Genomic DNA, 56,131 nt, shown 5'->3' with positions numbered 1-56,131 from the left:
CCGCAGATCGCCGCCGTCGATCGCGCACTCCCCGCGGACGATCTGGGACAGCCGCGCCCGCGATGGACGCTGACCTTCCTGGAGGGGCGCCCGATCGCCGAACTGGACACGGGCGTGATCGTCGAGCTTCTCGCGTCGGGGACGGTCATCGTCCGTCACGATGATGAGGACGAGTTCGCCTGAATCACGGCCGCGGGCACGGACCGGTCAGCGGATGCCGAGCAGATGCGCCCGCGCCCGTTCGACCTCGCGACGCGCCGTGTCGGCGTCATGCGCCGCACGTCTCACGTGCGCCTCGGTCAGGATCCGTGCGCGCCGGTCCATCCTGTTCGCCACGCCCGTCGAGATCCATGTGGCGACGGTCAGCGCGACGCGCTCTGCCGGTGTCGGGCGCAGCCGGATCCGGGTGGACTCGATGAGCGCCATCAGCGTCCCTCCTTCGCATGTGGGTCGTCGATCGGGAACATGTCGAGTCGGATGAGGTACGGGCGCACGCCCTCGCCCACCTGATCGCGATAGAGCTCCACAGATTCGGTGATGATCTCCGAAAGACGCTGCGAGAAGTGATCGAACTGCGCCTTCGTGAGACGCGTCGTCGCCGTGGAGAGCTCTGCCGGGGTCTCCTCCCCCTCGTCGTCGCGCATCGATTGCGCGATGAAGTGCATCAGCTGCTCGTGGCGCTGGCGGTAGGTCTCCGTCACGACGATCTGTGAAGCCGCGCGGCCGGACGGAGTGCGCACGGCGGCGGGGGCCGAGATGCGGATCGAGCCGCGCGGGCGTTCCCACCACCGCTCTCGTGCACTCCCACGATCCGCCACCTCACGGATCAGGTCATGTTTCGCCAGGGCGCGCAGGTGGTAGCTCGTCGCGCCGCTCGACTCGCCCAGTCGTTCGGCGAGCGAACTGGCCGTCTGCGGGCCGAACTGACTGAGGATGTCGTAGATCCGTACGCGCATCGGGTGCGCGAGCGCTTTGAGCGCCCCGGCGTCCAGCACTCGGCTCTCACTCGCCTCCGGCCGGTGCGCCCGATCTTCCTCTGTCATGGCACGAGACTATCAACCCAAAGGACCCGTTGCAAGTATTCCTTTGCAAAGAAGTGGTGGCGATCGCGGTGCCCGTAGGCTGAGCGCATGGTCGACGCGAATCCCCTCCTCTCCCCTTCGGCACTTCCGTATCGGCTGCCCGACTACCGTGAGATCCGTCCCGCGCATTATCTGCCTGCGTTCGACGCAGCCTTCGCCGCCCACCGTGCGGAGATCGACGCCATCACAAGCCAGACCGAGCATGCGACTTTCGCGAGTACGCTCGTCGCGCTGGAACGAGCGGGCGAGTTGCTCGGCACGGTCGCGCGGACGTACTACACGGTCTCGTCCGCCGACGCGACCGACGAGATCCAGGAGATCGAAGAGACCCTCGCTCCGCTCATGTCGGCGCATCAGGATGCCATCACGCTCGACGCGGCGCTGTACGCGCGCGTCGCCGCCGTCTACGACGCCCGCGACGGCCTCGATCTCGACCCCGAGTCGGCCTACCTGCTCGAGCGGACGTTCCGTGAGATGACCCACGCGGGCGCCGCGCTCGACGCCGCCCAGAAGGCCGAGCTGACTGAGCTGAACACCCGTCTCTCGGTGCTCACGACGACCTTCGAGAAGAACCTGCTGGCCGACACCAACGACCTCGCCGTCGTCTTCGACGATGCGTCCGAGCTCGCCGGGCTCACGCCGGGAGAGCTGTCCGCCGCCGCGAACAACGCCGTGGAACGAGGGCTGCCGGGGCGCTACGTCGTCACGTTGACGCTGTTCACCGGGCATCCCTATCTCTCGACGCTCACGAATCGCGCGAGTCGAGGTCGACTCCTGGATGCCTCGCGCGCGCGAGGCTCCCGCGGGGGTGCGAACGACAACCGCGCGGTGCTGCGCGAGATCGTCCGGCTGCGGGCGCGGCGCGCTGAAGTCCTGGGCTACGCCTCGCATGCGGCCTACGTGACGAGCGACGAGACGGCCGGCTCTCCCGAGGCCGTCCAGGCGCTGCTGCGAGAGCTCGCCGCTCCGGCGGCGGCGAACGCGCGGCGGGAGCAGGCCGCGCTGCAGGCGATGGTCGACGCCGACGCCGAACCGTTCACGATCGAGGCGCACGATTGGGCGTTCTACACCGAGCGTGTGCGGCAGGCCGAATACGACCTCGATCGCACGGCGCTGCGGCCATGGTTCGAAGCCGGACGCGTACTGCAGGATGGCGTGTTCCGCGCCGCGACACAGCTCTACGGCATCACGTTCACCGAGCGCGCCGACCTGCCGGGCTACCACCCCGAGGTACGCGTCTTCGAGATCCACAACGAGGACGGGTCGGCACTCGGCCTCTTCCTGCTCGACCTCTACACGCGCGATACGAAGCGCGGCGGCGCGTGGATGAACTCGATCGTGTCGCAGTCGACGCTGCGTGGCACGGCGCCGGTCGTCGTCAACAACCTCAACGTGCCCAAACCCGCGCCGGGCGAGCCCACTCTGTTGACGCTCGACGAGGTCACCACGCTGTTCCACGAGTTCGGCCACGCTCTGCACGGGCTGTTCGCGACGGTGATCTACCCGCACTTCGCCGGCACCGCCGTCTTTCGGGACTTCGTGGAGTTCCCCAGCCAGGTCAACGAGATGTGGATCCTCTGGCCCGAAGTGCTCACGACGTACGCGCGCCACGTCGACACCGGAGAGCCACTCCCCCGCGAGATCGTCGAGAAGCTGCACGCGTCCGAGGCGTTCAACCAGGGCTTCGCGACGAGCGAGTACCTCGCGGCGTCATGGATCGACCAGGCCTGGCACTCGCTGAGCGCCGGCGAGGCCGCAAAGGTGACCGACGTGGCCGCCTTCGAGGCCGCGGCGCTGGCCGACATCGGCCTCGACAACCCACTCGTGCCGACGCGCTACTCGTCGACGTACTTCGCGCACGTGTTCTCGGGCGGCTACAGCGCCGGTTACTACTCATACATCTGGAGCGAGGTGCTCGACGCCGACACCGTCGAGTGGTTCAAGGACAACGGCGGACTGACCCGTGCGAACGGCGACCGCTTCCGGGCGCGGCTGCTCGGCGTCGGCGGGTCGAAGGACCCCCTCGAGGCGTACCGCGACTTCCGCGGCCGCGACGCCGAGATCGCTCCGCTCCTGAAGCGTCGGGGCCTCGACGCCTGACGAATCGCGTCAACGCGGCGGAAGCACGTCGTAGACGAGTCGGGCGAACTGGCCGGCCGCGTGCGCGGACACGAGCCGCAACCGGTCGGCCTCGAGCCGGCGCGGCAGCAGCGGCGCGCCGCCCGTGAGCAGGACGGGTGCGATCGACACCGCGATCTGATCGAGCGCGCCGGCATCGAGGAACTGACCCGCGAGCTCTCCCCCGCCGACGACCCAGACATCGCCCTCGCCCGCGGCGGCGCGGATAGCGGGCAGGGCATCTGAGACGGGTCCGGAGACGAACCGCACGTCGGCGCCGTCAGGAACTGGGAGGTCCCTTGTCGTGAACACGAAGGTCGGCTTCTCCCCGTAGAAATCGGCCCACCTTTCGGGGCAGGTCAGCAGATCCTCGTGCGCGAGCACCCATTCGTACGTCGTCGATCCCTCCACCAGCACAGCCGCGTCGGGAAACAATGATGGGTCGGGCTCGGTGCCGCCCTCGACCGCGAAGAGCCAGTCGAGCGAGTTCTGCTCGTCTGCGATCCAGCCGTTGAGCGAGGTCGCCGTGTCGAAAATGATCCGCCCCATGCCGGCCGACGCTACCGGATGCCTCCGACGCGAGGCCGCCCGCGTCAGGCGCTCTTGCGCTTGCGCTCCAGCACGAGGGTCGGCGCGGCGCCCTCGGTGACGGCGGCACGGGTCACGATGACCTTCGCGACGTCGTCGACGGACGGGATCTCGAACATGATCGGACCGAGCACGTCCTCGAGGATCGCGCGCAGCCCGCGCGCGCCGGTCTTCCGTGCGACGGCGAGGTCCGCGATGGCCATGAGGGCATCGTCCTCGAACTCCAGCTCGGCGCCGTCGAGCTGGAACATGCGCTGATACTGCTTCACGAAGGCGTTCTTCGGCCCCGTGAGGATCTCGATCAGGGCCTCCTGGTCGAGGGGAGCGACCGACGTGACGACGGGTAGACGCCCGATGAACTCGGGGATCAGACCGAACTTGTGCAGGTCCTCCGGCTCGACCTCGCTGAAGAGATCGAGCTCCTTGCCCTTCTCCTGCAGCGGTGCGCCGAATCCGACGCCGTGACGCCCGACGCGCGAGGAGATGATGTCCTCGAGACCCGCGAACGCGCCGGCGACGATGAACAGGACGTTCGTCGTGTCGATCTGGATGAACTCCTGGTGGGGGTGCTTGCGACCGCCCTGCGGCGGTACCGATGCGACCGTGCCTTCGAGGATCTTCAGCAGCGCCTGCTGCACGCCCTCGCCCGACACGTCACGGGTGATGGACGGGTTCTCGGCCTTACGGGCGATCTTGTCCACTTCGTCGATGTAGATGATGCCGGTCTCGGCCCGCTTCACGTCGAAGTCGGCGGCCTGCAGGAGCTTGAGGAGGATGTTCTCGACGTCTTCGCCGACGTACCCGGCCTCCGTCAGCGCCGTCGCATCCGCGACCGCGAACGGGACGTTGAGACGCTTGGCGAGCGTCTGCGCGAGGTAGGTCTTGCCGCACCCGGTCGGTCCGAGGAGCAGAATGTTGCTCTTCGCGATCTCGACCTCGTCGGCGCGCTGCTCGGCGGTCTGGATCGTGCCGTGCGCCCGAACGCGCTTGTAGTGGTTGTAGACCGCGACGGAGAGCGCCTTCTTCGCGGCATCCTGCCCGACGACGTACTCCTCGAGGAACGCGAAGATCTCGCGCGGCTTGGGGAGGTCGAAATCGGCGACGGTCCCCTCGCCGGCCTCCGCCATCCGCTCTTCGATGATCTCGTTGCAGAGCTCGACGCACTCGTCGCAGATGTACACGCCGGGCCCGGCGATGAGCTGCTGCACCTGCTTCTGGCTCTTGCCGCAGAAGGAGCACTTGAACAGGTCGGCACTCTCACCGATGCGAGCCATGACCACTCCTTCAGAGAACTCTCAGGGATTCGAGCCTAACCGCTCACGCCGACATCGCGGCGGATTGCGATGCGACGTGTGGATGGTCCGCACGCGACACGGCCCCGACGGCGGATTCCTTCCGCGCCTCGGGGCCGTGTCGTGCGGTGTCCGATCAGGAGGTCAGCGCCGCCGGAACGCGCTTGCGCGAGGTCAGCACCTGGTCGACCAGACCGTACTCGAGCGCTTCGCTCGCGGACAGGATCTTGTCGCGATCGATGTCCTTGTTGACCTGCTCCTGCGTGCGGTTCGTGTGCCGCGCCATGGTCTCTTCGAGCCACGTGCGCATGCGCAGGATCTCGGCCGCCTGGATCTCGATGTCCGACGCCTGCCCGTGCCCCGACTCGCCGACGGCGGGCTGGTGCATCAGGATCCGGGCGTTCGGGAGCGCGAGACGCTTGCCGGGGGCGCCGGCGGCGAGCAGCACGGATGCCGCGGAGGCAGCCTGCCCGAGCACGACCGTCTGGATCTGCGGCGACACGTACTGCATCGTGTCGTAGATCGCCGTCATGGCCGTGAACGAGCCGCCGGGCGAGTTGATGTACATGATGATGTCGCGGTCGGGATCCTGCGACTCGAGCACGAGCAGCTGGGCCATGACGTCGTCCGCGGACGCGTCGTCGACCTGGACGCCGAGGAAGATCACGCGGTCTTCGAACAGCTTGTTGTACGGGTCCTGGCGCTTGTAGCCGTAGGCCGTGCGCTCCTCGAACTGCGGGAGGATGTAACGGCTCTGCGGCATGAGAGCCGACTGGAGGCCCTGCGGGACGCCGAAGGCGGGGGTGTTCATTCTCATATCTCCTTCGGTCAGTTCGCGTCCGTACCGCCGCCGCCGACGACGTCGGTCGCGGATTCGCGGATGTGGTCGACGAACCCGTACTCGAGCGCCTCTTCGGCGGTGAACCAACGGTCGCGGTCGCCGTCGGCGTTGATCTGCTCGACGCTCTTGCCGGTCTGCGCGGCGGTGATCTCGGCGAGGCGGTTCTTCATCGAGATGATGAGCTGCGCCTGCGTCTGGATGTCGCTCGCCGTGCCGCCGAAGCCGCCGTGGGGCTGGTGCAGCAGGACGCGTGCGTTGGGCGTGATGTACCGCTTGCCCTTCGTGCCGGCGGTGAGGAGCAGCTGGCCCATGGAGGCCGCCATGCCGATGCCGACCGTGACGATGTCGTTCGGCACGAACTGCATCGTGTCGTAGATCGCCATGCCGGCCGTGATCGAGCCGCCGGGCGAGTTGATGTAGAGGTAGATGTCGCGCTCGGAGTCCTCTGCGGCCAGGAGCAGGATCTTGGCGCAGATCTCGTTCGCGTTGTCGTCGCGCACCTCCGACCCCAGCCAGATGATGCGGTCTTTCAGCAGTCTGTCGAAGACGCTCGTGGCGACAAGTGGTTCAGCCATGGATACTCCTGATTCCGGGTTTCCTTACGCCATCGAATCTACCCAGGCGGGCGGGGGCGCCCGGCCGTGTTCGCCGTCGGCGGAGCGCGTGTCGAGCCTCAGCGCCGGGAACGACGATGGGTCGGATGCCGAGGCATCCGACCCATCGTCATGCGACGTCGAGGCTTACTCGGCGTCGGCCTTCTTGGCGGGAGCCTTCTTGGCCGCCGGCTTCTTCGCGGCCGGCTTCTTGGCGGCGGGAGCCTCGGCGGCCGCGTCGGCGCTCTCGTCCGCCTTCGCGGCCGGAGCCTTCTTCGCGGCGGGCTTCTTCGCGGGCGCCTTCTTCGCAGGCTTCTCCTCGGCCGCGGGAGCGGCTTCACCCTCGCCGTCAGCGTCGTCCGCGACCGCGACGAAGCCGGTCAGGTCGACCGCCTTGCCGTTCGTGTCGACGACCGTGACCTTGCCGAGCGCGATCGCGAGCGCCTTGTTGCGGGCGACCTCGCCGACCATCGCGGGGAGCTGGTTGCCCTGCTGCAGCGCGTCGACGAACTCCTGCGGCGCCATGCCGTACTGTGCGGCCGACTGGATGAGGTACTGCGTGAGCTCCTCCTGCGAAACCTGCACGTCGTGCGCTTCGGCAAGCTTGTCCAGGATCATCTGGGTGCGGAACTGCTTCTCGCTCGCCTCGGTGACCTCGGCGCGGTGCTCGTCGTCCTCCAGACGCCCCTCGCCCTCGAGGTGCTGGTGCACCTCGTCCTCGACGAGCTGGGCGGGCACGGGGATGTCGGCCGCGGCGATGAGCGCCTCGACGAGCTTGTCGCGGGCGGCAGCGCCCTGCACGAACACCGACTGCTCGGCGACGCGCTCGGCCAGGCTGTCGCGCAGCTCGGCGATCGTGTCGAACTCGCTCGCCATCTGAGCGAAGTCGTCGTCGGCGTCGGGAAGCTCGCGCTCCTTCACCGCGGTGACGCTGACCGAGACCTCGGCCTCTTCACCGGCGTGGTCGCCGCCGACGAGCGTCGAGCGGAACGTCGTGTCCTCACCGGCGGTGAGCGAGTCGACGGCCTCGTCGATGCCCTCGAGCAGCTCACCCGAGCCCAGCTCGTACGAGACGCCCTCGGCGCGGTCGATCTCGACGCCGTCGATCGTCGCGACGAGGTTCAGCTCGACGAAGTCGCCCTTCGCGGCCGGGCGGTCGACCGTCACGAGCGTGCCGAAGCGGCCGCGCAGGCGGTCGAGCTCGGCATCCACGGCGGCGGCGTCGGTCTCGACCGGCTCGATCTCGACGGTCACGCCGGAGAGCTCGGGGAGGTCGAACTCGGGGCGGACATCGACCTCGACCTCGACCTTGAGGTCGCCGGAGAAGTCCTTGTCGCTCGGCCAGTCGATGACCTCGGCGGACGGGCGGCCGACGGTGCGGACCTCGTTCGCGGTGACGGCCTCGCGATAGAAGCCGTCGAGGCCCTCGCTCACGGCGTGCTCGATGACCGCGCCGCGACCGACGCGCTGGTCGATGATCGGGGCGGGAACCTTGCCCTTGCGGAAGCCGGGGATCTGGATGTCCTGCGCGATGTGCTCGTACGCGTGCGCGATCGAGGGCTTGAGCTCATCGGGGGTGACCGAGATGTGGAGCTTCACCCGGGTCGGGCTGAGCTTCTCGACGGTGCTGGTGACCATGCCTGTTCGTTCTCCTCGTGTTCGGTCGCGCACGGGCGCGTCCGGTCTGGGTCTGTGGGTCCTGTGTGATCGTGGGTGCCGTGGTCGGGGCGACAGGATTTGAACCTGCGGCCTCCCGCTCCCAAAGCGGGCGCTCTACCAAGCTGAGCTACGCCCCGGGCGCGCACGCGAGCGAGCGCCGAAAAACGGCCGTTGGTCAGTCTAGCCGACGCGACCTTGTAGACTCTTCCGGGTGCCGCTCCACAGCGGCTCCGGGGATGTAGCTCAATGGTAGAGCTTCAGTCTTCCAAACTGACGGCGCGGGTTCGATTCCCGTCATCCCCTCCACCTGTCCTCGCTCATCCCGCCGATTCGGCTGCGGCGTGGTTCGTGGAGTGCGCCCGGTAGATCTCGGCGTTCCGCAGGATGCCGGCCCGCTCTTCGTCCGTGAGCGCGCGCCGCACCTTCGCCGGGACACCGGCGACGAGCGATCCGTCGGGGATCTCCGCTCCCTCCAGCACGACCGCACCGGCGGCGACGAGGCATCCCGCACCGATCACGGCGCCGGAGAGCACGACGCTCCCCATGCCGATGAGCGTGCCGTCGCCGATCGTGCAGCCGTGCACGACGGCATTGTGCCCCACCGACACGTCGCGGCCGATCACGACGGGGTGGCCGGCATCCACGTGCACCGAGACGTTGTCCTGAAGGTTGCTGCCGGCGCCGAGGGTGACCGCATCGCTGTCGCCGCGGACGACGGCGTTGTACCAGACGCTCGCGCCCTCCTCGAGGGTGACGGCGCCGATCAGCCGCGCTCCGCTCGCGACGAACGCGGTCTCGTGCAGACGGGGCGTCGCCCCGGAGACGGACAGGACGGAGGCATCAACGGCGATCGTCATGCCGCCGACGATAGCCGGATACGGCGCCCGACGCGCTGACGTAAGCCCAGCCTTGTCTTGCTTGCGGAATGCCCGGGCCTGAGTAGCGTTGGATCAGACGAGGGGCGCGATACGCCCCGAACAGTGGAGGAGCAGAGCAATGACCAAGACGCAGACCATCTCGATGACGGCGACCGGCCCCGAGGCCGCGTCGAGCACCGCCCAGTTCCTCACGCCGGTCGTCCTCGGGCTGCAGGCCCTGGCGGTCAACGGCAAGCAGGCGCACTGGAACGTGCGTGGCGCCAACTTCATCGCGATCCACGAACTGCTCGACTCGGTCGTGTCGAACGCCCAGGGCTTCGCCGACCTCGCCGCGGAGCGCATCGTCGCCCTCGGCCTGCCGATCGACGCGCGCGTGCCGACGGTCGCCGAGAAGACCGGCGCGACGCAGGTGCCCGCGGGCTTCGCGCAGTGGCAGGACGAGATCGTCGCGATCGTCACCGACATGGACGCCGTGATCGCCGACGTGCAGGCCGCGATCGACGCGCTCGACGAGACCGACCTCACCAGCCAGGACGTCGCGATCGCCATCAAGGCCGGCCTCGAGAAGGACCGCTGGTTCCTCTCGGCGCACCTCGCCGCCTGATCGCAGCAGGAACGCACGGATGCCTCGGGCTCAGGCCCGGGGCATCCGTGCGTTCCGGAGACGGGCACTCAAGAGATATGAGTGAGACGCCCGGCGAGGAGCGTCGCCTGCACCTGCGTAGCGCGCAGGCCCGGTTCGTCGACCGCGAGCGGGTCGCGATCGATGACGACGAGGTCGGCGTCGTCGCCCGGCAGGAGCGTCGCGCGCGTGAGTGATCCTCCGGCGGTCGAGGCGGCGAGGGCCGCCCCGGCATCGAGCGACTCCTCCGGCCGCCACGCCGGGCGCCCGTCGCGCGTGCGGAAGACCGCTGCCGCCATCGCCGCCCACGGGTCGAGCGGCGCGACGGGCGCGTCCGAGCCGAACAGCAGGTTCGCGCCGGCAGCGGCGAGCGAGCGCAGCGGGTACGGGATGCCGGTCTGCCCCGACCAGATGGTGTCGGTCATGTCACGATCGTCGATCGCGTGCTCGGGCTGGACGCTCGCCGCGACGCCCAGGCGCGCGAACCTCGGAATGTCGGCATGGGCGACGAGCTGCGCGTGCTCGATCGTGCCCGCGGCGCCGGTCGTGGCGAACGCATCGAGCGCGTGGGAGTTCGCGACGTCGCCGATCGCGTGCACGGCGCACTCCAGGCCGGCGCCCGTCGCGCGCGTCATCAGCTCGACGAGGGCGTCCGGAGCGACCGTCAGAACGCCGTGGTTGTGCGGATCGCCCGGATACGCGTGCGCCGTCGCGGCGGTCCGCGTCCCCAGCGATCCGTCCGTGATGACCTTGAGTGCGCCGACGCGGACGAGACCCGCCTCGTCGAGCGCGTCGCCGGTCGCAAGCCCCTCCGCGATGGCCCGCTCGAGCTGCGGCGGATAGATCCCGAACCGGATGCGGGTCGCGTCGAAACCCGCATCCCGGCGGCGCGCCCACGCCTCGGCGTTCCAGGCCATGTCCAGGTCGACCACGCCGACGATGCCGCGGGATGCCGCGGTGTCGAGCGCGGCCGTGACGAGGCGGTCGCCGTCGAGCGGGTCGGCGGCATTGAGCCGGCGGGAGATCTCGAACGCGGGCTCCTCACGGAGGAGCCCGCTCGCGTCGGCCGCGAAGCCCTCACGGCGGAACGCGGCGCTGTTGAGCCACACGCTGTGCACGTCGGCGTTGATGAGATAGGTCGGCACGTCGCCGGTCGCCTCGTCGAGGAGGGCGAGAGTGGGCGCATCCGTCCAGAGCGCGTCGCGGAAGCCCGTGCCGACGCGACGCCCGTCCCTCAGCAGCGGGGCGCGCCGCATGATCGAGGCCGCGCCGGCAGCGGATGCCGCGTGGCCGAGCGGCTCGCGTTGCGCGACGAGCGCCCACTGCACCGTGTGCACGTGATGGTCCCAGAGCCCAGGGATGACCCAGCCGCCGCCGGCATCCAGGACGGCGCCGCGACGCGGAAGCGCCCGCGCGGGTGCGATGTCGGTGATCATGCCCGCCGCGAGATGCACGTCGACGACGTCGTCGCCGAAGGGATCGAGGCGATCCGCACCCGTCAGTCGCGCGTTCGCGATGACCGTGGGCTGGTCGCCGCGGATCACGACCGCGCCGCCCGGGCAGAGCGCAGCGCGTCGTGCGCACGCCGCATCTCGTTCGGCAGGCGCGGGTCGGCGTAGGCCCCGGCCCCGGCCTCGAGCTCGCCGATGATCGTGTCGACGACCTCGTCCGCGCGGTTCTGGCTGAGCTTCCGCTTCGCCACGACCTTCGTCGGCGTGAGGCGGAATCCGACCGTGCCGCGCTCGAGCCGCCGGACGTACTCCTCGTCGTTCGGCGGCTGCCAGAGCAGGCGCGGCTGCGGAAGGGAGCTCTCGAACCGCGCGACCAGCCGGTCGAGGACGCGCAGGTTCTCGTCGGGGGTCAGGATCTCGGGCGTTCCGCTCAGGTGCACCGAGACGAAGTTCCACGTCGGCACGTTCGGCCCTTCGCCGTACCATCCGGGTGAGATGTAGCCGTGCGGGCCCTGCACGATGACGAGAAGCTCGCGCTCACCGAGCCCGAGGATCGCATCGTCGGGCTTGCCGACGTGTCCGACGATCGTGAGGTCGTCGCGGTCCTCGTCGAGGAGGACGGCATAGTGCGACGCGACGAGACCGTCATCGGTCCCGCTCACGAGCGTCACCCAGGGGTTCAGCTCGATGACACGGCGAAGCTCCGCGGCATCCATCATCGCGAAGCTCGGGTTCTGTCTCATTCGACTCTCACTTCTGGCAGGACGGGCACCAGTAGAGCTTGCGGGCGCCCATCTCCTCGAGGACGATCTCCGTTCCGCAGACGCGGCACGGCAGACCTGCGCGGTGGTAGACCCAGTGGCGGTCGTCGCGGCTCGCCATCGCGCGGCGGTAGGCCTCGGGATCCAGGTCGTCCATCGTCATCATCTGTCCGGTCTCGACGCCGATGCGCAGCAGCCTCGCCCAGTCGCGCCAGATCGCGCGCACGAGCTCCTCGGGGACGAGCTTGCCCGGCGTGTGCGGGTCGAGGAGCGCCCGGTAGAGCAGCTCGGCGCGATAGACGTTGCCGATCCCGCTGACGACGTTCTGGTCCATCAGAAGGAGACCGATCGGCGTGGGCTTGCGACGGACGACCGAGACGAAGCGCTCTTCGCCCGCGGCGACATCGTCGACGAGCGGGTCCGGTCCGAGCTTCGCGATCGTCGCCTGGACCTCGTCGGGGGTCTGCAGCTCGCACGCGGTCGGTCCACGCAGATCCGCACACGTCACCTCGGTGAGCAGGCGCAGTCGCACCTGGCCGACGACGGGCGGCGGGAAGTCCTCGTCGTCGTCTGCGAGGCCCCGCGTCTGCTCGCTCATCCGCACGCGTCCCCGCGCCCGGCGCGGCGCGCCGATCGAGCTGAGGGAGTTCTCGCCGGCGGCATCCAGCACCGCATCCCCGAGGTCCGTGCCCCGCTGGTTGGTCTGGCCCATCCGCCCGTTCGCCGACGCGATCGTCGGATCGACGAGGATCTCCCCCGCGAAGTCCCACGCTCCGTACATCCCGAGGTGGACGCGCAGCCACAGCTCGCCCTCGAAGGCGAGGAACATCTGCTTGCCGACCGCACGGACCTCCACCGCCTCGCGTCCGTCGATCAGCGCGGCCCCCTCCGTGAAGCGGCCTTGTGGGCTGGATGCCGCGACCCTGCGCCCGACGACGTTGCGGTCGAACTGGCGCGCGATGCGATGGACGGAGTGACCTTCAGGCATCGGTGTCTCCGCCCATCAGCCGGCTTCGGGGTCGAACGCGTCCGCGGACTCGCCACCGTGGGGTGCGGGCGCGGAGTCCGGCCACCCCGCGCGGGGGTCGGGCAGGAGCGATCCGTCGCGCTCGAAGTCCGCCAGCTGCGCGATGCGACGTGCGTGACGCTCCTCGCCCGAGAACGGCGTCGCGATGAAACGGTCGATGAACGTCACCGCCTCCTCGAAGGTGTGCTGGCGCGCACCGATCGCGATGACGTTCGCGTCGTTGTGCTCGCGCGCGAGTTCGGCAGTCGCGATCGACCACACGAGCGCAGCTCGGACGCCCTCCACCTTGTTGGCGGCGATCTGCTCACCGTTGCCCGAGCCGCCGAAGACGACGCCGAGCGTCGGGATGCCGGAGCGCTGATCGCGCACGACGGCCTGGGCCGCACGGATGCAGAACGCCGGGTAGTCGTCGAGAGGGTCGTACTCGATGGGACCGTGATCGACGACCTCGTGGCCCTGGCTCGCGAGATGGTGCTGCAGCTGGGTGGAGAACTCGAGGCCGGCATGATCGGTCGCGATGTGGATGCGCATGCGTCCATCCTAGGGAGCCGTCCGTCGACGCGATCAGCGCACGATCCGCCTTTCGATATGATGACTTCATCATGTCATTGAATCGTCGTGAGAAGCCGCTCTACGAAGTGAAGGCGAACCTCTTCAAAGGGCTCGCTCATCCCTTCCGCATCCGCATCCTCGAGCTGCTCAGCGCCGCCCCGGAGTGCAGCGTGGCCGAGCTCCAGGAGCAGACGGGCCTCGAGGCATCCCACCTCTCGCAGCACCTCGCGGTGCTGCGGCGCCACCGCCTCGTCGTCTCGGAACGCCGCGCAAGCCACGTCTACTACCGCCTGACGGAGCCCTCGGTCGCGCGGCTCCTCACCGCTGCGCGCGAACTGCTCCTCGACGTACTCGCCGCCGACGGCGACCTCCTGCGCGACGCGCAGGCGCTGCCCGTCATCGGGAGCGCGCGGTGACGTGGGCATCCGTCCGCAGCTCCGCGCGGGCGCTGCTCCCCTCGCGAGGGGACTACGCACACGCGGGGCGCACGTGGCGCGGGGACCTCCTCGCGGGGCTCACGGTCGGCATCGTCGCCCTCCCCCTCGCGCTCGGATTCGGCGTCAGCTCCGGACTCTCGGCGGAGGCAGGGCTCATCACGGCGGTCGTCGCCGGCTTCCTCGCCGCCGTCTTCGGCGGCTCGCAGGTGCAGGTGTCCGGGCCGACGGGCGCGATGGTCGTCGTGCTCGTGCCGATCGTCGCGGCGCACGGTGTGGGAGCGGTCGCCGTCGTCAGCCTCCTCGCCGGCGTCATCGTCGTCGTCGCCGGCGTCCTGCGACTCGGACGCGCGGTGTCCTTCATCCCGTGGCCCGTCATCGAAGGGTTCACGCTCGGCATCGGCGTCATCATCTTCGCGCAGCAGATCCCGGCGCTCGTCTCCCCGCACACGCCCGCCGCATCCGAGCACAGCTCCAACGCGCTCGTCGCCGCCGCGCAGTCGCTCGCCGGCCTCGACCCGGCGTACCTGCTCTGGGCACTCGGTGCGGTCGCGGTCGTCGCCGCCTGCATGCTGATCGCGCCGCGCGTGCACCGCGCCCTCCCGGGATCGCTCGTCGGCATCGTCGTCGTGACGCTTCTGTGCATCGTTCTGCCCGCGCCGCTCGCGCGCATCGGCGCGCTTCCGGCGAGCTTTCCCGCGCCCACCCTGCCGACGCTCGATGTCGCGACGCTCGGCGCGCTCGTCGCCCCGGCGCTCACGGTCGGCGCCCTCGCGGCGATCGAGTCACTCCTGTCAGCCCGCGTCGCCACGACCCTCGCCGACACCGGCCCCTTCGACCCGGACCGCGAGCTCGTCGGGCAGGGTCTCGCGTCGATCGGATCGGCACTGTTCGGCGGGATGCCGGCGACGGGCGCGATCGCGCGGACCGCCGTCAACGTCCGCTCCGGCGGACGGTCGCGCATCGCCGCCATCGTGCACGCGGTCGTGCTCCTCGCCGTCGTGCTGGTCGCCTCGGGACCGGTGGGCGCGATCCCCCTGGCCGCGCTCGCCGGCGTCCTCATGGTCACGGCGGTGCGCATGGTGCATCTCGGAACCGTGCGCGCCCTCCTGCGCTCGACACGCGCGGACGCCGTCGCCTTCGTCGCCACCGCCGTCATCACGGTGTCGTTCGACCTCATCGTCGCCGTCGCGATCGGCGTCGTCTTCGCGGGGATCGTGGCCGTCCGGGGGCTCGCCCGCGCGTCCTCCGTGCGGCGCGAGCCGCTCGCAGGCCCCGCGCAGCCCGGCGACGGGCGCATCGCGGTCCTGTGCATCGAGGGGCCGCTCTTCTTCGCCGGCGCCGATCGCGTGCGCGCGGCGGTCGACGCCGTCGACGGCGTCGACGTCGTCATCCTGCGCATGAGCCGTGTGGAGCTCGTGGATGCCACGGGCGCCCGCGCCCTCGAGGAGATCGTGCACAGCCTCGAGCGCCGCGGCGTGACCGTGCTGATCAAAGGCATCCAGCCGCAGCATGACAGCCTCTTCCGCACGGTCGGCGTGCTCGCCGCACTCCGTCACCACAACCATCTCTTCGACGATCTGCCCTCCGCGATCGCCCACGCCCGCAGCCACGTGCGGCGGGAAACCGCGACCGCGTAGGCTGGACAGGTTGCCGTCGACGCCAGCAGCGCGGCGGTACGCCTCCACACCCTCACCAACGGGAGTACCTCAGTGCCTGGACAGAATCTCACCCGCACCGAAGCGCAGGAGCGCCGCGCGCTCGTCGACACGCACAGCTACGACGTCGCGCTCGATCTGACGAAGGGTGCCGAGGTCTTCGGCTCCCGCGCCGTCGTGCGGTTCAGCGCGACCCCCGGCGCGACGACCTTCATCGACCTCATCGCGCAGGGCGTCCGCGAGATCACGCTCAACGGCGTCACGGTGGACCCGGCGACCGCCTTCGCCGACTCGCGCATCCGCCTCGAGGACCTCGCCGCCGAGAACGAGCTCATCGTCGACGCGGATTGCCTCTACACGAACACCGGTGAAGGCCTGCACCGCTTCGTCGACCCCGTCGACGGCGAGGTCTATCTGTACTCGCAGTTCGAGGTGCCCGACTCGCGACGCGTGTTCGCCGTCTTCGAGCAGCCCGACCTCAAGGCCACGTTCCAGTTCACGGTGACCGCTCCGGCGGCCTGGAAGGTCGTCTCGAACTCTCCCACTCCCGAGCCCGTTCCGGGCGACGACGGCGCGGCGACGTGGTCGTTCGCGCCGACCCCGCGCATCTCGTCGTACATCACGGCGATCGTCGCCGGCCCGTACGAGGCCACGTTCTCCGAGCTGACGAGTGCCTCGGGACGCGTCATCCCGCTCGGCGTGTACGGTCGCAAGAGCCTGTGGCAGCACCTCGACGCCGACTACATCTTCGAGAAGACCCGCGAGGGGTTCGCATACTACGAGGAGAAGTTCGGCTACCCGTACCCCTTCGAGAAGTACGACCAGCTGTTCGTCCCCGAGTTCAACGCGGGCGCGATGGAGAACGCCGGCGCGGTGACCTTCACCGAGACCTACGTCTTCCGCTCCAAGGTGACGGATGCCGTCAAGGAGCGCCGCGTCGTCACGATCCTGCACGAGCTCGCGCACATGTGGTTCGGCGACCTCGTCACGATGAAGTGGTGGAACGACCTCTGGCTCAACGAGTCGTTCGCCGAGTGGGCGTCGACGATCGCGACCGCCGAGGCCACCGAGTGGACAGAGGCCTGGACGACCTTCAACGCGATGGAGAAGACCTGGGCGTATCGGCAGGATCAGCTCCCGTCGACGCACCCCGTCGTCGCCGAGATCAATGATCTGCACGACGTCGAGGTCAACTTCGACGGCATCACGTACGCGAAGGGCGGCTCGGTCCTCAAGCAGCTCACGAGCTGGGTCGGCATCGACGAGTTCTTCGCGGGCGTCGGCGCCTACTTCCAGAAGCACGCGTTCGGGAACACCGAGCTGCGCGACCTCCTCACCGAACTCGAGGCGACGAGCGGCCGCGACCTGTCCACATGGTCACGCAAGTGGCTCGAGACCGCGGGCGTCAACACGCTCGCGCCGGAGCTGAAGACGGATGCCGCCGGCACCATCACGCGCTTCGCGATCGTGCAGACAGCACCCGCCGACTACCCGACGATCCGCCCGCACCGGCTCGGCGTCGGGTTCTACGACCTCCAGGGCGACGCGCTCGTGCGGACGCACCACGTCGAGCTCGACGTCGACGGGGACCTCACCGAGGTTCCCGAGCTGGTCGGTCACGCCCAGCCCGACCTCGTCCTCCTCAATGACGACGACCTCGCCTACGCGAAGATCCGCCTCGACGAGCGCTCGCTGAAGACCGCGATCGCCCACCTGGGGAAGATCGCCGACCCGCTCGCCCGCTCGCTCGTCTGGGGCGCCGCGTGGGACCAGACGCGCGACGCCGACGCGTCGGCATCCGACTACGTCGACCTCGTGCTTGCGAACATCGGCGCCGAGACCGAGTCGACGACCGTCCGCACGACCCTCGGTCAGCTGCAGCTCGCCGCGAACTCCTACGTTGCGCCCGAGCGGCGCCAGGCGACGCGCGAGAAGGTGGCGGACGGCCTCTGGGCGCTCGCGCAGGCCGCCGAGGCCGGCAGCGACAGCCAGTTGCAGTTCGTCACGGGCTTCGCGAGCGCGGCCGCCACCCCCGCCCAGTGGGCGCAGGTGCGGGCGCTCCGGGACGGCGACGCGACGCTCGCAGGGCTCGAGATCGACGCCGACCTCTCGTGGGCGCTCCTCGTCTCCCTCGCCGCCGGTGGCGAGGTCTCGGCGGCCGACATCGACGCGGCGCTCGCCGTCGACAACACCGCGAAGGGCGGGGAGTTCGCCGCGCAGGCGAAGGCCGCGCTCCCGACGGTCGAGGCGAAGCGCGCCGCGTGGGCGTCGCTGATCGACTCGGCGGACCTCCCCAACACGGTCGTGCGCTCGTCCACGCTCGGCTTCGTGAACCCGAACGGGCTCGAGGCGCTGGCATCCTTCGTCGACCCGTACTTCGACATGCTGCTGCCCGTGTGGGAGAGCCGGACCTACCACATCGCCGAGTACCTCATCATCGGCCTCTACCCGGCTTCGCTCGCGAACACCGCGCTCCGCGACGCCACGCGTCGCTGGCTCGACGCGCACCAGGATGCCGCTCCGGCGCTCCGCCGCCTCGTGCGGGAGAACCTCGCGGGCGTCGAGCGCGCGCTCGCGGTGCAGGAGCGCGACGCGGCCTGAACCGTGCGATGACGCCGCTCTGCCGACGCCTCCTCATGCCCAGCGGGCGCTGAGGAGGCGTCGGTAGTATCGGAGCGATGCGCACCCCCCTCCAGACCACCCCGGACCCCGCGACGGGCTTCTCCTGGGATCAGGTCGGCCCGGATCTCCTGAACTTCCTCGCGGACGCGGGAACGAAGCTCCTCACGATCGCCGCGATCATCGTCGGCGGCCTGATCATCGCCTGGCTGATGCGCCGGCTCATCACGCGCGTCGTCAACCGGATCGTCCGGGGCGCGAAGGACAAGGCCGCCACCGACGACACCCGAGCCGTCGACAACTCGCCCCTCGCGCAGGTGCGGATCATCCAGCGCACCCGCACTCTCGGGTCGATCCTCAGCAACATCGTCAACACGACGATCGTCATCATCGCCCTGATCCTCGTGGTCTTCACGATCAACGCGAACGTGCTGGGCTCGTTCACCCTGCTGACGGCGGCGCTCGGCGCCGGCCTCGGTTTCGGGGCGCAGAACATCGTCAAAGACGTCCTCAACGGCATCTTCATCGTCGCGGAGGATCAGGTCGGCATCGGCGACGTCGTGGACCTCGGCCTCGCGACGGGCGTCGTCGAGTACGTCAGCGTCCGCGTCACGCACGTGCGCGACGTCAACGGCACGCTCTGGTACGTGCGCAACGGCGAAGTGACCCGCATCGGGAACATGTCGCAGGGCTGGTCGCGCGTGATCATCGACCTCGCCGTGCCCGTGGACGCCGAGATCGGCGACGTCGAGAAGGCGATGATGGATGCCGCGAAGGGCCTCGCGAAGGACCCGAAGTGGCGCACCCGCCTGATCGATCAGCCCGAGATCTGGGGGCTCGAGTCGATCAGCGGCGACGCCCTCGTCATCCGCCTCGTCCAGAAGACGCGCACGAATGCGAAGGACGACGTCGCCCGCGAGCTGCGCATGCGCCTCAAGCACGCGATCGACGAGCTCGGCGTCACCCTCCCCCAGCTCAACTCGATCGTCCTGTCGGGCACCGACGGGGCGCAACGCGTGCGCGGCGCGAATCCGCCGCGCACGAAGCCCACGCCCGTCACCACGGCATCCGACGCGAAGCCCGTGTGGAAGCCGCGTCGCACCCCGAAGAAGAAGGCGACGCCCGACCCTTCGACGCCCGTCACCGCGGCGCCCGACCCTTCGACGCCCCGCTCCGCGGCGCCCGATACGGAGGAGAAGCCGTGAGCGACTCATCGCCCGTATCGTTCTATGACGAGATCGGCGGCCACGAGACCTTCGTGCGCCTCGTCGACGCGTTCTACCGCGGCGTGGCGGCCGACCCCGTCCTGAAGCCGATGTACCCCGAGGAGGACCTCGGCCCTGCCGCCGAGCGCCTCACGCTGTTCCTCGAGCAGTACTGGGGCGGACCGACGACCTACAGCGCGCAGCGCGGCCATCCGAGGCTGCGGATGCGGCATCTGCCGTTCCACGTCAACCCCGACGCACGCGATCGATGGCTTCTGCACATGCGCGCCGCTGTCGACGAGCTCGGCCTGTCGCCCCTGCACGAAGCGACCCTGTGGGACTATCTTCAGCGGGCGGCCCACGCGATGGTCAATACGTTCGAACCCACGCCGGGCGCCTGAGGCCCGATCCGTCGACGAAGGAGTCGCCCATGCCCTCTCAGCATCACCACGCCGACGTCCTCGTGATCGGGTGGGGGCTCGCGGGGCTCGTCGCGGCGTCCGAAGCGGCTGCCGCCGGCAAGACCGTCGTGATCGTCGACCAGGAGTCGCGGGCCAACCTCGGCGGGCAGGCGTTCTGGTCCTTCGGCGGGCTCTTCTTCGTCGATTCTCCCGAGCAGCGTCGCATGGGCATCCGTGACTCGCTCGACCTCGCACGTCAGGACTGGTTCGCGACCGCAGGCTTCGACCGCGAGGAGGACCACTGGCCGCGCCGGTGGGCGGAGGCCTATCTCGCGTTCGCCGCCGGCGAGAAGCGCGCATGGCTGCGCGAGAAGGGCGTCGGCTTCTTCCCCGTGGTCGGCTGGGCCGAACGCGGCGGATACACGGCGACGGGACCCGGCAACTCCGTGCCGCGATTCCACATCACGTGGGGCACCGGCCCCGGCATCACGGCCCCTTTCGAGCAGGCGGTCCTGCGCGGTGAGGAGTCCGGCCGCATCACGATCCTCCCCCGTCATCGCGTGACGGAGCTCACGACCGACGCGGGCGCGGTGACGGGCGCCGGCGGCGACGTGCTCGAAGCGGACGACGCGGCACGGGGCGTCGCGACCTCGCGAGAGGTGGTCGGTTCGTTCATCGTCTCCGCGGGCGCCACGATCGTCGCCTCCGGCGGGATCGGCGGCAATCACGATCTCGTACGGGCGCAGTGGCCGGAGCGCCTCGGCACCGCCCCGTCGACGATGATCACCGGCGTCCCCGCCTACGTCGACGGCTCCATGCAGCCGGTGTCGGCAGCGGCGGGCGCCCGCCTCATCAACGGCGACCGCATGTGGCACTACGTCGAAGGCATCCAGAACTGGGATCCGATCTGGCCGCAGCACGGCATCCGGATCCTGCCCGGGCCGTCGTCGATCTGGCTGGATGCCACCGGCGCGCGCCTCCCCGTGCCGCTCTTCCCCGGCTTCGACACGCTCGGGACACTCGCGCACCTGCGCGCGACGGGGCACGATCACTCCTGGTTCGTCCTCTCGCAGAAGATCATCGAGAAGGAGTTCACGCTCTCGGGCAGCGAGCAGAACCCCGACCTCACCGAGAAGGATCTCCCGCTGCTCGTCCGCTCCCGCCTCGGCAAGGGTGCAGCGGGCCCCGTGCAGGCGTTCCTCGACCACGGCGCCGATTTCGTGGTGCGGCGCACTCTCGGCGAGCTGATCGCGGCGATGCAGGCGCTCCCCGGCGGCGATGCGCTCGATCCCGACCTCGTCCGCCGCGAGGTCGAGGCGCGTGATCGCGAGATGGACAACGACTTCACGAAGGACGCCCAGATCGCGATGCTGCGCTCAGCGCGCGCCTATCGCGGCGACAAGCTCATCCGCACCGCCGCGCCGCACAAGATCCTCGACCCCGCCGCGGGCCCCCTCATCGCCGTCAAACTGCACGTGCTGACGCGGAAGTCGCTCGGCGGGATCGAGACGGACCTCAGCGGCCGCGCGCTCGGCGCGAGCGGCGAGCCGATCCCGGGACTCTACGCGGCAGGGGAAGCCTCCGGCTTCGGCGGCGGCGGCGTGCACGGCTACCGCGCCCTGGAGGGCACGTTCGTCGGCGGATGCCTCTTCTCGGGACGAGTGGCGGGGCGCGCCGCGGCGACGGCGCTCTGACGTAGGCGGGCGGTCACCGGGCTCACGCCACACGAGACGTCACCCCGCGCGGGGCGTCACGCCACGCCGGTCGCCCGCACCGCGGTGAGCCCGCTCCGGACGGTATCGCGGACGAGCACGTGGCCGCGCGACAGGCTGACGCGCACCCACGGGCCGTTCCGGCGGATCACCGCCGTCTCCTGGCCCGCGATGAAGCCGAGCGCGAACGCGGCGAATGCGACACCGAGCGGCAGCCCGGAGAGGTCTTCGTCGGCAGCCCCCCACACCGATGCGCGGACGGCGTGGACGGCGTCGTCCCCGGCATCCGTCGGCACGGCCTCCGTCACCGCGGCGATGCCCCACTGGGCCCGCGCCGCGAGCGTCGCGGCGGCGGTCTCACCCGAGATCTCCCACCCGGACCTCGGCGGCGAGATTCCCGCCCAGGGTGCCGTCACCGCGGAGTCGGGGAGGGCGAGCTCCGTCTCCTCCGCACCGCGGAGCGTCGACGCGTCGACGACGAGGTCGCAGACGAGCTCGGCATCGACGGGCACGACGCGCATGCCCAGCACCGTAGGCGTCGATTCGAGCAGCGTGCGCGGTGCGAGCGGCGCCGACGTCATCACGAGCAGACCGTCCTGCGCCTTGAGCCGCACGGCGCCGTCGCCGAGTCGCGCGGCGCGCTGCGCGAAGACGAGGGCATCGGAGGCGGTAGCGGCGTCGGGGAAGCGGAGCGCGTGAGGCATCCGCTCTAAACTACCAAGCGGGCGGCAGGGCATTCGGACCTGATCGCGAGGACGGGAGCACAGTGGGTCAGAGCGAGCGGGCGGACTTCGACCCGGTGACGATGATGCTCGAGGTGCTCGACCTCGACTCCGGCGCCGCACGCACGACGGAGGACATCTTCACCGGCGTCTCGCACCCGATGCCCACGGGGCGCATCTTCGGCGGCCAAGTGCTCGCGCAGGCGATCATCGCCGCGGACCGCACGACGGGCGATGACCGCGTGCCGCATTCGATGCACGGGTACTTCCTGCGGCCGGGCGATGCGACGCGCGGACTGACGCTGTCGGTCGACCGCATCCACGACGGCAGGTCGTTCTCGACCCGCCGCACGCAGGCCTACCAGGAGGGCGTGCCGATCTTCTCGATGATCGCCTCGTTCGAGCACGAAGACCCGGGCCTCGACCACCAGGCAGCGCCACCGGCGGGGATCACCGCCCCGGAGGACCTCGTCGCGGCATCCTCGGTCCACCCGCTCTCCCGTCGTCTGCTCGCCGACAGCCCCATAGAGGTGGTGCATGCGGAAGGCGGCATCTACGACGGCGCCGACGGAGAGCCCGTCGCCGCGCAGAACGTGTGGATGCGGACGCGTCGTCCGATCGGAGACGATCCGGCCCTGCACCGCGCCGTTCTCGCCTACATGAGCGACCTGACGATCCAGGAGTCCGTGCTCCGCGCGCACGGCGTTGCCTGGTCCCACCCCGGACTCAAGGTCGCAAGCCTCGACCACGCCATGTGGTGGCACCGCGCCGCGCGCGTCGACGACTGGCTGCTGTACGCGCAGGAGTCCCCGAGCGCGCGCGGTGGCCGCGGCCTCGCGACCGGGCGGATCTTCACACGCGAGGGAGCGCTCGTCGCGAGCGTCGCGCAGGAGATCATGGTGCGCGTTCCCACGGCGGGCTGAGGCTCGCCGCGATCGCCTGCGCGCAACGGTCACGTGACGCCCGATCAGCGGCGGACGAACACCACCGGCTCACCGAGGTACGGCGTCCATGCCTCGCGCATGCGATCGCTCAGACGCACCGGACGGAAGGTCTGGGCGTTCACGAGCACCACGGCCGAGGATGCCCGGGCGTAGAGCGTCTGCGCCCCGTCGCTGAGGGGGCTGTAGACCTCGTAGCAGACCTCCACGCTCGACCCGCCGAGCTTGCCGAACCACATCTGGACGTCGAGGGGCTCACGCCGGTAGGGCACCGGGGCGAGGTACTCGATCTCCTGACGCGCGATGAGCGTGAGCTCGCCGGCATCGAGTCCGGCGTCGATCACGGCGGTGTCCGGCGCCTCTTCACCGGCGATGGGACTCCAGAAGACGCGCACGCGCGCCTCCTCCAACAGCTTCAACATCGTCGCATTGTTGACGTGGTTGAAGGCGTCCAGATCGCCCCATCGGAGATGGATGGGGACGTGGATGCGGCGTCCGTCAGTCACGGGTCAGCTTGCGGTGCGTCGAACGGTGCGGGTTCGCGGCATCCGGCCCGAGGCGTTCGATCTTGTTGGCCTCGTACGCCTCGAAGTTACCCTCGAACCAGTACCACTTGTCCGGCTGCTCGTCCGTGCCTTCGTAGGCGAGGATGTGCGTCGCGATGCGGTCGAGGAACCACCGGTCGTGCGTGATCACGACGGCGCACCCGGGGAACTCCAGGAGGGCGTTCTCGAGCGAGGAGAGCGTTTCGACGTCGAGGTCGTTCGTCGGCTCGTCGAGGAGGAGGAGGTTTCCGCCCTCCTTGAGGGTCAGCGCGAGGTTCAGGCGATTGCGTTCACCTCCGGAGAGGACGCCCGCCTTCTTCTGCTGGTCGGGGCCCTTGAAGCCGAACTTGGAGACGTAGGCGCGCGAGGGGATCTCGGTCTTTCCGACCGTGATGATGTCGAGACCGTCGGAGACGACCTCCCAGAGCGTCTTCTGCGGGTCGATGTTGGCGCGGCTCTGATCGACGTAGCTGATCTTGACGGTCTCGCCGATCTTGAGGTCGCCGCCGTCGAGCGGCTCGAGGCCGACGATCGTCTTGAACAGCGTCGTCTTGCCGACACCGTTCGGGCCGATGACGCCGACGATGCCGTTGGGCGGGAGGCTGAAGCTCAGTCCATCGATCAGCGTGCGGTCGCCGAAGCCCTTGTGCAGCTTCTTGGCCTCGATCACGACGCTGCCCAGGCGCGGGCCCGCCGGGATCTGGATCTCCTCGAAGTCGAGCTTGCGCGTGCGCTCGGCCTCGGCGGCCATCTCCTCGTAGCGCTGCAGTCGCGCCTTCGACTTCGTCTGACGGCCCTTGGCCGAGGACCGCACCCAGTCCAGCTCGTCCTTCAGACGCTTGGCGAGCTTCGCGTCCTTCTTGCCCTGGATGTCGAGGCGCTCCGCCTTCTTCTCGAGGTAGGTCGAGTAGTTGCCCTCATAGCCGATCAGCCGGCCGCGGTCGACCTCGGCGATCCACTCCGCCACGTTGTCGAGGAAGTACCGGTCGTGGGTGATCGCGATCACCGCGCCCTTGTACGACTGCAGGTGCTGCTCGAGCCACAGGACGCTCTCCGCGTCGAGGTGGTTGGTGGGCTCGTCGAGGAGGAGGAGGTCAGGCTTCTGCAGCAGGAGCTTCGCCAGCGCGACGCGGCGCCGCTCGCCACCGGAGAGCTTCGTGACGGGTTCGTCGCCGGGCGGGGTACGCAGGGCATCCATGGCCTGCTCGAGCTGCGAATCGAGGTCCCAACCGTCCGCCGCATCGATCTCCTCCTGCAGCGTGCCCATCTCGGCCAGCAGTGCGTCGAAGTCCGCGTCGGGATCCGCCATGAGCGCCGAGATCTCGTTGAAGCGGTCGAGCTTCGCCTTGATGGCGACGCCCTCCTGGACGTTCTCGAGCACCGTCTTGGATTCGTCGAGCTCGGGCTCCTGCATGAGGATGCCGACGGTGAAGCCGGGCGTGAGCTTGGCCTCGCCATTGGACGGAGTGTCGAGGCCCGCCATGATCTTCAAGATCGTGGACTTTCCGGCCCCGTTCGGGCCGACCATGCCGATCTTCGCCCCCGGCAGGAACGACATCGTCACGTCGTCGAGGATCAGCTTCTCGCCCACCGCTTTGCGGGCACGGACCATGGAGTAGATGTATTCGGCCATAACGGGCCAAGTCTACGCGGCGGTGCCCCGCGTGATCACCAGTCGATGAGCCTCGTCTGGCCCACGAGGCAGGTGCCCCCGGGCAGCAGAGGGAGGACGACCGCCGTCGGGGCCGGCGTCGACGGACCCACCTGCCCCACCAGGCACTCCCCCGCCCACCGTACGGAGAACTGGATCGAGTCGGCAGGATTGCCGACCGTCGTCAGATCGTTGGTGACTTCCATCTCGCTCTTCGGGAATCCGACGGCGACGAGCGCATCGATGTAGGCGCGCCCTTGGAACCGCGCGTCCGTCGCGGCGATCTGATTCACCACCGCCGCGAAGATCGGCAGGTTCTGTGCCGCGCTGCCCTCGGGGACGAACACCGGTCCTGTGGGCGTGGGCGACGGGGTCGGGGTTGCCGACGGGCTCGACGCGGACGGCGTCGGCTCCGGGGTCGGCGTGCAGCCTGCGAGGAGCAGCGCGGCCGCGACGAGTGCGGAGGGGACGACGAGCCGGAGCGGGGCGGAAGCGGATCGGCGCACGCATCGAGTCTAGACGGCGCGGCGACGTGCCCTCGGCGTCGCCGGACGTCGCGTGATGGTCGCGCGGGCGTCAGAAGGGCGTCTGCTCCGCATCGGCAGGCGCACCCCAGCCGGCGGCGCCGACCAGCTCGCCGCCCGAGGCTTCCGAGCTCGCGCCCGCACTCCCCTCGTCCTGCTGCGCGTGCACGGTCGTCGTCCCGCGTTCCGCGGACGGCGAGTCCGACGCCTCCCGACCGAGAACTGCGTCCGCGGCGCCCGGAGCGGCCCACGAGGGCTCCGGCTCCGGCTCCGGCTCCGGCGCGGGTGCCTCACCCTGCCCGGCGAGTCGCGTCGTCTTGGTGAAAGTGGCGACGCCGAACATCAGATCGGGGCCGAGGCTCGACGCCTCGAGGTCCATGCTCGTGCCCGTGCGCCCGTTGGACTCCCACGGGCGAACTTTCAGCTTGCCGACCACGATGACGCGCTGCCCGCGTTCGAGCGACCGATAGGCATGCTCGGCGAGTTTCCGGAACACGGCGACGTTGTAGTAGTTCGTGTGCACGTCGGTCCACACGCCGCCGTCGAGTCGGCGTTCCGTGCTCGCGAGTCCGAACCTCACCATGGTCACCCCGCCGGCGACCTCGATCCGCTCGGGCGCCGATGTCAGATTCCCCGTGATGGAGATGGTGTCCGTCATTGCTTCATTCCTTTCGTATCGGTGACCGCACCTCCGTCAGGGCGGCCGCTCCGGCACCCGTGTGCCCTGTTCCGGATGCCGGAGCACGCCCAGCTTCGCGGGCGAAGAAGGCGCGCGGAGCTCCGGGGACGGCATCTGTGGACAGATCGGCGAATCGCGTCCCTGTGGAGAAGTCGATGGCATCGACAGGCGGTCCAGACGCGCCCGCAGCGATGTCGCAGGTCGGAGTTATGTTCGAGGAAAGGAGGTGGGAGATGTCCTTCATCGAATCGGAGATCGCATCTGGAGCGCGCGGGGTGGTTCTGCGGCGCGTGTCCCCGCGACGCTGGCGGGTGCTCGACCGCGCGGGACGTGTCCTCGGCCATGTACGGGCCGAGGACGCGCCACGTGGAACACGGTTCCACGCCGAGCGATTCGATCTCGCGGCAGCACGCATGCGCGAACTCGGTGCGTTCTGGACGGCGCGCGAAGCCGTGGAATGCCTGCGCTACCTCCGCTGAGAACGCGCCGCGCCGGTGCCCCGGTCAGACCAGGGCTTCGAGATAGTCGCCGACGGCGACGGGGGCCGCCGAACGTACCCCCGGCCACACATCGGCGAGGACGTCCACGGCTCGACGCAAGTCGGGGATCGGCGCGGTGAACGGCATCCGAAGGTGGCGGTCGTGCCCGCCATCGACGGCGAAGCGGGAGCCCGCCGACAGATACACGCCCTCGTGCCGCGCCGCGAGCACGAGACCGGAACTGAGGGGCGCATCGAGTTCTACCCACAGGGCAACGCCGCCTGCGACAGGAGGAACGCGCCACCGCGGTAGACGCTCCCGGAGTGCTTGGACCACGGCGTCTCGCCCCTCGCGCAGCAGCAGCGCGCGCTGCGCGAGCACATCCGGCATCCTCTGCAGGACGCGGGCGGCGACCGCCTGCTCGAACTCCGGCGTGCCGAGGTCTCGCGGCGGCCGCGACGCGACGAGGACCGAGATGAGGTCGCGGTCGGCCCGCACCCAGCCGATCCGCAGGCCACCCCACACCGTCTTCCCGAGCGAACCGATGCGGACGACGGGGACGTCGGCGAAGCTGAGTCCCGGGGAAGCCCCGTCGATCGCGAGATCCGCCGTGGTCTCGTCGACGATCAGCACGCTCCCGGCGCGCGCCGCTGCCGCCGCGTGCACACGCTCCTCCGCGTCGTCCATGCTGCGACCCGTCGGATTCTGGAACCGCGGCATGAGGTAAGCAAGACGAGGCGTCGTCCGCGCGAAGACCTGCTCCGCCCGATCGAGATCCCACCCGTCAGTCGTCGAGACCGGCACGCCCACCAGTCGCGCCCCCGCACCGCGCAGGGCCTCCGCCGCGTGCGGGTAGGTCGGGGTCTCGATGAGCGCACGGTCACCGCGCCGCAGGAGCGTCTGAGCGAGCAGATGGATGGCCGACTGCGCGCCCGTGGTGACCATCACCTCGTCGGGATCCGTCGGGACGCCCGATGCCGAATAGCGCGCGGCGACGGCCTCACGCAGCGCGAGCGACCCACGCACCTCGTACCCCGCGCGGGAGACGAGCGAGGCGGCATCCGCCGCCACCTCGCTCATGATCCCCGCCAGCCCCGGCCAGGCCGCCGGGCTCGCCTGCTGCAGATCGATGGCGTCGGCGCTCACGACGACACGACCCGGCTCTCGGCCGCGCACCGCCAGCGTCATGCTCCCCGAACCCCGCACGCTCGCGATGTGCGCGCTGCCGCGCAGACTGCCGTAGGCGGCCGCGACGGTGCTGCGGCTGAGACCCAGTGCGGCGGCGAGCTCCCGCTCCGCCGGCAACGCTGTGCGCGCGGCGATACGGCCGTCCAGACACAACAGTCGGATGCCGTCGGCGAGGGCTTCGTACGCCGGTTCGCGGGTGCGCCAGCCGCCGAGCGCGGCAGCGAGGGCACGAGCGCTGATTCGGGAATCCACGCGGCCACGATAGTCCAATTGGACTGGCGTCGTCAGTCCAATCTCGCGTTATCGTTCCTGCATGGCGCTTCGCATCACTCAATTGCTCGTCGGACTCGTGCTCTACGGCGCCGGCTGCGCGATCATGGTGCGCGCCGGGATCGGTCTCGACCCGTGGACCGTGTTCGCGCAGGGTCTTTCGCGGCAGACCGGCATCGGGATCGGCTGGATCACGAACATCGTCGGCTTCCTCGTGCTGTTGCTGTGGATCCCGCTGCGTCAGCGCCCAGGTATCGGGACCGTGGCGAACATCCTCCTCGTCGGCACGAGCATGCAAGCCACCCTCGCCCTCGTCCCGCCCGCAAGCGGCTTCCTCGTCCAGCTGCTCGTCTTCGTCGGCGGAATGCTCCTCGTGGCGATCGCGTCGGGGCTCTACATCGGCGCGCGGTTCGGCCCCGGCCCGAGGGATGGCCTCATGACGGGCCTCAACGCACGCTTCGGGTGGCCGGTCTGGGCCGCGCGACTGTGCGTCGAGGCATCCGTCCTGGCAGCCGGATGGCTCCTGGGGGGCACGGTCGGCCTCGGCACGATCCTCTTCGCCGCGGGCATCGGGCCGCTCGTGCACCGCACTCTGCCGCTGTTCGACCGTCGGCGTCGCCGCGAAGCGATTGCCCGCACGCACGCCCAGGCGTCGGCGACCTGACCGCGGTCGCCGACCCGAGCCGCTGCGCGCTCAGTGCTCCTGGAAGCGCGGCCAGTCCGAACCCGGCGGCAGATGACCGTGCAGTGCGCTCTTGGCGATCTCCATCGTCGGATAGGTGCCGAGACTCGCGTCGGCGCCGGCGATGGTGGCGATATAGCCGTCTTCCTCGCGACGGATCGTGCCGACGACATTGCCTTCGGCGCCGTAGGCGACCCACAGGGTGGACGAAGTGGTGCTCACGATGACTCCTCTCGTCGCCCACGACGCTACGCCTGCGCGTGCGCGGGCGGAAGAGCCGGGATGCCACGGCGAACGGTCGTGCCCCCGGCAGGATTCGAACCTGCGACCAACGGATTAGAAGGCCGTCGCTCTTCCACTGAGCTACGGAGGCGCCCCATAAGCGTAGCGGGCGCCAACTGCCCCGTCGGGACCCCTCGTTAGGATGAGTGCCATGGTGAATGCCGCGGAGAACGACCGCCTCGTCTGGATCGACTGCGAGATGACCGGGCTCGACCTCGAGGTCGACGAGCTCGTCGAGATCGCGATCGTGATCACGGACTTCGAGCTCAACGTCCTCGACCCGGGCTTTCAGATCGTGATCAAGCCGGACGACTCCGCCCTCGAGCACATGAACGACTTCGTCACGAAGATGCATGAGGCCTCCGGACTGATCGATGAGATCCCGGACGGGGTGAGCCTGGCCGAAGCGGAGTTCGAGGCGCTCGAGTACATCCAGCGCTTCGTGCCCGAGGGCAAGGCGCCGCTCGCGGGCAACACGATCGGCACCGATCGGATGTTCCTCGCGCGCTTCATGCCGCGCGTGGATCGCTGGCTCCACTACCGCAACGTCGATGTCTCGAGCATCAAGGAGCTCTCCCGCCGGTGGTACCCCCGCGCCTACTTCAACGCCCCCGCGAAGGACGGCGGCCACCGCGCCCTGGCCGACATCCGAGAATCGATCCGCGAACTCGCCTACTACCGCGAAGCGGTCTTCGTCGCGGCGCCGGGGCCCTCGACGGACCAGGCTCGCACCGCCGCAGCTGCCGCGGTGTCAACGTACGCCCCGAGCGTGTAATACAATCGTCTGGTTGCCTGGAAACAGGCGCATGGTGGCTATAGCTCAGTTGGTAGAGCACCGCGTTGTGGTCGCGGGGGTCGCGGGTTCAAGCCCCGTTAGCCACCCCACTTCCTCCCCCGACGGGAGACCCGGATGATCGAGATGGATGCCGACGCCTTCGATGCGCTCGTCACCGAGGAGCTCGACCTGCTGCCGGACGAGATGATCGACGGCCTCGACAACGTCGTCTTCGTCGTCGAGGACCGCCCCGAAGACGGCTCACTCGATGTCCTCGGCCTCTACGACGGCCTGGCCCTCACGGAGCGAGACCGCTACGGCGTCGGCGAACTGCCCGACCGCATCATCGTCTACCGTGAGCCGCATCTGCACGCCTGTGAAGACGTGGACGAGCTGCGCGACGAGGTGCACACGACGCTCGTCCACGAGATCGCGCACTTCTACGGGATCGACGACGCACGCCTGCACGAGCTGGGGTGGGCATGATGGATGCCGTGGCATCCGCACTCCCCCTCGAAGACCTGGTGCTCGACGAGGCCGCAGCGACATCGGGCCCGTGGCAGACCGTCGTCTGGAATGACCCCGTGAACCTCATGAGCTACGTGAGTCACGTGTTCCGCACCTATTTCGGGTTCTCGCGCGAACGAGCGGAACAGTTGATGCTCGCCGTCCACCATGATGGACACGCCGTCGTGGCGGAGGGCGCGCGCGAGCAGATGGAACTCCATGTGCAGGCCATGCACGACTACGGTCTGTGGGCGACGGTGCGCGAGGGCGGCGCATGAACACCCTGGTGATGGAGCTCTCCGTGCTCGAAGGCGCGCACCTCGCCGATCTCGTGGCACAGTTCCTCGAGGTGCTGGCGGATGCCGGCGACGGCGCCGTGCAGGACGACCCCGCGATCGCGCGTCTCGTCCCCGACGCCTATCGCGAGGATCCCGATGCCGCCGCGGAGTTCCGTCGCTACACCGAGTCCGATCTGCTTCAGCGTCGTCGCGCCGACGCCGACCTCGTCGCTCACTCCCTCGCGCACGCGGGCTTCGCGGTCGATCCAGAGATGCTCACGGATGCCGAGAGCGCAGAGATGCGGTCGCTGCACCTCGACGGCGACGCGGTCTCCGCATGGATGCGCACTCTCACGGCCATCCGACTCGTGCTCGCGACACGCCTCGGGATCTCGGATGACGCCGAGGATCTCCGCCACCCTCGCTTCGGCGTCTACAACTGGCTCGGCTACCGGCTCGAGGGGCTGCTCGACGCGATCGACAGCTGACCCCTCACGCCTTCCCTGCCCGCACGGTCAAGGCACATCGACGACGATCGTCGCGTGAGAGCGTGGATCGTCATCCGCGAGGTGGCGTGCCTCCTGCGCGGCCCAGCGATCCCAGTGCGGCCGATAGGCCTCTCCGTCGCGCGCCAGGGCGCGCGTGCGCCGCGCGTCCTGCGGCGACTCCAGCCAGACACTGATCGATGCACGCGCCGCAGATGCGGCGGTGATCGCCCCGCACCCTTCGGCGATCAGGGGCAGGTCCGCGCGCGTCGTCATCCACGCACCCGGTGCGCTCGCCGCCCAGTCCCACCGCCGCCAGTGCGCGTCGCGACCGGCGGAGAGCGGGTCGAGAATGGCGGAGGTGAGCGTTTCCGCTCCCGCGGCGAGCCCATCCCAGCCCGGGTAGATGTCGTCCAACGCGACGACCTGGACGCCGCCCGGCCAGCGCTCGCGCAGAAGGGAGGCGAGCGTGGTCTTGCCGGCACCCGACCGCCCGTCGATGAGGACGATCACGCGTGCTCCGTCGTGCAGGCTCCGGACGGCATCCCACACGTCTGCCGCCGCCCGTTCGAGCGCGGCGTCGAAGTCGTCAGCGCTTGAGGGCACGGATGACGCGGCTGAGCGCGCGACCGGCGACCCACACGAACGGAATCCCGACAGCGAGAAGAGACACGAGGTTCGGCTCGAACCGCACACCATCGCCCGTGCGGATATATGCGCCGACCGGAATGGCGACGCCGCCTCCGCCGCCCCCGCTGCCACCGGTGGGATCCTCACCCGCGCCGAACCCCGACCACGTGAGCGCGACCGGGACGAGCCGCACGCCGTCGACGTCCTGCTGTTCCCCGTACACGCTCGTCACGCCGAGCGATGCGGTCTGCTTGCCGAGTTCGAGTGCGAGATTGGGCATGCCTCCACCGTAGCCGCTGCGCCTCGCTACCGCGACGGCGGTTCTTGGCTCGGGAGCGCGGGGGGTCGGGGGTTGGTCGGCAAGGCGTTCACGTCCCGTCGCGGGCCGAGCACGCTCGCCCGTCCCACGGCGCCGGCGCCGAACCTGTCGCGGGCGCCGTCGAGCGCGGCGTCGACCCGGCGCCAGTCCGCGTCGTCGTCCCAGAGGGCGAGCACACCGGCACCGCTCGGCTTCAGGCGCTCCGCCCGCACGCCGATCAGACGTACCGGCTGCACGAGGTCGAGCTCGTCGAAGAGTGCGATCGCCGTCTCGCCGATCCGCTGACCGACATCCGTCGGATCCGCCAGCGTCGTCGACCGCGAGAGCGTCGTGAAGTCAGCGTAGCGAAGCTTCAGTGCAATGCCCGCGGCCTCCCAGCCGCCCGAGCGCAGCCGAGCGGCAACTCGGTCGGCGAGGCGGCGCAGCTCACTGCGAAGCGCCGCGCGTTCGGAGATGTCCTCGAGGAACGTCTCCTCGTGTCCGATGCTCTTCTCGGTCCGCTCCGTCTCGACGTCACGCGGATCGATCCCCTGCGCGAGCTGCCAGATACGCGCCCCGCCCGCGCGTCCGAGCGCGCGCTCGATGACGGGGCGCGGGGCGGCGAGGATGTCGGCAACGAGCCGGATGCCGCGGCCTTCCAGCGCCTCCGCCGCCTTCGGCCCGATCCCCCACAGTGCGCGCACGGGGAGAGCGGCGAGGAACGCGCGCGTCTCCGCCTCGCTCACGATGAGGAGTCCGTCGGGTTTCGAAAGCGTCGAGGCGATCTTCGCGACGTGCTTCGTTGCGGCGACGCCGACGCTGCAGACGAGCCCGGTCTCGGCCCGCACGCGTTCTCGCAGAAGCCTCGCGATCCGTCCGGGCGATCCCCACAGGCGGCCCGCGCCGGACACGTCGAGGAACGCCTCATCGATCGACAGCGGCTCCACGAGCGGGGTGATGTCGTGGAACATGCCCATCACCTGGCGCGAGAGCGCGCTGTACCGTTCGAAGTGCGGCGGAACGACGATCGCCTGCGGGCACAGTCGCAGCGCCTGCGCGACGTTCATCGCCGAACGCACCCCGTACCGGCGCGCCTCGTAGGTCGCACTGGAGACGACGCCTCGTCCCTCCATCCCGCCGACGATGACCGCCTTGCCGGCGAGCGACGGGTCGTCGAGCACTTCGACCGACGCGTAGAAGGCATCCATGTCGACGTGCAGGATGCGCGTCCCCGTGTCGTCGGCGTCCGGCGACGACACCCGCCGCCCGCTGCCGTCGCCCCGCCCCATGCGTCCATCCTCCCCCACGCCACCGACACGGGCGCGAGGGAGGACGCACGAGACTACTGGGCGGCGCGCTCCAGCACGAGCTCGCGGACGCGCGCGGCATCCGCCTGACCGCGCATCGCCTTCATGACCGCGCCGATGACGGCGCCGGCGGCTTGCACCTTCCCGTCACGGATCTTGGCGAGGACGTCGGGTTGAGCGGCCAGCGCGTCGTCGATCGCGGCGATGAGCGCATCGTCGTCGGAGACCACCGCGAGCCCGCGCGCGTCGACGACCTCCTGCGGCGTGCCCTCACCGGCGATGACACCCTCGAGCACCTGGCGCGCGAGCTTGTCGGTGAGCGTTCCCGCGTCGACGAGCCGCTGCAGATCTGCGACGGATGCCGGCGACACGAGTGAGGACGCCTCGACGCCGTCTGCGTTCGCGATGCGCGAGATCTCGCTCATCCACCACTTGCGCGCCGACGCCGGCGACGCGCCCGCCGCGACGGTCGCCTCGACCTCGTTCAGAAGGCCCGCGTTGACGACGCCCTGGAAATCGATGTCCGCGAAACCCCAGTCCGCCTTGAGACGACGGCGGCGCACCGCGGGCGGCTCCGGCAGCGCCTCCCGCAGGCTTTCGATGAGTGCGAGGGGCGGTGCGACCGGCAGGAGGTCGGGCTCCGGGAAGTAGCGGTAGTCATCGGCATCCGACTTGGGGCGCCCCGGCGACGTCGTGCCGGTGTCCTCGTGCCAGTGGCGCGTCTCCTGCGTGATCGATCCGCCCTCGGCGAGGATCGCCGCCTGCCGCTGGATCTCGTAGCGCACGGCGCGCTCGACCGAGCGCATCGAGTTCACGTTCTTGGTCTCGGTGCGCGTGCCGAGCTTCTCCTGGCCGCGCGGGCGGAGCGACACGTTCGCATCGCACCGGAGGTTGCCGCGCTCCATGCGCGCCTCGGAGATCCCGAGTCCGATGACGATGTCGCGGATCGCCCGCACGTAGGCGGCAGCGAGCTCCGGAGCGCGCTTCTCCGCGCCGAAGATGGGCTTCGTCACGATCTCGACGAGCGGCACCCCGGCGCGGTTGTAGTCGACGAGCGAGTACTCCGCGCCCTGGATCCGGCCCGTTGCCCCACCCATATGGGTGAGCTTGCCGGCATCCTCTTCCATGTGCGCGCGCTCGATGGGGATCTCGAACGTCGTCCCGTCGGCGAGCTCCACCTCGACCTGGCCCTCGAAGGCGATGGGCTCGTCGTACTGACTGATCTGGTAGTTCTTGCCGAGGTCGGGGTAGAAGTAGTTCTTCCGCGCGAATCGGCTCGACGGCGCGATCGAGCAGCCGAGCGCGAGCCCGAGCGAGATCGAGTAGCGCACGGCTGTCTCGTTCACGACCGGCAGCGACCCGGGCAGCCCCATGTCGACGGGCGCGACGAGCGTGTTCGGCGCGGCACCGTGATTGCGCTCGTGCGCCGGGTTCGCCGCGGCGGAGAACATCTTCGTCTCGGTGTTGAGCTCGACGTGCACTTCGAAGCCGAGCACCGGCTCGAAGCGCTCGAGCGCCTCATCGAAATCCATGAGTGCGGCCTTCGCCATCAGCGGTTCCCTCCGTCCGGTCCCTGCGCGTGTCGAAGAGCGGGTGCGCGATCCAGCAACGGCCCGCCCCACGAGTCGACGAGAAGCGCTTCGAGCGCTGCCCCCACCCGGTAGAGACGCGCGTCCTCGCGCGCCGGCGCGATGAACTGGATGCCGACCGGGAGTCCGTCCTCCTCGGCGAGACCCGACGGAATCGAGATGCCCGGCACCCCGGCGAGGTTCACCGGGATCGTGGTGACGTCGTTGAGGTACATCTGCAGCGGGTCGTCGATCTTCTCCCCGAGCCGGAACGCCGTCGTCGGCGCGGACGGGGTCGCGATGACGTCGACGTCGGCGAACGCCGCGTCGAAGTCACGCTGGATGAGCGTGCGCACCTTCTGCGCGCTGCCGTAGTAGGCGTCGTAATACCCCGCCGACAGCGCGTACGTACCGAGGATGATGCGGCGCTTGACCTCGTCGCCGAAGCCGACGTCGCGCGAGCGGGCCATGACGTCCACGACCGTGCCGCCGGGAACGTCCACGCGCAGCCCGAAGCGGACCGAGTCGAACTTGGCGAGGTTGCTCGACGCCTCCGCGGGGAGGATGAGGTAGTACGCCGCGACGCCGTACTCGAAGTGCGGTGCACTGACCTCGACGATCTCGGCGCCGTGCGCCTCGAGGAGAGCGAGCGAGGCACGGAACGACGCGGAGACGCCCGCCTGGAACCCGGAGTCGGGGAGCTCCCGGATCACGCCGACCTTCAGGCCCTTCAGCACCGCGCCGGTCGCGCCTTCGCGCGCCGCGGCGGCGAAGGAGGGCCAGGCATCTTCGAGGGATGTCGCGTCGTTGATGTCGTGGCCGCCGATGACGTCGTGCAGGAGCGCCGAGTCGAGGACGGTCCGCGAGACGGGGCCGACCTGGTCGAGCGACGAGGCCAGCGCGATCGCGCCGAATCGGCTGACGCCCCCGTACGTGGGCTTCATGCCGACAGTGCCCGTCACGTGCGCGGGCTGGCGGATCGAGCCGCCCGTGTCGGAGCCGAGCGCGATCGGGGCCTCGAAGGCCGCGACGGCCGCGGCCGAGCCACCGCCCGAACCACCCGGGATCCGGTCGAGATCCCACGGGTTGCGGGTCGGGCCGTACGCCGAGTGCTCGGTCGACGACCCCATCGCGAACTCGTCCATATTGGTCTTGCCGAGTGGCACGAGACCCGCTGCCCGGGACCGCGCGACGACCGTCGCGTCGTAGGGCGAGAGGAAGCCCTCGAGGATCTTCGAGCCGCTGGTGGACGGCATGTCGGTCGTGACGAGGACGTCCTTGATCGCGAGGGGAACACCCGCAAGCGGGCCGAGCTGCTCGCCCGCGGCACGGCGGCGGTCGATGTCCTCCGCGACGTCGAGCGCGTGATCGCTCACGTGCAGGAACGCGTGCACGTCCCCGTCGACGGCGGCGATGCGGTCGAGGTGCGCCTGTGTCGCTTCGACGGACGAGACCTCGCCGGCGGCGAGTGACGCCGCGAGCTCGGCGGCCGTGAGTCGGATGATCTCGCTCACTGCTCCTCCCCGAGGATCGCGGTGACCTTGAAGCGGTCCTGCGTGGCATCCGGTGCGTTCTGGAGCACCTGCTCGACGGTCAGCATGCCGCCGACGACGTCGGGGCGGAAGACGTTCTCGAGCGGGATCGGGTGGCTCGTCGCGGGCACGTCGGGGGTCGCGACCTCCGACACCTTCGCGATGTTGTCGACGATCGCGGAGAGCTGGCCGGTCAGGCGCTCCACTTCGTGATCGTCGAGCTGGATGCGGGCCAGCACGCCGAGATGGCGGACGAGATCAGGGGTGATTTCAGACACCACGACAGTCTAGTTGGGCGCTCCGCGCCCACCCGCGCAGGCCCGCACCGGCCCGCACCCCACGGCTAGGCTGACACGCGTGAGCACGTATGACCCGCCCCGCCCCTGGATCCGCAGCTACGCCGACGGGGTGCCCGCGGATCTCCCGGAGGTGTCCGGCTCGCTCCTCGACATCGTCGCCGCATCGGCGCGCGATTACCCCGACGCGCCCGCGCTCCAGTTCTTCGGCCGCGAGACGACGTATCGGCAGCTGCTGGATGCCGTGGAGCACGCGGCGGCAGCACTCAAGGCCCTCGGGGTCGGGAAGGGCGACACCGTCGCGATCGTGCTGCCCAACTGCCCGCAGCACATCATCGCGTTCTACGCGATCCTGCGGCTCGGGGCCATCGCCGTGGAGCACAATCCTCTCTACACCCCGCGGGAGCTGCGCAAGCAGTTCGAGGACCACGGTGCGAGGACGGCGATCGTGTGGAGCAAGGTCGTCGCGACCGTGCAGGAATTCCCCGCGGACCTGGCCGTGGAGAACCTCATCAGCGTCGACGTGACCCGTGCCATGCCGTTGTCCTTGCGTCTCGCGCTGCACCTCCCGATCGCGAAGGCGCGCGAGTCCCGCGATGCGCTCACCACGCGGACGAGCGGAGCCACCCCGTGGGAGAAGCTCTTGGAGGTCCCGGCGCTGCCGGCATCCTTCCCCGGGCCCGCCACCGACGACATCGCGATCATCCAGTACACCAGCGGAACGACCGGGACGCCCAAGGGCGCGGTGCTGACGCACCGGAACCTCCTCGCCAACGCGCGGCAGGCGCAGGCCTGGGTGCCGTCGATCCACCGCGGCGAGGGGTGCGTCGTCTATGCCGTGCTGCCGATGTTCCATGCATACGGCCTCACGCTGTGCCTCACCTTCGCGATGTCGATGGGAGCGCGGCTCGTGCTCTTCCCCCGCTTCGAACCGGCGATGGTGCTCGAGGTCACCAAGAAGCATCCCGCGACGTTCCTGCCGCTCGTCCCGCCGATCGCGGACCGGCTCCTGAAGGCGGCGCAGGCGGAGGGCGTGTCGCTCGCGGGCACGGAAGTGGCGATCTCGGGCGCGATGGCCCTGCCGCACGAGCTCGTCGTGCCGTTCGAGGAGGCGACCGGCGGCTATCTCGTGGAGGGCTACGGACTCTCCGAGTGCTCCCCCGTGCTCATGGCGAACCCCGTCGCTCCGAACCGTCGGCCCGGCACCGTGGGTCTGCCGCTGCCCGGCACGGAGTGCCGCGTCGTCGATCCCGACGATCCCACGCGGGACGTGCCCGCGGGCGAGCGCGGCGAACTGCTCGTGCGCGGGCCTCAGGTGTTCCAGGGGTACTACGGCAAGCCCGAGGCGACCGAGGAGGTGCTCGTCGACGGCTGGTTCCGCACGGGCGACATCGTGCAGATCGACGACGACGGCTTCGTGCGCATCGTGGATCGCATCAAGGAGCTGATCATCACGGGCGGGTTCAATGTGGCTCCCACCGAGGTCGAGAACGCGCTGCGGCAGTACCCGCACGTGGTGGACGCCGCCGTCGTGGGTCTCCCGAGCGAGCACTCGGGCGAAGAGGTCGTCGCTGCCGTCGTGCTCGACGGGGCAGCCGACGTCGACGTGGAGGCGATCCGCGAGTTCGCCCGCAGCATCCTGACGCCCTACAAGGTGCCGCGCCGGATCTACGTCGTGGACCAGCTGCCGACGTCGCTCATCGGCAAGGTGCTGCGTCGTCAGGTGCGCGAATCGCTCCTCGCGCTCACGCAGCCGGAAGGCTGAGGCACGCGAGCAGGCCCGATGCTCATCCCGCGTCGGGATCGAGCGCATCGAGGGCGGCGGGCCCCTGCTCGACGAGGATGCGGAACTGCGCCGCGTCGATGATGCGGATGCCGAGGTCTTCGGCCTTCGCGAGCTTCGAGCCCGCTCCCGGCCCCGACGCGACGAAGTCGGTCTTCTTCGAGACGCTCGAGGCGGCTTTGCCGCCCGCGGCGAGGATCGCCTCCTGCGCACCCTCGCGGGTGTAGCCCTCCAGCGAGCCGGTCGCGACGACGGTGACGCCCTCGAGCACACCGCCGGCGGCGACGGCGGCGCCGGGCCCGGGGTGCCCCGGGATCTCGAGCCGAGCCCCCGCGGCGGACCACCGCTCCACGATGTCGCGGTGCCACGGCACCTCGAACCACTCCAGAAGCGAGTCCGCGATGATCCCGCCGACCCCTTCGACCGCCGCGAGCTCGTCGCGGCTCGCCGCACGGATCGCGGCGACGGAACCGAACCACTGCGCAAGAGCGCGCGCCGCCACCGGCCCGACATGACGGATGTTCAGAGCCACCAGGAAGCGCCAGAGGTCTTTCGTCTTCGCCTTCTCGAGCTCGGCGAGAAGCGTCAGCGCCTGCGCCGACGGCTGCGGTCCGGTGAGACCGTCCTTCTTCTCGGCCGGCGAGGGGTTCCGCCGGAAAGGCGCGCGTCGCACCGGCATCCCGGTCTTCTCGTCGATCTTCTCCTCGCCGGTCTCGGCGTCGCGGACGACCACCTCGATCGGGACGAGCTCATCGAGCGTGAGATCGAACAGCCCCGCTTCGGTCTCCAGCGGCGGCTCTCTCGGCACGGTGGGCTGCGTCAGCGCGGCGGCGGTGACCTCTCCCAGCGCCTCGATGTCGAGGGCGCCGCGCGAGCCGATGTGCTCGACACGCCCGCGCACCTGCGCCGGGCAGGAGCGCGTGTTCGGGCAGCGCAGATCGATGTCGCCCTCTTTCGAGGGCGCGAGGGGCGTGCCGCAGGACGGGCAGTCGGCAGGCATGACGAAGGCGCGCTCCGTGCCGTCGCGCAGCTCGACGACCGGGCCGAGGACCTCGGGGATGACGTCGCCGGCCTTCCGCAGCACGACCGTGTCGCCGATCAGGACCCCCTTCGCCTTCACGACGTCCTGATTGTGCAGCGTCGCCTGCCGGACGACGGAGCCGGCGACGAGCGCGGGCTCCATGACGGCGAACGGCGTGGCCCTCCCCGTGCGCCCGACGGAGACGACGATGTCGAGGAGCTTCGTGTTGACCTGCTCGGGCGGGTATTTGTACGCGATCGCCCAGCGCGGCGCGCGGCTCGTGGCGCCGAGCTCGTCGTGCAGGGCGAGATCGTCGACCTTCACGACGACCCCGTCGATCTCGTGCTCGACGTCGTGACGGTGCTCACCGTAGTGCGCGACGTACGCGAGCACGCCGTCCACCTCGTCCGACGTACGGAAGTACGGGCTCGTGGGGAGGCCCCACGTCGCCAGCAGCTCGTAGACCTCGCTCTGCGCGTCCACGGGTGGCGCGGGCCACGCTCCGATCCCGTGCACGAGCAGCCGCAGCGAATCGAGTCGGGCCTGCCCCGCTTCGAGCTCGAGCCCCGCCTTCTTGTCGAGCTGCTGGCGAAGCCCACCGCTCGCGGCATTGCGCGGATTCGCGAACGCGGGGAACCGCCGCGCAGCACTGCGCTCGGACCGCTCTTCATCGACGCCGCGCGCACGCATGTCGGCGACGACGCGCTCGCGCATGCGCGCCTGCAGGCGGTTGAGATCGTCGAATGCCACGACCGGAATGTAGACCTCGCCGCGGACTTCGACGACGTCCGGATGCCCCTCGCCCGCGAGTCGCGTGGGGATCCCCGCGACACGGACGGCGTTGACCGTCACGTCCTCGCCGACCCGTCCGTCACCGCGCGTCGCGGCGGAGACGAGCACACCCCGCTCGTACCTGAGGCTGATCGCGAGCCCATCGATCTTGAGCTCGAGCAGCCATCGGACGGACCGGCCCGCCGCGTTCTGCGTCTTCAGGCACCAATCCCGGAGTTCGTCGGGTGAGAACACGTTGTCGAGACTCAGCATGCGCTCGGCATGCTCGACGGGAGCGAACATCGTCGACTCCGCCGCGCCGACGCTCAGGGTCGGCGAGTCCTGCCCCTGCAGCTCGGGGTAGAGCGCCTCGAGGTGCTCCAGGCGGCGCATCCACCCGTCGTAGGTGGCATCGTCGACGATTTCGGCGTCGCGGCCGTAGTACGCGTCACGGGCGCCGACGATCTGTTCCGTGAGGCGCTCGGCCTCGTCGTGCGCCTGCGCGAGGGTCAGATCGGTTTCCGGTGTCGGTGCCACCGGCTCAGTCTACGAATCGCCTCCGACATCCGTGGCCCCGGTGCCGGCCAGGAGCGAACCGATGATGCGCGCCACGACGTCGTCGTGCCACGCGCCGACGAGCGACCCGATGTCTACGACACCGATCGCAGCACCGTCGTGCGTGGCGACAGCGGGGATCGGGACGAGGTAGGTCGCGACCCGCAGCCCGTCCGCCGTCGTCTGCACCATCACCGCGACGTCGCGTCCCCCGATCATCGCGACGTGCGCGCTGTCGACCGGGTCACCGGCATCCCTCGCACGATCGACCGCGTCGCTCAGGAGATCGCCGGCTGCCCCTTCGCCGGGACGCCCGCGAACGTGGAACTGAGTGAGCATGTCGCCACCGCGCGGGAGGAACGAGGCCGCGCAGCCGCGTGTGCCTGCGACGAGCATCCACGCGGCGCCGACGTCGGGCAGCTCGAACGAGAAGCACGGCGTCGACACGAGGCCCGCGTCGTAGCCGACCTGTTCCTCCCCCGTCACCTCGACGAGACCCGAGGACGCCGCGGGTGGTGCCTCTCGGTCGGCCGCTCCCGTCAGGCTCACGGTCGTGAGGGCGCCCACGACGATCGCCGCACCGGCCGCCGCCATCCACCATCCTCGACGGGCTCCGGATCGCTCTTGTCCTGTCACCATCTCGCACCTCCGTGTCGTTTCCGTCACGGTAGGCACGTGGGGGCCGCTCCTCAGGCCCGCGGCGGCGATCTGTGGACAGATCCCGAGACCGGCCGCCTGTGGAGAAGGCGATGCGGCGACGTCAGGCGGGGAGAGGAACCGCAGAGACGGTTCGATCGATCGTGAACTGACCGATCACGCGGGTGCCGTCGTAGAGGACGGCCGTCTGCCCGGGCGCGACGCCCTCGAACGGCGTCTCGGGCACGACCGAGACACCGTCGGAGCCGACCTCGGCGCGCGCGGGCACCGGGTCCGCGTGCGCGCGGATCTGCACGTGACAGTCGAACGCAGTCGATGCCGGAGCGCGCCCGGCCCACGTGAACCGCTCCCCCGCGATCTCCGCCGTCGCGAGAGCGTCCTTCGGGCCGACAACGACGGTGTTCGAGACGGGGCGCACCTCGAGGACGAACCGGGGCTTGCCGTCAGATGCGGGCACGCCGAGCGACAGCCCGCGGCGCTGGCCGACCGTGTAGGCGTGTGCACCCTCGTGGCTGCCGACGACGGCTCCCGAGCGATCGACGATCTCGCCCGCGCGCGCGCCCACCTTCTCGGCGAGCCACCCCCGCGTGTCGCCGTCGGGGATGAAGCAGATGTCGTGGCTGTCCGGCTTCTGCGCCACCGTGAGACCGCGCGCGGCCGCCTCCGCCCGCACGACGGCCTTCGAGGGCGTCGATCCGAGCGGGAAGTACGTGTGCGCGAGCTGCGCCGCGGTGAGCACACCGAGCACGTACGACTGGTCCTTCGCCTCGTCGCTCGCGCGGTGCAGCTCCCGTCCGTCGGGCGTCTCCAGGAGCGTTGCGTAATGACCCGTGCAGACGGCGTCGAAGCCGAGCTCGAGGGCACGCTCGAGGAGCGCAGCGAACTTGATCTTCTCGTTGCACCGCATGCACGGATTGGGTGTGCGGCCGGCCTGGTACTCGGAGACGAAGTCGGCGATCACGTCTTCGCGGAACCTCTCGGAGAAATCCCAGACGTAGAAGGGGATGCCGAGGAGGTCCGCCGCGCGGCGGGCATCCATCGCATCCTCGATCGTGCAGCAGCCGCGGCTGCCGGTGCGGAGCGTTCCCCCCGCGCGGGAGAGCGCGAGGTGCACGCCGACGACGTCATGACCGGCGTCGACGGCGCGCGCGGCCGCGACGGCAGAGTCGACGCCACCGCTCATGGCCGCAAGGATCCGCATGCGTCCAGTCTACGAGCGCGCGCCTGAGCGGGCACCGGACGCCCGTGCGTAAGCCTCCGGCAGCGCCGCGAGGACCCCGTCGACATCCGCGTCGGTCGAGGTCCGTCCGAGGGTCAGCCGCAGCACCGACCGCGCGGCCCGCTCGTCACGCCCGAGCGCGAGGACGACGTGCGAGGGCTCCGCGACGCCGGCCTGACAGGCCGATCCGGTCGACACCGAGATCCCCGCCTGATCGAGGAGGAACAGCAACGACTCCCCCGCCGCGCCGGGGAAGAGCACGTGGACGTTCCCCGGCACGCGCCGGACCGGATCGCCCAGCAGCTCGGCGCGCGGAACGAGCTGCAGGATGCCGGCCGTAAGACGCTCTGCGAGAGCGGTCAGCCGCACCGCCTCGGCCTCCCGCTCGGCCGTCGCCTCCGCGAAGGCGGCGGCGAGGGCTGCGGCGCCCGCGACATCGGGACTGCCCGAACGGAGGCCGCGCTGCTGGCCGCCACCGTGGAGGACGGGCGCGAGACGCGCGTGCCGCGAGACCACGAGGAACCCCGTGCCGACCGGCGCTCCGAACTTGTGGCCCGATGCGCTCAGCGCGACCAGGCCCGCGGCGCCGGCGGCATCCCCCCGCCACGCGCCGAAGGACACCGGCAGGTGCCCGACGGCCCCCACGGCATCCAGATGCAGCGGGACGCCCGCGACGGATGCCGCCGCCGCGAACCCGGCGGCGTCCTGCACGGTGCCGACCTCGTTGTTGACGACGAGCGCCGTCGCGAGCGCGGCACCCGGCAGCGCCGCCGCGAACGCAGCGATGTCGAGGCGGCCCGCGCCGTCGAGCGGCACGGAGCGGATCAGCGCGCCCTGACCCTGCAGCCAGACGGCGGTGTCGAGGGTGGCGTGGTGCTCGCCGTCCGGGAGGACGACGGCCTCGCGGCCGTCCGCGCGCGCGTGCCACAGCCCCTGCAGGGCGAGGTTCACCGACTCGGTGCCGCCGCTCGTGAAGACGACCTCGATGCTCTCGCACCCGATGAGCTGCGCGACGGCGTCACGTGCGTCCTCGAGGCGTCGTCGTGCCGTCTGCCCCGCCGCGTGCACGGATGACGCGTTCGCACCGGCCGCGGAGGCCTCGATCCACGCGATGCGCGCACTCTCGCGCAACGGCGTCGACGCGGCGTGATCGAGGTAGATCATGATCCCTCCGCTGTGTCTCGGGGCGACCCGGGTGTGCGATGCGGCCCGCGCCCCGCCGCGTTACTACTGTAGTTCGCATGGCCAGCCCGAAGCCGCTCGCGCGTCCTGCGCTGCTCTCGCCCGCCCTCGACGACCTCGGCGTGACATGGGGGCCCGCCGGCGGCACGCTGCGCGTGTGGTCGGAAGCGGCATCCGCCGTCGATCTCGTCCTGGTGGACGCGACCGATCTCGACTGGATCACCGGCACGCTCCCGCTGACGCCGGTCGGCGGCGACGTGTGGGAGGTCACGACGCGCGACCTCCGCCCCGGGGCCCACTATGCACTCCGCGTCGACGGCCCCGCAGGCGCCCGCAACACGTTCAACAAGGAGACCCTGCTGCTGGACCCGTACGCACGCGGCCTCGCGCCCGTGCGCATCGGCGAGTGGCGCTCGGTCGTCGTGGACGGCACCTACGACTGGCAGGGCGTCGCGCGCCCCGAGACGCCCATGGATCGCACCGTCATCTACGAAGCCCACCTGAAGGGGCTGACGAAGCGGCATCCGGGCGTTCCGCCGGCCCTTCACGGCACGTATGCGGGACTCGCCCACCCCGCCGCGATCGACCACCTGCTCTCACTCGGCGTCACGGCGGTCGAGCTGCTGCCGATCCAGGCGTTCGAGACCGAGCCGCGCCTTCTGCAGCACGGGCTCAGCAACTACTGGGGATACAACACCCTGAACTTCTTCACGCCGCACGGCGCCTACGCGAGCGCCGATGCCGTCGCCGCCGGGCCCGACGCGATCCTGCGCGAAGTGAAGGACATGGTGCGCTCCCTGCACGCCGCCGGCATCGAGGTGCTGCTGGACGTCGTCTACAACCACACGTCCGAACTGGAGATCGGCGGCCCCCGCTCGAGCCTGCGCGGCATCGACAACGCGGGCTACTACCGCCAGCACGACGACGGCGCCTACATCGACGTCACGGGGTGCGGCAACTCCGTGAACACGTCGACGGATGCCGCGGCCCGGCTCGTCCTCGACTCGCTGCGCTACTGGGCGAACGAGGTGCAGATCGACGGCTTCCGGTTCGATCTCGCCCCCACGCTCGGTCGCGATGCGCACCACGAGTTCCAGGCCGATCACCCGCTGCTGCGTCGGATCGTCGACGACCCGCAGCTGCGCGGTCGGAAGATGATCGCGGAGCCGTGGGACGTCGGCATGGGCGGATGGCAGACCGGAAACTTCGGTGCGGGCTGGAGCGAGTGGAACGACCGCTACCGCGACCGGGTGCGCAACTTCTGGCTGAGCGATGTCGACTATGCACGGCGCGCGTCGACGCCTCCCGCGGGCGTCGGCGGCTTCGCGACGCGTCTCGCCGGCTCGTCGAACACGTTCGACGACGCCCGCGGCCCGCTCGCGGGGGTCAACTTCGTCACGGCGCACGACGGCTTCACTCTTCGCGACCTCGTGTCGTACGACGTCAAGCACAACATGGGCAACGGCGAGCAGAACCGCGACGGCGCCGACACCAACCGCTCGTTCAACCACGGCGCCGAGGGCTCGACGCAGAACCCCGCGATCCTCGCGACCAGGCGCCGGGCCATGCGCAACATCCTCGGCACGCTGCTGCTGTCCGCCGGCGTCCCGATGATCACGGCGGGCGATGAGATGGGGCGAACGCAGCGCGGCAACAACAACGCGTACTGCCATGACTCGCCTCTGACCTGGGTGAACTGGGACCTCGCGCCGTGGCAGGAGGACCTGCTCGCGCACGCCCGACGCCTCATCCGGCTGCGCCAGGAGAACCCGGCGCTGCGCCCGCGCCGCTTCGCGCATGCCGTGCACGCCGTCCCGAACGCCTCGGTCATCGACTGGTACGACGAGAACGGCGACACGATGTCGCACGAGCGCTGGAACGACCCCGCGCACCGAACGCTGCAGTACGACGCGCAGTCGACGCCCGACGTCGAGGCACCCAACCGGATCCTCCTCGTCATCCACGGCAACGAGCGCCCCACCTCGGTGACGCTGCCGGGGGCGCTCGGCGCCGAGCGCTTCGTGTCGCTGTGGTCGAGCGTGCCCGATGCCCCCGCCGACGACGAGCCCGTCTTCCTCCCCGGCGACCGGATCGAGATGCCGGGGACGTCTCTGCACCTGTTCCGCGTGGACGCCTGTTCCTCCCCGATAGCGGCGCGGTAGGTTCGAGACGTGGCCACCACGACTCGATCCGCACCACCCACCGAGGCGCTGCGCAGCACCTCACCGATCCCGCTGCGGCCCTCCGGCCCGGCTCCGGAGCACGCCGCACGGACACGCCTCGGCCGCATCCCGCTCTCACGCCCGCGCCCGTCGACGCCGGATCCGAGGTTCCGCCCATCCGCGTTCTCCGGCGAGGCCGTGCCCTTCCAGATCACGGCGTTCCGCGAGGGGCACGACCGCATCGGCGTCCACGTGCGACTCGTCTCGCCGACCAGGGCCGAATCGCTGCATCGGCTCGAGCCCCTGCACGACGGTTTCGACCGGTGGCGCACCACCATCGCTCCGCTCGAGATCGGCGTCTGGACGTTCCGTTTCGAAGCCTTCGCCGACGAGTTCGCCACCTGGCAGCACGCCGCCGATCTGAAGATCGCCGCGGGGGTGGATGCCGCGCTCATGCGCGAGTCGGGCGCGCTTCTGTTCGTCCGGGCCGCCGCAGAGAAGGACCGCAGCGCCGCCGAGGTGCGCGCGCTCAGACGCGCCGCCGCGGCCCTCCGGGATGCCGCAGCGAGCGACGACGCGGCGCTCGAGGTCGTGCGGGACGAAGCGATCGCGGCATTCTTCCGCGACCGTCCGCTCGCCTCGCTGCACACCGTCGGCCCCGACCTCGAACTCCTCGTCGAGCGCGAGCGCGCCGGCGTCGGCGCGTGGTACGAGTTCTTCCCGCGGTCCGAGGGCGCGAAGCGCCAGAAGGACGGGACCGTCAAGAGCGGCACCTTCCGCACGGCGGCGCGGCGCCTGCCCGGCGTCGCCGGCATGGGCTTCGACGTCGTCTACCTGCCGCCCATCCATCCCATCGGCCGGATCAACCGCAAGGGCCGCAACAACACCCTCGACGCCCTCCCCGGCGACCCGGGTTCGCCGTATGCGATCGGCGCCGCCGAGGGCGGCCACGACGCGATCCTGCCCGAGCTCGGGACGGCCGCCGACTTCCGCTGGTTCGTGCGGCAGGCACAGGCGCACGGCCTCGACGTCGCCCTCGACCTCGCCCTGCAGGCGGCTCCCGACCACCCCTGGGTGACGGAGCATCCGGAGTGGTTCACGGTCCTTCCCGACGGCACGATCGCGTACGCGGAGAACCCGCCCAAGAAATATCAGGACATCTACCCGCTGAACTTCGACACCGACCCCGCGGGCATCTACGCCGAGATGCTGCGGATCGTCCGGCACTGGATCGCGCAGGGCGTGAAGATCTTCCGTGTCGACAACCCGCACACGAAGCCCCTGCAGTTCTGGGAGTGGCTGATCGCCACGGTGAACGCCGACGACCCGGACGTGATCTTCCTCTCCGAGGCGTTCACCCGGCCCGCGGTCATGCAGAGCCTCGCGATGGCGGGCTTCCAGCAGAGCTACTCGTACTTCACGTGGCGGAACACGAAGGAGGAGCTCGAGGAGTTCCTGCAGTCGATCTCCGACGAGACGGCCGACTTCATGCGCCCGAACCTGTTCGTGAACACGCACGACATCCTCACCGAGTATCTGCAGTACGGCGGGCGCCCCGCCTACCGGATCCGCGCCGCGATCGCAGCGACCGCCGGGGCGACCTACGGCGTGTACGCCGGGTACGAGCTGTACGAGAACGTCGCACGGCCGGGCTCCGAGGAGAACATCGACAACGAGAAGTACGAGTTCAAGTTCCGCGACTGGGAGCAGGCGGAAGCCGACGGCGACTCCCTCGCTCCCTATCTGCGCCGCCTCAACGAGATCCGGCATGCGCACCCCGCGCTGCGGCAGCTGCGCGGCCTCACGGTCCACTGGAGCGATGACGACGCGATCCTCGTCTACAGCAAGCACATCGACGGGGCACTCACCGAGAACGGCGTCTCGGACACGATCATCGTCGTCGCCAACCTCGATCCGCACTCGGTGCGCCAGACGACGGTCCATCTCGATTCGTCGGTGTGGGGCATCCCGCGCGGAACGGAGTTCGAGGTCGAGGATCTCATCACCGGTGCCGTCTGGACCTGGAACCAGGATGCCTTCGTCCGGCTCGACGCGTTCGCGGAGCCCGTCCACATCCTGCACGTGAAGGAGCGCTCATGAGCACCGTCCCCGAGGGCATCCTCGACGCCGTCGCCGACGGCTCGTACTACGCACCCCACGACATCCTGGGTGTGCACGAGGGCGCCGAGGGATGGGTCGTGCGCGCCCGACGGCCGATGGCAACCACCGTGGACGCCGTCACCCCGACGGGCGCCCGGATCCCCCTGGAGCACGTCCGCTCCGGGATCTGGGAGGGTACGGCGACCACTCGACCGGATGCCTACGAACTGGTCGCGACCTACGACGACGCGCCCGACTACCGCGCAGACGACCCCTACCGGCACCTCCCCACTCTCGGGGAGATCGATCAGCACCTCATCCGCGAGGGTCGCCACGAAGAGCTCTGGAACGTGCTCGGTGCGCACGTCCACCACTTCGCGGGCGTCGACGGCGTCTCGTTCGCGGTGTGGGCGCCGGACGCTCGCGCCGTGCGCGTCGTCGGCGGCTTCAACGGCTGGGACGGGCGCTCGCACGCGATGCGGAGCCTCGGGTCCTCGGGCGTCTGGGAGCTGTTCGTCCCGGGCCTCGCCGCCGGCACGACCTACAAGTACGAGATCCTCACCCCGCACGACGGATGGATCATGAAGGCCGATCCGATGGCCCAGGCGGCCGAGGTGCCGCCGGCCACGGCATCCGTCGTCACGGAGTCCACGTACACCTGGGGCGACGACGCGTGGCTCACCGCACGCGCCGGGCGCACGCCGCTCGATCAGCCGATGTCGACGTATGAGCTGCACTTGGGATCGTGGCGACGGGGCCTCGGCTACCGCGACGCCGCTCAGCCGCTCATCGACTACCTCACCCAGGTCGGCTACACCCACGTCGAGTTCCTGCCCCTCGCCGAGCATCCGTTCGGCGGTTCGTGGGGCTACCAGGTGTCCGGATACTACGCGCCCACGAGCCGCTTCGGCAGCCCCGACGACCTCCGCTACCTCATCGACCGGCTCCACCAGGCGGGCTTCGGCGTCATCATGGACTGGGTGCCGGGTCACTTCCCGAAGGATGCCTTCGCGCTGGCCCGATTCGACGGGGCGCCCCTCTACGAGCACCCCGACCCCCGGCGCGGCGAGCACAAGGACTGGGGAACGCTGATCTTCGACTACGGCCGCAACGAGGTGCGGAACTTCCTCGTCGCGAACGCGCTGTACTGGTTCGAGGAATTCCATGTGGACGGACTGCGCGTGGATGCCGTGGCTTCCATGCTCTACCTCGACTACTCCCGCGAAGCCGGCGAATGGGAGCCGAACATCTACGGCGGACGGGAGAACCTCGAGGCGATCCGCTTCCTGCAGGAGGTCAACGCGACCGCCTACAAGCGCTATCCCGGCATCGCGATGATCGCGGAGGAGTCGACGAGCTTCCCCGGCGTCACGGCACCCACGAGCGCGGGCGGGCTCGGCTTCGGGTTCAAGTGGAACATGGGGTGGATGAACGACTCGCTCGAATACATCAAGCGCGACCCGATGTACCGCGCGCACCACGAGGGCGAGCTGTCGTTCTCCTTCGTGTACGCGTTCAGCGAGAACTTCGTCCTGCCGATCAGTCACGACGAGGTCGTCCACGGCAAGGGCACGCTCTTCACCCGCATGCCCGGGGACCACTGGCAGAAGCTCGCGAACATGCGGGCCTTGCTCGCGTTCATGTGGGGTCATCCCGGCAAGCAGCTCCTGTTCATGGGTCAGGACATCGGCCAGATGTCCGAATGGTCCGAGAGCCGGGAGATCGACTGGTGGATCCTCGACCAGCCGCCGCACCGGCAGCTGCAGGACTTCGTCGGCGCCCTCAACCGCGTCTACCGCAACCAGGCGCCGTTGTGGTCGCGCGACAGCGACGGCAGCGCCTTCCGCCGGCTCGGCGAGCCGCAGTGGAACCCGAACGTGATCGCCTTCTCCCGCGTCGACCACCACGGCAACACCGTCGCGGTGATCTGCAACTTCTCCGGCACTCCGATCGAGGACTACACGCTCGATCTGCCGGAGTCGGGCGCATGGGAGGAGCTGCTCAACTCCGACGCCGCCGCCTACGGCGGATCCGGCGTGGGCAACCTCGGCACGGTCCACGCCGACGAGAACGGGCGCGCGACGATGGTGCTGCCGCCGCTCGGTGTGCTGTGGCTCGGGCACCGCTCCTAGGGTGTGTCGCTATGACCATTGGAGGCTCGCGGCGACGCAGATTGCTGCGTGGTGCTTGGGGTCGGTCCTGTCTGACCACATCGGGATCTCGCGCCACCCCTTGAGAGCAGTACTCCAACACCAGGTCGCCGCCGACGGCTTCGAGTTACTTGCGTACGGTGCCGAACTTAGTGCTGTCGAGGTCACCGCGCTCGATCTTGGACACCTGCCGCTGACCCAGGCCGATGCGCTCGGCGAGCTCCTGCTGCGTCGAACCGAGTGCCTCACGCAGTCGCGTAGCTGGTAGGCCTGAGCCTCGCTGAGCGAGTTTGCCTTGTGGGCTTCGACGTGCTCACGGTCGACGGGGCGCTTCGCAAGCACATGTTCACGAGTCAGGGCCATGACGATCCTCATCCAGTCCGCTTTCGTGACACGTCTCGTTGCGGCACCGACTGGAACAGTTCGGCCCCATAAGCCGCCCTGTGGTTGCTTTGACCACCTTCCGTCAAGAAGCGAAGAGCGTAGGCAGCCTCGCTGCGGCCGCGAACTCCAAGAGCGTGATACACATCATGAAGGTGCCGCTTCACCGTTCCCGTGGCCACGACGAGGGCTGCGGCGATCTCGGCATTCGTTTCGCCCCTAGCGGCGCGTTCGAGCACCTCTCGTTGTCGTGTGGTCAGTCGTCCAAGTGGACTCCGTGTCGCTGTTGGCTTCGCTGGCATTAAGAGATGCTCCAACCTCGAAAGATCATCAGCGTGGTCGAGGTGTTGAACAGAAACTGGATAATCGGCGTGATCTCGAACCTGGGAGAGATGGAGGACAACTACCACTTGCTGGCGCAACATAGCCGCAACCTGTGGTGTCACGATCGTCGATTCGCCTAGTACTGTTTCGCTCCGCGAGAAGCCGTTGTTGGGGACTTCGCGGCACTTGCGTGCCCGAAACCCGAGCGCTTCGAGCTGATTCGTGAGTGCGTCCCCGAGCCAGCCAATGCGCGTCAATACGGCAACCCTGGGAGCGAACTCCAGCACGCCTTCTAGCCCCCACCACCTTCGGAGTGATCAAACGGGAGTTCGGTTCCCGACAAGGCCTCAGCAAGCCGTTTTCGGGCGCGCGAGTAGCGGCTCCTCACTGTCGCTGGATTGCGGTGAAGGATTGCCGCGGCCTCGGTCAGCGAAAAGCCCTCCCAGTGGACAAGGCGCACAATCTCACGGTCTATCGGGTTGAGCTGAGCAACAGCACCTGCGACCGTCTCTCGGAGATCGGTGATGTCTGACTCAGGCGAGTACGCCTGTACGAGCCGCTCATGGAGCCGATGACGACGACGAAGACCACGGATGTGGTTTGAGAGGACGTTGCGGGCGACGCCGAACGCCCACATGCGTGCAGCAAGCGGGTCGCTGGAGATCGTGTCGGCGTTTCTCCAGACGACCAGGAAGACCTCAGCGGCCAGGTCGGCGGCGTCATCTGCTGAACCGACTCGCCGAGCGAAGTACGCGAACAGGTCGCGACCATTCGCGGCGATGAGCGCCTCCGGGCGGGAGAGTTCGCTTCGGCGGAACAGCATCTCGAGGTCATGCTCGGCTTCGTCTCGAGCAACCACCTCAGTGCCGTTCCCATCGGCAGGTAGACGTCCCGACCGTCCCGACCCCCGGACCCACCAGGAACCCCTCAGGGATCTCCTGCACGATTACGGTGCTGATACCTCGTGAAACTGCCGACCGGTCGAGTTCATCTTGAGGGATTGCGGGGTCAACGCCGGCGGTACCGGGCTCGATTGGATGGGCGATCGCATAGTCGTAGCCTCGCTGCCCGATTCCCGACCAGTCATGCTGGGCTACCCATCTCCTGGCCTCTGAAGCGTCGACACCGTCCCACGCGTTCACTGCAAGCGAGTATGTGCATTCGATCTGGCGACCAGTATCAGTCGTGTAGACGATGGGAATGACTGCATCAGGCGTGAAGCTCGGCGCAAAGTAGAAAGCGCCGGCCGTAGCCGCTATCCCTACTGCCAACGTGGATACCGAGATGAGCACCCAGCGACGTGGCGAACGCGTCTTGGGCGCCAGCGCCTTCGCCTTCGCTCCATCGCTGAGGCGAGCCAGAACCGCATCAAGCACCTCGGGTGAGGTCGAGTTCTTCTCACGACCGATGGCGAGCAGACGGTCCAGTTCCTTGTCGTTCATGACGCCTCCCAGCGTGGTTCACAAACGACATGTCCAGCAAGGCACGATGCGTTGCATCTGCCCAGCAGATGTATCCGGAGATACATGCAGACGACGGATGACCTGGAGGAAGGTTGCGACAGGCGCCGACCCCGGCGCCCTGAATCAAGGGAGAAACATGGCTGACAACATGGCCCGCCGCACAAGGGGCCGGCGCGCAATCGCAATGTCCGTAGCAGCTGCAGCGTTCGTCACGGCGCTCGTAGGCGCAGGTGCCGCCCCGGCGATGGCTTGGGGCAACGTCACAGTGGGTGCCCCCGCGGGCTGCACAGGGAGCGCGTTCGGTAGTAGTTGGATTTCGGGGCCCACAGCCCACGCCGAGACTCGCGAGAGCGGCAACGTGTGTCTCGTGATCGTCCCAGTCAGTGCAGGTCTGCGCCACAACGGTGACTCCACGCTGTGGAACGGTTCAACGGGAGTGAGCTATGTTCACGTCACCGCTTCGCAGATCGCATACGGCTATGACGGCGGCTGGCACCGCTGGGGCGCGAAGGTCGCCAGTTGATCCACCGAATCTGGGTTCCGCCCTCCGCAGCCCTCGCCCTAGCCGTGGCTACGCTCCTGCTCGCAGGATGTAGCGGAACGGAAAGGGCTGCAGAGGGCGGAGCCGTCACGAAGGAACAGGTTCAGGCCACTGCCCAGCAGTACAAGGCAGACGGCTACCCCGCATTGGCCGCGCTTCTCGAGGACGGAGTTGTTGATTCTGACGACTACGGGGCAGCCGCGAACCTCTATACGTCGTGCCTCGAAAAACTTGGATACGTGCCCGGCGCGCCGCAGATCAACCCGACCACCTCCATGACCTACATCTACAACGTTCAATCCGACGGGCGGGACCCGAAAGTTGCCGCAACAGACGAGGAAACCTGTCGAGTACCGAACCTAAGCGTTGTCGAAGCGATCTACTTGAACACCAATGAACAACGAATCGACGAGTCCGTGCGGCGTGCAGCTCTGGAGTGCATGGCACAAAAGGGCTTCGACATCCCCGATTCCGCTAGAGATATCAGAGCATTCAGCGGCAATCCGGAAGCCGACGGGGGTGCCCAAAGAAGCGCAGCGGCAACCTGTATTACGGATGAGGCGCTGAAGCTCTTCCCAGACCTACCTTACGTCGGTGTCGCATACTGACCCGTCCGGCGTCGCTCAACGGTCCACTCGGCGTAGGAGAGCAAGGAACACGCTCATAATCCTGGTCGCCTGCTTGTGGATAGCCACTCCGATCATCGCAGTGGTCGCGATTTTCAGTCGGCTAGACGCGACTCGGCTGCTCGCCGTGCAGGACGTTTGGGTGCCGATCGAGGCGGACAGCGGCGAGCATCGTAGCCCCGTTGAGCTCTATCTTTCGTGGGAGTCGGACGACGCTCTAGTCGCACCAACGTGGTCAGGTACGGTCACCGATGTATACGTCGCAGCAGGATCTACGTTAACTTCCGGTGATCCTGTGCTGGCGCTAGATGGCACCAGACGCGTGGCAGCGGCAGTGGCTTCCCCACTTTTTCGCCCAATCTTGCCGGACACTCGAGGACAAGATGTCGTCAATCTCACCACTTTTCTGGCGAAGCAAGGGGTGAACATCAGCCCGTCAGACCGGCTCACGTGGTCATCTTGGCGAGAGATCACTGCGTGGGCTCAAGGAATAGGCGTTGACGTCAGCGACGGGCTGTCCGAATTCGACCCTGGATGGCTGGTGTACCTCCCTCGCGAATCTGTGCGGCTCGCCAAGGTTGATGTCTCCGTAGGCGCTCCCGCGCCGTCCGCAGGTGCGGCACTGGCAACCCTCGCTAGTACCGTAGTTGGGGCGCGCATCCTCGACCCACAGCGTCTAGACGGCGCGAAAGCTGACAAAGACAGCCCCTTAGACGAAGTTCAGCTGGAAGCGGCGGCGACACGCGCTCCTGCGGGCTCGCGGCTGTTGCTAGGCGCTTCCGAACTTCAGGTAGATGACGCCCGACAGGGCATCGCTGCTCAATCGCTCCCTGAAGTTGAACGGCTCGTGCTCGCCGACACGCTCATGGCGAGCGCAGTCCTCGAAACCACCAACGACAACCTCAGCATGACCGTCCCCGTATCCGCGATCATCGATGGGAAATGCGTTCTCCGGGAAGGTAAGACCGGAAGTGCAGAATCCGTGCCGATCACTCTTGTTCAAACAGAAGGGGGACTCGCCATCGTGCGGACCGAGCTCAGCATCGACGATCGAGTTCTGGCCAACCCAGACATCCGCGAAGTTTCGTGCAGCTGATCGGGGACAACCTGAGTATGCGGTTCGCTGACCGCACGCTCTTCTCGGAGTTGTCATTCTCATGGGCAGCTCCCGCGCTGGTGACAATCGTCGGACCCTCCGGATCGGGAAAGTCAACCTTGCTCAGCATCATTGCGGGATCGATCCGGCCCTCACATGGCACTTGCGATACCGATCCCCGCCACGACCCTATCCCGCGCACGGGATGGATCATCCAGAACAGCCCGCTCCTTACCTCTCGAACCGCTTGGGATAACGTCTCGCTCGGTCGGCTGATGAGTGGCGCCAGCCTCGAAGACTCCCGCAGACACGCATTGACTTGGATGACGCACCTATCAATCGAGCACCTACGCGACACGCCAGCACGCCGGTTGTCTGGCGGTGAGCGGCAGCGGGTCGCGGTGGCGCGCGCGTTAGCATCCGGATCCCACTTGGTGCTCGCTGACGAGCCCACATCATCGCTTGACGCTGACGCGAAGCACGTCGTTGCCGACGCGCTGAAGGCGTATTCACTCGCGGGCAACCTAGTGATTATGGCGACTCACGATCATGAAGTTGCGGCTCACGGATCCGAGACCCTCGCCATCGGTAGGTCAGCATGAGAGCACGAGAAACTCTAGGTGAAGCGGTGTCTTCCGTCGCAGCAAGACCGTGGCAAGCGGTACTGATGGCCCTCACCGTCGCCTTTCTCGGAGGCGGTGTCGTGTTGCTCCCCTGGCAAACAATCACTCGCGCTGAGGAATCGGTTGTACGAGACGTTGCTGATGGCCGAAGCGTCGTCGTGATCGGCGGGTCAGGCGCGTCAGTTGGATCGGATGAGTGTGACGCGCTCCGTAAGGTCTCCGCAGTGCGCTCGGCGGGCGCAATTCTAGGTCAAGCAGCCTCTGCGTTACGTCCGACCGTCGTTGATGTGACTGCTGGCCTACCTGCCCTGCAGTGGCCAAGTTCCTCGACACTCCCTGTGAATG

Annotated in this window: 58 protein-coding genes and 4 tRNA genes (2 of these 62 only partly in view); 27 read left to right on the top strand and 35 right to left on the bottom strand. The window is 69.2% G+C overall.

The window, feature by feature from the left end:
* On the top strand, positions 1–183 hold the 3' portion of the coding sequence (locus J0I43_RS02925; RefSeq protein WP_292858712.1) for a hypothetical protein. The gene continues 66 nt to the left of window position 1, outside the view; only the last 183 of its 249 coding nucleotides appear in the window; its start codon lies beyond the left edge, outside the window; it ends in the stop codon at positions 181–183.
* 24 nt (positions 184–207) lie between these two features.
* Here the strand turns inward: J0I43_RS02925 and J0I43_RS02920 are convergent, their stop codons facing one another.
* Positions 208–426, bottom strand: a complete 219-nt coding sequence (locus J0I43_RS02920) for a hypothetical protein (RefSeq protein WP_292858709.1) — start codon at positions 424–426, stop codon at positions 208–210.
* A complete protein-coding gene (locus J0I43_RS02915; RefSeq protein ID WP_292858706.1) occupies positions 426–1,043 on the bottom strand; it encodes a helix-turn-helix domain-containing protein in 618 nt (205 codons plus the stop codon). Before J0I43_RS02915 ends, J0I43_RS02920 begins: the two co-directional genes overlap by 1 nt.
* An 87-nt stretch (positions 1,044–1,130) precedes the next feature.
* On the opposite strand from J0I43_RS02915, the gene J0I43_RS02910 reads away from it, so the two are divergent.
* Positions 1,131–3,182: a M3 family metallopeptidase gene (locus J0I43_RS02910; protein ID WP_292858703.1), complete on the top strand. Its 2,052-nt coding sequence runs from the start codon at positions 1,131–1,133 to the stop codon at positions 3,180–3,182.
* Positions 3,183–3,191: 9 nt separating this feature from the next.
* Here J0I43_RS02910 and J0I43_RS02905 read toward each other — a convergent pair whose 3' ends face one another.
* The 6 genes from J0I43_RS02905 to J0I43_RS02880 form a co-directional block, all read right to left on the bottom strand.
* A complete protein-coding gene (locus J0I43_RS02905; protein WP_292858700.1) occupies positions 3,192–3,749 on the bottom strand; it encodes a dihydrofolate reductase family protein in 558 nt (185 codons plus the stop codon).
* Between the two features lie 44 nt (positions 3,750–3,793).
* On the bottom strand, positions 3,794–5,062 hold the full coding sequence (clpX, locus tag J0I43_RS02900) for an ATP-dependent Clp protease ATP-binding subunit ClpX (RefSeq protein ID WP_292858697.1): 1,269 nt from the start codon (positions 5,060–5,062) through the stop codon (positions 3,794–3,796).
* 154 nt (positions 5,063–5,216) lie between these two features.
* Entirely contained in the window at positions 5,217–5,891 is a 675-nt protein-coding gene (locus J0I43_RS02895) for an ATP-dependent Clp protease proteolytic subunit (protein ID WP_292858694.1), read from the bottom strand.
* Between the two features lie 17 nt (positions 5,892–5,908).
* Positions 5,909–6,496: an ATP-dependent Clp protease proteolytic subunit gene (locus tag J0I43_RS02890; protein ID WP_292858691.1), complete on the bottom strand. Its 588-nt coding sequence runs from the start codon at positions 6,494–6,496 to the stop codon at positions 5,909–5,911.
* 165 nt (positions 6,497–6,661) lie between these two features.
* Complete coding sequence (tig, locus tag J0I43_RS02885; RefSeq protein ID WP_292858688.1) at positions 6,662–8,152, bottom strand: trigger factor; 1,491 nt, start codon at positions 8,150–8,152, stop codon at positions 6,662–6,664.
* 81 nt (positions 8,153–8,233) lie between these two features.
* A tRNA-Pro gene (locus tag J0I43_RS02880) sits at positions 8,234–8,310 on the bottom strand.
* 95 nt (positions 8,311–8,405) lie between these two features.
* Between J0I43_RS02880 and J0I43_RS02875 the strand changes: the two genes are divergently transcribed.
* Positions 8,406–8,479: transfer RNA gene (locus tag J0I43_RS02875), tRNA-Gly, on the top strand.
* A gap of 11 nt (positions 8,480–8,490) precedes the next feature.
* Here J0I43_RS02875 and J0I43_RS02870 read toward each other — a convergent pair.
* On the bottom strand, positions 8,491–9,030 hold the full coding sequence (locus J0I43_RS02870) for a gamma carbonic anhydrase family protein (RefSeq protein WP_292858685.1): 540 nt from the start codon (positions 9,028–9,030) through the stop codon (positions 8,491–8,493).
* Positions 9,031–9,169: 139 nt separating this feature from the next.
* Between J0I43_RS02870 and J0I43_RS02865 the strand changes: the two genes are divergently transcribed.
* A complete protein-coding gene (locus J0I43_RS02865) occupies positions 9,170–9,655 on the top strand; it encodes a DNA starvation/stationary phase protection protein (protein WP_292858682.1) in 486 nt (161 codons plus the stop codon).
* A 68-nt stretch (positions 9,656–9,723) separates the two neighbouring features.
* Here J0I43_RS02865 and J0I43_RS02860 read toward each other — a convergent pair whose 3' ends face one another.
* Genes J0I43_RS02860 through J0I43_RS02845 form a run of 4 tightly spaced genes read right to left on the bottom strand, consistent with a single transcriptional unit; the run spans position 9,724 to position 13,443 of the window.
* Positions 9,724–11,217, bottom strand: coding sequence for an amidohydrolase (locus J0I43_RS02860; protein ID WP_292858679.1), 1,494 nt, complete (start codon positions 11,215–11,217; stop codon positions 9,724–9,726).
* Complete coding sequence (locus tag J0I43_RS02855) at positions 11,214–11,867, bottom strand: FMN-binding negative transcriptional regulator (protein ID WP_292858676.1); 654 nt, start codon at positions 11,865–11,867, stop codon at positions 11,214–11,216. Before J0I43_RS02855 ends, J0I43_RS02860 begins: the two co-directional genes overlap by 4 nt.
* 7 nt (positions 11,868–11,874) lie before the next feature.
* The gene (locus J0I43_RS02850) at positions 11,875–12,873 is read right to left on the bottom strand and encodes an Fpg/Nei family DNA glycosylase (protein ID WP_292858673.1); all 999 of its coding nucleotides are present in this window, start codon (positions 12,871–12,873) and stop codon (positions 11,875–11,877) included.
* A 15-nt stretch (positions 12,874–12,888) separates the two neighbouring features.
* Positions 12,889–13,443, bottom strand: coding sequence for a ribose-5-phosphate isomerase (locus tag J0I43_RS02845; RefSeq protein ID WP_292858670.1), 555 nt, complete (start codon positions 13,441–13,443; stop codon positions 12,889–12,891).
* 71 nt (positions 13,444–13,514) lie between these two features.
* Between J0I43_RS02845 and J0I43_RS02840 the strand changes: the two genes are divergently transcribed.
* From J0I43_RS02840 to J0I43_RS02815, 6 genes are all read left to right on the top strand, one after another.
* Positions 13,515–13,880 (top strand): helix-turn-helix transcriptional regulator, encoded by a 366-nt coding sequence (locus J0I43_RS02840; protein ID WP_292858667.1) that lies wholly within the window; start codon positions 13,515–13,517, stop codon positions 13,878–13,880.
* Positions 13,877–15,538, top strand: coding sequence for a SulP family inorganic anion transporter (locus J0I43_RS02835; RefSeq protein ID WP_292858664.1), 1,662 nt, complete (start codon positions 13,877–13,879; stop codon positions 15,536–15,538). The genes J0I43_RS02840 and J0I43_RS02835 overlap by 4 nt, the downstream gene beginning before the upstream one ends.
* 72 nt (positions 15,539–15,610) lie before the next feature.
* Complete coding sequence (pepN, locus tag J0I43_RS02830) at positions 15,611–18,157, top strand: aminopeptidase N (RefSeq protein ID WP_292858661.1); 2,547 nt, start codon at positions 15,611–15,613, stop codon at positions 18,155–18,157.
* A gap of 77 nt (positions 18,158–18,234) precedes the next feature.
* Positions 18,235–19,380: a mechanosensitive ion channel domain-containing protein gene (locus J0I43_RS02825; protein WP_292858658.1), complete on the top strand. Its 1,146-nt coding sequence runs from the start codon at positions 18,235–18,237 to the stop codon at positions 19,378–19,380.
* Complete coding sequence (locus J0I43_RS02820) at positions 19,377–19,781, top strand: globin (RefSeq protein WP_292858655.1); 405 nt, start codon at positions 19,377–19,379, stop codon at positions 19,779–19,781. The genes J0I43_RS02825 and J0I43_RS02820 overlap by 4 nt, the downstream gene beginning before the upstream one ends.
* 29 nt (positions 19,782–19,810) lie before the next feature.
* Positions 19,811–21,475: an FAD-binding dehydrogenase gene (locus tag J0I43_RS02815; RefSeq protein WP_292858652.1), complete on the top strand. Its 1,665-nt coding sequence runs from the start codon at positions 19,811–19,813 to the stop codon at positions 21,473–21,475.
* A gap of 56 nt (positions 21,476–21,531) precedes the next feature.
* Here the strand turns inward: J0I43_RS02815 and J0I43_RS02810 are convergent, their stop codons facing one another.
* Positions 21,532–22,197, bottom strand: coding sequence for a hypothetical protein (locus J0I43_RS02810; RefSeq protein ID WP_292858650.1), 666 nt, complete (start codon positions 22,195–22,197; stop codon positions 21,532–21,534).
* A 101-nt stretch (positions 22,198–22,298) separates the two neighbouring features.
* Here J0I43_RS02810 and J0I43_RS02805 point away from each other — a divergent pair, with 101 nt between their 5' ends.
* Positions 22,299–23,138 carry an acyl-CoA thioesterase II gene (locus tag J0I43_RS02805; RefSeq protein WP_292859056.1) on the top strand — a complete coding sequence of 280 codons (840 nt, stop codon included), beginning with the start codon at positions 22,299–22,301 and terminating at the stop codon, positions 23,136–23,138.
* A gap of 44 nt (positions 23,139–23,182) precedes the next feature.
* On the opposite strand, the gene J0I43_RS02800 is transcribed toward J0I43_RS02805, so the two are convergent.
* The 4 genes from J0I43_RS02800 to J0I43_RS02785 form a co-directional block, all read right to left on the bottom strand.
* Entirely contained in the window at positions 23,183–23,662 is a 480-nt protein-coding gene (locus J0I43_RS02800) for a thioesterase family protein (RefSeq protein ID WP_292858647.1), read from the bottom strand.
* A complete protein-coding gene (ettA, locus tag J0I43_RS02795) occupies positions 23,655–25,334 on the bottom strand; it encodes an energy-dependent translational throttle protein EttA (protein ID WP_292858644.1) in 1,680 nt (559 codons plus the stop codon). The genes J0I43_RS02800 and ettA overlap by 8 nt, the downstream gene beginning before the upstream one ends.
* A 35-nt stretch (positions 25,335–25,369) precedes the next feature.
* Positions 25,370–25,858 carry a hypothetical protein gene (locus tag J0I43_RS02790; protein ID WP_292858641.1) on the bottom strand — a complete coding sequence of 163 codons (489 nt, stop codon included), beginning with the start codon at positions 25,856–25,858 and terminating at the stop codon, positions 25,370–25,372.
* A gap of 70 nt (positions 25,859–25,928) precedes the next feature.
* Positions 25,929–26,534 carry a single-stranded DNA-binding protein gene (locus J0I43_RS02785; RefSeq protein WP_292858638.1) on the bottom strand — a complete coding sequence of 202 codons (606 nt, stop codon included), beginning with the start codon at positions 26,532–26,534 and terminating at the stop codon, positions 25,929–25,931.
* Positions 26,535–26,788: 254 nt separating this feature from the next.
* Between J0I43_RS02785 and J0I43_RS02780 the strand changes: the two genes are divergently transcribed.
* Complete coding sequence (locus J0I43_RS02780; protein WP_292858635.1) at positions 26,789–27,034, top strand: DNA mismatch repair protein; 246 nt, start codon at positions 26,789–26,791, stop codon at positions 27,032–27,034.
* 24 nt (positions 27,035–27,058) lie between these two features.
* Here J0I43_RS02780 and J0I43_RS02775 read toward each other — a convergent pair whose 3' ends face one another.
* Positions 27,059–28,474, bottom strand: coding sequence for a PLP-dependent aminotransferase family protein (locus tag J0I43_RS02775; RefSeq protein WP_292858632.1), 1,416 nt, complete (start codon positions 28,472–28,474; stop codon positions 27,059–27,061).
* A 61-nt stretch (positions 28,475–28,535) separates the two neighbouring features.
* Here J0I43_RS02775 and J0I43_RS02770 point away from each other — a divergent pair, with 61 nt between their 5' ends.
* The gene (locus J0I43_RS02770; RefSeq protein ID WP_292858630.1) at positions 28,536–29,156 is read left to right on the top strand and encodes a hypothetical protein; all 621 of its coding nucleotides are present in this window, start codon (positions 28,536–28,538) and stop codon (positions 29,154–29,156) included.
* Positions 29,157–29,186: 30 nt separating this feature from the next.
* Here J0I43_RS02770 and J0I43_RS02765 read toward each other — a convergent pair whose 3' ends face one another.
* Both J0I43_RS02765 and J0I43_RS02760 read right to left on the bottom strand, forming a co-directional pair.
* A complete protein-coding gene (locus J0I43_RS02765; RefSeq protein ID WP_292858627.1) occupies positions 29,187–29,396 on the bottom strand; it encodes a methyltransferase in 210 nt (69 codons plus the stop codon).
* A 79-nt stretch (positions 29,397–29,475) separates the two neighbouring features.
* Positions 29,476–29,547 (bottom strand) — tRNA-Arg (locus J0I43_RS02760).
* Positions 29,548–29,607: 60 nt separating this feature from the next.
* Between J0I43_RS02760 and orn the strand changes: the two genes are divergently transcribed.
* From orn to J0I43_RS02735, 5 genes are all read left to right on the top strand, one after another.
* Positions 29,608–30,231 (top strand): oligoribonuclease, encoded by a 624-nt coding sequence (gene orn, locus J0I43_RS02755; RefSeq protein ID WP_292858624.1) that lies wholly within the window; start codon positions 29,608–29,610, stop codon positions 30,229–30,231.
* Between the two features lie 34 nt (positions 30,232–30,265).
* A tRNA-His gene (locus tag J0I43_RS02750) sits at positions 30,266–30,341 on the top strand.
* A 25-nt stretch (positions 30,342–30,366) separates the two neighbouring features.
* Positions 30,367–30,717 carry a metallopeptidase family protein gene (locus J0I43_RS02745; protein WP_292858621.1) on the top strand — a complete coding sequence of 117 codons (351 nt, stop codon included), beginning with the start codon at positions 30,367–30,369 and terminating at the stop codon, positions 30,715–30,717.
* Positions 30,717–31,016 (top strand): ATP-dependent Clp protease adapter ClpS, encoded by a 300-nt coding sequence (gene clpS / locus J0I43_RS02740; protein WP_292859053.1) that lies wholly within the window; start codon positions 30,717–30,719, stop codon positions 31,014–31,016. Before J0I43_RS02745 ends, clpS begins: the two co-directional genes overlap by 1 nt.
* Positions 31,013–31,504 (top strand): DUF2017 family protein, encoded by a 492-nt coding sequence (locus J0I43_RS02735; protein WP_292858618.1) that lies wholly within the window; start codon positions 31,013–31,015, stop codon positions 31,502–31,504. The genes clpS and J0I43_RS02735 overlap by 4 nt, the downstream gene beginning before the upstream one ends.
* A gap of 27 nt (positions 31,505–31,531) precedes the next feature.
* Here J0I43_RS02735 and J0I43_RS02730 read toward each other — a convergent pair whose 3' ends face one another.
* Genes J0I43_RS02730 through gatC form a run of 6 tightly spaced genes read right to left on the bottom strand, consistent with a single transcriptional unit; the run spans position 31,532 to position 37,114 of the window.
* On the bottom strand, positions 31,532–32,107 hold the full coding sequence (locus tag J0I43_RS02730; protein ID WP_292858615.1) for a hypothetical protein: 576 nt from the start codon (positions 32,105–32,107) through the stop codon (positions 31,532–31,534).
* The gene (locus J0I43_RS02725; protein WP_292858612.1) at positions 32,091–32,411 is read right to left on the bottom strand and encodes a hypothetical protein; all 321 of its coding nucleotides are present in this window, start codon (positions 32,409–32,411) and stop codon (positions 32,091–32,093) included. Before J0I43_RS02725 ends, J0I43_RS02730 begins: the two co-directional genes overlap by 17 nt.
* Before the next feature lie 26 nt (positions 32,412–32,437).
* Positions 32,438–33,718 carry a DNA polymerase IV gene (gene dinB / locus J0I43_RS02720; RefSeq protein ID WP_292858604.1) on the bottom strand — a complete coding sequence of 427 codons (1,281 nt, stop codon included), beginning with the start codon at positions 33,716–33,718 and terminating at the stop codon, positions 32,438–32,440.
* Positions 33,719–33,771: 53 nt separating this feature from the next.
* The gene (gene gatB / locus J0I43_RS02715; RefSeq protein ID WP_292858602.1) at positions 33,772–35,286 is read right to left on the bottom strand and encodes an Asp-tRNA(Asn)/Glu-tRNA(Gln) amidotransferase subunit GatB; all 1,515 of its coding nucleotides are present in this window, start codon (positions 35,284–35,286) and stop codon (positions 33,772–33,774) included.
* On the bottom strand, positions 35,286–36,818 hold the full coding sequence (gene gatA / locus J0I43_RS02710) for an Asp-tRNA(Asn)/Glu-tRNA(Gln) amidotransferase subunit GatA (protein ID WP_292858599.1): 1,533 nt from the start codon (positions 36,816–36,818) through the stop codon (positions 35,286–35,288). The genes gatB and gatA overlap by 1 nt, the downstream gene beginning before the upstream one ends.
* Entirely contained in the window at positions 36,815–37,114 is a 300-nt protein-coding gene (gene gatC / locus J0I43_RS02705; protein WP_292858595.1) for an Asp-tRNA(Asn)/Glu-tRNA(Gln) amidotransferase subunit GatC, read from the bottom strand. Before gatC ends, gatA begins: the two co-directional genes overlap by 4 nt.
* Before the next feature lie 79 nt (positions 37,115–37,193).
* On the opposite strand from gatC, the gene J0I43_RS02700 reads away from it, so the two are divergent.
* Positions 37,194–38,897 (top strand): long-chain-fatty-acid--CoA ligase, encoded by a 1,704-nt coding sequence (locus J0I43_RS02700; protein WP_292858592.1) that lies wholly within the window; start codon positions 37,194–37,196, stop codon positions 38,895–38,897.
* A 22-nt stretch (positions 38,898–38,919) separates the two neighbouring features.
* On the opposite strand, the gene ligA is transcribed toward J0I43_RS02700, so the two are convergent.
* The 4 genes from ligA to J0I43_RS02680 all read right to left on the bottom strand — a co-directional run bounded on the left by ligA (position 38,920) and on the right by J0I43_RS02680 (position 44,305).
* Entirely contained in the window at positions 38,920–41,244 is a 2,325-nt protein-coding gene (gene ligA / locus J0I43_RS02695; protein ID WP_292858589.1) for an NAD-dependent DNA ligase LigA, read from the bottom strand.
* Between the two features lie 9 nt (positions 41,245–41,253).
* Positions 41,254–41,856 carry a hypothetical protein gene (locus J0I43_RS02690; RefSeq protein WP_292858586.1) on the bottom strand — a complete coding sequence of 201 codons (603 nt, stop codon included), beginning with the start codon at positions 41,854–41,856 and terminating at the stop codon, positions 41,254–41,256.
* Positions 41,857–42,022: 166 nt separating this feature from the next.
* Positions 42,023–43,120, bottom strand: a complete 1,098-nt coding sequence (mnmA, locus tag J0I43_RS02685) for a tRNA 2-thiouridine(34) synthase MnmA (protein ID WP_292858582.1) — start codon at positions 43,118–43,120, stop codon at positions 42,023–42,025.
* A gap of 9 nt (positions 43,121–43,129) precedes the next feature.
* A complete protein-coding gene (locus tag J0I43_RS02680) occupies positions 43,130–44,305 on the bottom strand; it encodes an aminotransferase class V-fold PLP-dependent enzyme (protein WP_292859050.1) in 1,176 nt (391 codons plus the stop codon).
* Between the two features lie 74 nt (positions 44,306–44,379).
* On the opposite strand from J0I43_RS02680, the gene glgX reads away from it, so the two are divergent.
* Genes glgX through glgB form a run of 3 tightly spaced genes read left to right on the top strand, consistent with a single transcriptional unit; the run spans position 44,380 to position 50,714 of the window.
* On the top strand, positions 44,380–46,482 hold the full coding sequence (gene glgX, locus J0I43_RS02675; protein ID WP_292858581.1) for a glycogen debranching protein GlgX: 2,103 nt from the start codon (positions 44,380–44,382) through the stop codon (positions 46,480–46,482).
* Positions 46,483–46,491: 9 nt separating this feature from the next.
* Positions 46,492–48,582 (top strand): maltotransferase domain-containing protein, encoded by a 2,091-nt coding sequence (locus tag J0I43_RS02670; RefSeq protein WP_292858578.1) that lies wholly within the window; start codon positions 46,492–46,494, stop codon positions 48,580–48,582.
* Positions 48,579–50,714, top strand: a complete 2,136-nt coding sequence (gene glgB, locus J0I43_RS02665) for a 1,4-alpha-glucan branching protein GlgB (RefSeq protein ID WP_292858575.1) — start codon at positions 48,579–48,581, stop codon at positions 50,712–50,714. The genes J0I43_RS02670 and glgB overlap by 4 nt, the downstream gene beginning before the upstream one ends.
* Positions 50,715–50,859: 145 nt before the next feature.
* Here the strand turns inward: glgB and J0I43_RS02660 are convergent, their stop codons facing one another.
* The 4 genes from J0I43_RS02660 to J0I43_RS02645 all read right to left on the bottom strand — a co-directional run bounded on the left by J0I43_RS02660 (position 50,860) and on the right by J0I43_RS02645 (position 52,879).
* Entirely contained in the window at positions 50,860–50,985 is a 126-nt protein-coding gene (locus J0I43_RS02660) for a helix-turn-helix transcriptional regulator (protein ID WP_292859047.1), read from the bottom strand.
* 118 nt (positions 50,986–51,103) lie between these two features.
* Positions 51,104–51,724, bottom strand: a complete 621-nt coding sequence (locus J0I43_RS02655) for a LuxR family transcriptional regulator (protein WP_292858572.1) — start codon at positions 51,722–51,724, stop codon at positions 51,104–51,106.
* A gap of 5 nt (positions 51,725–51,729) precedes the next feature.
* Positions 51,730–52,296 (bottom strand): sigma-70 family RNA polymerase sigma factor, encoded by a 567-nt coding sequence (locus tag J0I43_RS02650; RefSeq protein ID WP_292858569.1) that lies wholly within the window; start codon positions 52,294–52,296, stop codon positions 51,730–51,732.
* 1 nt (position 52,297) lies between these two features.
* A complete protein-coding gene (locus J0I43_RS02645) occupies positions 52,298–52,879 on the bottom strand; it encodes a hypothetical protein (protein ID WP_292858566.1) in 582 nt (193 codons plus the stop codon).
* A gap of 388 nt (positions 52,880–53,267) precedes the next feature.
* On the opposite strand from J0I43_RS02645, the gene J0I43_RS02640 reads away from it, so the two are divergent.
* From J0I43_RS02640 to J0I43_RS02625, 5 genes are all read left to right on the top strand, one after another.
* Positions 53,268–53,423 (top strand): hypothetical protein, encoded by a 156-nt coding sequence (locus J0I43_RS02640; protein ID WP_229935464.1) that lies wholly within the window; start codon positions 53,268–53,270, stop codon positions 53,421–53,423.
* Between the two features lie 44 nt (positions 53,424–53,467).
* Positions 53,468–54,049: a hypothetical protein gene (locus J0I43_RS02635; RefSeq protein ID WP_292858562.1), complete on the top strand. Its 582-nt coding sequence runs from the start codon at positions 53,468–53,470 to the stop codon at positions 54,047–54,049.
* A 439-nt stretch (positions 54,050–54,488) separates the two neighbouring features.
* Entirely contained in the window at positions 54,489–55,163 is a 675-nt protein-coding gene (locus J0I43_RS02630) for a hypothetical protein (RefSeq protein WP_292858559.1), read from the top strand.
* A gap of 17 nt (positions 55,164–55,180) precedes the next feature.
* Positions 55,181–55,765, top strand: a complete 585-nt coding sequence (locus J0I43_RS16440; protein ID WP_367267539.1) for an ATP-binding cassette domain-containing protein — start codon at positions 55,181–55,183, stop codon at positions 55,763–55,765.
* Between the two features lie 65 nt (positions 55,766–55,830).
* Positions 55,831–56,131: the 5' end (the start) of a hypothetical protein gene (locus J0I43_RS02625; protein ID WP_292858556.1), read on the top strand. 647 nt of this gene lie beyond the right edge of the window; the window shows 301 of its 948 coding nt (coding positions 1–301); its start codon is at positions 55,831–55,833; the stop codon falls past the right edge of the window.

The organism is Microbacterium sp., from assembly GCF_017305435.1.
Taxonomy (GTDB): Bacteria; Actinomycetota; Actinomycetes; order Actinomycetales; family Microbacteriaceae; genus Microbacterium.
The sequence above is the reverse complement of the archived record's forward strand: the minus strand, read 5'-3'. Positions and strand labels throughout refer to the sequence as shown.

Bases quoted from the DNA above. Each gene is read 5' to 3' on its own strand.
- J0I43_RS02920 (WP_292858709.1), bottom strand. From the start codon at position 426: ATGGCGCTCATCGAGTCCACCCGGATCCGGCTGCGCCCGACACCGGCA.
- J0I43_RS02915 (WP_292858706.1), bottom strand. From the start codon at position 1,043: ATGACAGAGGAAGATCGGGCGCACCGGCCGGAGGCGAGTGAGAGCCGA.
- J0I43_RS02910 (WP_292858703.1), top strand. From the start codon at position 1,131: ATGGTCGACGCGAATCCCCTCCTCTCCCCTTCGGCACTTCCGTATCGG.
- J0I43_RS02905 (WP_292858700.1), bottom strand. From the start codon at position 3,749: ATGGGGCGGATCATTTTCGACACGGCGACCTCGCTCAACGGCTGGATC.
- clpX (WP_292858697.1), bottom strand. From the start codon at position 5,062: ATGGCTCGCATCGGTGAGAGTGCCGACCTGTTCAAGTGCTCCTTCTGC.
- J0I43_RS02895 (WP_292858694.1), bottom strand. From the start codon at position 5,891: ATGAACACCCCCGCCTTCGGCGTCCCGCAGGGCCTCCAGTCGGCTCTC.
- J0I43_RS02890 (WP_292858691.1), bottom strand. From the start codon at position 6,496: ATGGCTGAACCACTTGTCGCCACGAGCGTCTTCGACAGACTGCTGAAA.
- tig (WP_292858688.1), bottom strand. From the start codon at position 8,152: ATGGTCACCAGCACCGTCGAGAAGCTCAGCCCGACCCGGGTGAAGCTC.
- J0I43_RS02870 (WP_292858685.1), bottom strand. From the start codon at position 9,030: ATGACGATCGCCGTTGATGCCTCCGTCCTGTCCGTCTCCGGGGCGACG.
- J0I43_RS02865 (WP_292858682.1), top strand. From the start codon at position 9,170: ATGACCAAGACGCAGACCATCTCGATGACGGCGACCGGCCCCGAGGCC.
- J0I43_RS02855 (WP_292858676.1), bottom strand. From the start codon at position 11,867: ATGAGACAGAACCCGAGCTTCGCGATGATGGATGCCGCGGAGCTTCGC.
- J0I43_RS02850 (WP_292858673.1), bottom strand. From the start codon at position 12,873: ATGCCTGAAGGTCACTCCGTCCATCGCATCGCGCGCCAGTTCGACCGC.
- J0I43_RS02845 (WP_292858670.1), bottom strand. From the start codon at position 13,443: ATGCGCATCCACATCGCGACCGATCATGCCGGCCTCGAGTTCTCCACC.
- J0I43_RS02840 (WP_292858667.1), top strand. From the start codon at position 13,515: ATGTCATTGAATCGTCGTGAGAAGCCGCTCTACGAAGTGAAGGCGAAC.
- J0I43_RS02825 (WP_292858658.1), top strand. From the start codon at position 18,235: ATGCGCACCCCCCTCCAGACCACCCCGGACCCCGCGACGGGCTTCTCC.
- J0I43_RS02815 (WP_292858652.1), top strand. From the start codon at position 19,811: ATGCCCTCTCAGCATCACCACGCCGACGTCCTCGTGATCGGGTGGGGG.
- J0I43_RS02810 (WP_292858650.1), bottom strand. From the start codon at position 22,197: ATGCCTCACGCGCTCCGCTTCCCCGACGCCGCTACCGCCTCCGATGCC.
- J0I43_RS02805 (WP_292859056.1), top strand. From the start codon at position 22,299: ATGATGCTCGAGGTGCTCGACCTCGACTCCGGCGCCGCACGCACGACG.
- ettA (WP_292858644.1), bottom strand. From the start codon at position 25,334: ATGGCCGAATACATCTACTCCATGGTCCGTGCCCGCAAAGCGGTGGGC.
- J0I43_RS02785 (WP_292858638.1), bottom strand. From the start codon at position 26,534: ATGACGGACACCATCTCCATCACGGGGAATCTGACATCGGCGCCCGAG.
- J0I43_RS02780 (WP_292858635.1), top strand. From the start codon at position 26,789: ATGTCCTTCATCGAATCGGAGATCGCATCTGGAGCGCGCGGGGTGGTT.
- J0I43_RS02770 (WP_292858630.1), top strand. From the start codon at position 28,536: ATGGCGCTTCGCATCACTCAATTGCTCGTCGGACTCGTGCTCTACGGC.
- orn (WP_292858624.1), top strand. From the start codon at position 29,608: ATGGTGAATGCCGCGGAGAACGACCGCCTCGTCTGGATCGACTGCGAG.
- J0I43_RS02745 (WP_292858621.1), top strand. From the start codon at position 30,367: ATGATCGAGATGGATGCCGACGCCTTCGATGCGCTCGTCACCGAGGAG.
- clpS (WP_292859053.1), top strand. From the start codon at position 30,717: ATGGATGCCGTGGCATCCGCACTCCCCCTCGAAGACCTGGTGCTCGAC.
- J0I43_RS02735 (WP_292858618.1), top strand. From the start codon at position 31,013: ATGAACACCCTGGTGATGGAGCTCTCCGTGCTCGAAGGCGCGCACCTC.
- J0I43_RS02725 (WP_292858612.1), bottom strand. From the start codon at position 32,411: ATGCCCAATCTCGCACTCGAACTCGGCAAGCAGACCGCATCGCTCGGC.
- dinB (WP_292858604.1), bottom strand. From the start codon at position 33,718: ATGGGGCGGGGCGACGGCAGCGGGCGGCGGGTGTCGTCGCCGGACGCC.
- gatB (WP_292858602.1), bottom strand. From the start codon at position 35,286: ATGGCGAAGGCCGCACTCATGGATTTCGATGAGGCGCTCGAGCGCTTC.
- J0I43_RS02690 (WP_292858586.1), bottom strand. From the start codon at position 41,856: ATGGCGGCGGCCGGTGCGGCGATCGTCGTGGGCGCCCTCACGACCGTG.
- mnmA (WP_292858582.1), bottom strand. From the start codon at position 43,120: ATGCGGATCCTTGCGGCCATGAGCGGTGGCGTCGACTCTGCCGTCGCG.
- glgX (WP_292858581.1), top strand. From the start codon at position 44,380: ATGGCCAGCCCGAAGCCGCTCGCGCGTCCTGCGCTGCTCTCGCCCGCC.
- glgB (WP_292858575.1), top strand. From the start codon at position 48,579: ATGAGCACCGTCCCCGAGGGCATCCTCGACGCCGTCGCCGACGGCTCG.
- J0I43_RS02645 (WP_292858566.1), bottom strand. From the start codon at position 52,879: ATGAACGACAAGGAACTGGACCGTCTGCTCGCCATCGGTCGTGAGAAG.
- J0I43_RS16440 (WP_367267539.1), top strand. From the start codon at position 55,181: ATGCGGTTCGCTGACCGCACGCTCTTCTCGGAGTTGTCATTCTCATGG.